Genomic DNA, 55192 nt, shown 5'->3' with positions numbered 1-55192 from the left:
CGGATTGGCTGCCGACCGGTCGACCGCCTGGGGGCCGACCTGGACGCGATGGTGCCACTGCCGTCGGTTCCACCGCAGACCGGCTGGCGGCTATCGACCCGGCTGCCCCGCGACTACTACGTCCGCCTCGACTCCAACGACTACTCGGTGCACCCGGCGGCGATCGGCCGCCGGGTCGAGGTGACCGCTGACCTGACCCAGGTCACCGCGACCTGCGGCGGCCGCACCGTCGCTCAACATGAACGCTGCTGGGCGTCCCACCAAACCATCACCGCACCCGAGCACGACACCGCCGCCCGTGACTTCCGCCGCCGGCATCTGGCCCCGGCAACACCAGCGACCGCGACCCAAGTGCAGCAACGCAGGCTCACCGACTACGACCGCATGTTCGGCCTCACCGACGACATCAGCGAGGCCACCGGCCCAGCGGCCGGAGGGGAGGTGGCGGTCTGATGCCCGCCAAGACCACTACGGCGGCCAATGGCCGCAACATCGCCTCCGAGCTGGCCTATCTCACCCGCGCGCTCAAGGCGCCGTCGTTGGCGGCCGCGGTCGAGCGGCTGGCTGAGCGGGCCCGGGCCGAGGACTGGACGCACGAGGAGTTCCTGGTCGCCTGCCTGCAACGCGAGGTCGCCGCCCGTGAAGCCCACGGCGGCGAGGGCCGCATCCGCCTCGCACGCTTCCCCTCGCGCAAGTCGATCGAGGAGTTCGACTTCGACCACCAGCGCTCCCTCAAGCGCGACACCATCACCCACCTAGGCACCCTGGACTTCGTGGTGGCCAAGGAGAACGTGGTGTTCCTCGGCCCGCCCGGCACCGGCAAGACCCACCTGTCGATCGGCCTGGGCATCCGAGCCTGCCAGGCCGGGCACCGGGTGCTGTTCGCCACCGCGGCCGAGTGGGTCGGTCGGCTGGCCGACGCTCACCATGCTGGGCGCCTGGAGGACGAACTCGTCCGGCTCGGCCGCATCCCACTTTTGATCATCGACGAGGTCGGCTACATCCCGTTCGAGTCGGAAGCGGCCAACCTGTTCTTCCAGCTGGTCTCGTCCCGCTACGAGCGGGCCAGCCTGATCGTGACCAGCAACAAACCATTCGGCCGCTGGGGCGAGGTGTTCGGCGACGACGTCGTCGCCGCAGCCATGATCGACCGCCTGGTCCACCACGCCGAAGTCATCTCACTGAAGGGAGACAGCTACCGGCTCAAAGACCGCGACCTAGGCCGCGTCCCCGCGGCCAACACTAACGACTGACCGAAGCGGGGTGGGTCCATTTTCAGGCGCCGCAGACGGGTCCAGATTCACACGCCGTTGACAAGCTCCATCCTGGGCCCGGCTGATGCGGTTGCCCGCCTCGTCGTAGGTGGGCGTAGGTGACGGTGTTGCCGTTCTCGAGCTTGACCCCTGAAGGTTGGCGTCGAGCCCGTAGGTGAACGTGCGGGTGCCGTTACCAGTGGTCTGTTCGCGGAGGTTCCCGGTGTCGTCGTATCTGTAGGTCGTCGTCGCCGGACCGCCAGCGGGTCGCGGATTCGGCGAGCGGGCGGTCATCGTCGTCGTAGGTCGTGTGGGTGACCTTCGTCTGAGCGGGCGCAGAGCCGGAGGCACTGGGGTAGGACGTGTGCTTGGTGCGATTGCCGTTCTGGTCGTACTCGTATGCGGTGAAGGGCTTGTCGTTGCCGCAGGCGCCGCCGGTCGCCTGGCCGGCGGCATCACTCACAGTGGCGAGCCCGTCTTCCTGACTCTGACGCACGGCGGAACAAACACCGCTACGTGGTACCGGCTGCTCGACCGTCTCGTCGAACGTGGTCTCGACATGCCCGTCAGCTCCCGCAGGAACACCGACACCACCTCTGTGCTCATCCTCGACCGACGTCCGGTCGCGGGCAGATCATCTCCCCATCCACGCTGAGCCCAGGAACCGGCGCCAGGCAAGCCCGCCCGCGCACCCTTCGGACACATTCCCGACCGACCCGCCAGGTGAAGGCCCTCCGCAGCCCCAAGGAAGCAGCTCCCCGTCTCGCCTGCCCTCGTCTGGGACACGAATCGCCGTCGGTCAGCAGGCGCAGGAGCGCCCCCTGCAGGCGAGGGCGGATCGGCTGCTGGTGGTGCAGAGGGTCAATGGTCACCAGTGTGGCGAGCGTGCCCTTGGGGCCGCCGTGATCGGACACGGCACGGGGGAGGGCGGCCACATCCACGGCAAGGCGTCAGCGTTCGGCTGGAGGGACAATTCACCCGGGCCGTACCGGTCATCTTGATTCGCGGGCCCCCAATCGGGCCTGCCCTGTCTCACTCACTCCCGCCGGCTGCGCTCAGTGGGGAACCGTGGCTGCCCGGACTGGCTCACCTGGCGACCGGACCCGTCGGACCGGATCCGCTGCCCCTCGGTCGTCGGCACCACCGCCGCACGCTTTTCCGCCACTGAGACGTCGAGATACCAGCCGCTGGCCTTGGTGTAGACGACAGGACCGTGCTCAATGGTGTCGGGCTGGCGCTCGCCAGGAACAGATCGAGCACGTCTTGGTTCGGTCCACGGTGGTTGTTGAAGCCGCCCAGATGGATGAACGGCTCGCCGTTCATGTACCGGAAGTCGATGAGACCACTCCCGCCGCTGATCTCCTCGACCAGCTCCCGAATCTGAACGACCATCTCGCCGATCCGCTCAACCTCGTCATCGCCCTCGACGCGCGCGGCCCCCTGACGGTGATCCGCCCGTGGTACTCGAACACGACTTGATCTGAGGCGGCCCGGGTTGGACGGCGATGGGCCGGCGCGACCCAGCACCGTTCAGCCGATACACCCGCGCAGTTGGATGCCGACATCCGGCAAGGCGCTCCCGACGCTGGCATCTGAGAGCGTCGCCGCGTCGCACGGTGCCGCCTGATCCCTGAAGATCTGGCTGCCATTCTGGATGACAAACGATCAAGGCCTGATCGGATGATCTTCCGATCAGGCCTTTGACCTGCGTTCCTGGGTGGAGCTGAGGGGATTTGAACCCCTGACCCCCTCGATGCGAACGAGGTGCGCTACCGGACTGCGCTACAGCCCCGAGGACTCCGCAAGGTTAGCAAACATTGGGGGCGCTTCGCGCATCGGCGGGACGGGGTCAGCCTCCTACGACGCGGCGGTCGTCGGCGTACTGATCGAAGACCTCTTCCTCGACGTTGGGCACGAGTTCGATCACTTCGGCGTCCTCGGCGGCGGCTTCGGCGGCGGCTCGGCGGGCCTCGGCGCGGGCACGGGCGCGATCTTCGGCCTCGGCGCGGCGCTGGGCGACGTCCATGCGCACGGCGACGCGGAGGAGGGAGAGGTGGCCGGCCAGGAGGAGGACGGGCGGCACGGAGACCCACCACGGGGCCAGACCCGTGGCGATCACGATGATCGAGGTCACGGTGAGGAGGAGCAGGCCCGTGGTGCGGCGGCGGCGCCTGGCGATCACGGCGGCGCGGCCAGGTCGGCGGCGGGGGGCCGGGGACGTGTCGGTGTCCTCGTCGAGGGTCTCCTCGATGGTGGGCTCTTCGAGCGTGAGTTCCTGGGTGTCGTCGGCCTTCTTGTGGAGGAGTCTGGAGAATCCGGCCTCGCCATCACGGCGGAGCCACATGGGGACGAGGACGACGGCCCATACCGCGACGATGGCCAGGTAGAGAACGGTGCTGCTCACCGGCCCACCACCCGGGCACGCTTAACAGGCGGGCCGACTTTCGGCGCGCGCACGTGCATTGGGAGCAGGGCCACGACCCGCACGGTACGAGTCACTGTTAGATGTTGACGAGCATAAGGGGCGGTGTGTCGCGAGATCGATCTCGCCGTTACTCTCTGTTTGCGAACTCTTCTCGATCGCAGGATTCTTACCACCCGCACAAACTCGAAAGTCAGCGCGGGCCCAAGTGTCACGGCGACGAGGACGAACGCGGAAATGCCTGTTTGGTGCTGGCCAGCCAGCGGGAGCGGAGACCCCCGGGCACGTCCTCGACCGTGAGGGCGTAGCAGATGTGGTCACGCCACGCGCCGTCGATGTGAAGGTGACGGCGGCGAATTCCCTCTTCCCGGAATCCCAGTTTTTCGACCACCCGGCGGCTGGCGGTGTTCTCCGGACGGATATTCGCCTCGACCCGGTGGAGCCCGACCGTGAAGAAACAGTGATCGACGGCGAGGGCGACGGCGGTCGGGATGACTCCCCGGCCCGCCACCTTCCGGTCCACCCAATAGCCGATCTGGGCTGAACGGGCGGAACCCCAGACGACCGCTCCGATGGTCAACTGGCCTGCGAACTTGCCCTCGTGGGTGACCACCCAGGGCAGCGCGAGGCCTTGCCGCGCCTCTCGGCGCATGGTGTGCACCATGCTGAGGTACGGCCCCAGGCCGCTTCGGAACAGCGGTGTCTCGGGATTGGTCGGCTCCCATGGCCGCAGCCACTCGGCGTTACGTACCCGGAGCTCACGCCAGACTGCTGCGTCCCGATGCCGCAGCGGGCGCAGCCCGACCGGGCCCTCGGTCAAGGTGACCGGCCATCCGCGCAGTCGTTCCACGGCTCCATGATTCCCTGGTGAAGTATCCGGACGCCATCAATTGTCGCCGACAACTCTGCCGTAGTGCAGGTCCGGGGCCTGTTGACAGCCCCCCGAAACCAATGATCTGCCATCAGACCCGGAGAAAAGGCGTCATGTGGCACGGAGTACGGGCAGCGGCGCAGCGAAGATCACGACCAGCGACCGCCCTTCATGACCTTTTCGACCTCCATGTCGTCGCTGAGCACGACGAGATCAGCCTCCTTGCCGATCTCCAGCGAGCCGATGCGGTCGTCCAGACCCAGCGCGCGGGCAGGGATCAACGCGGCCGAACGGGCGGCGTCCTCGATCGGCACCCCCACGACCGTGACGGCGCGCCGGAAGCCATCGGCCATCGTGATCGTGCTGCCCGCGATGGACGTACCGCCGGCGAGCATGGCGCGCCCGTCCTTGACCTCGACGTTCATGACGCCAAGGGTGTACGAGCCGTCGCCCATCCCGGCCGCCGCCATCGAATCGGTGATGAGGGCGACGCGGTCGGGGCCCGCAGCGGTGAACGTGAGGCGCGCGACCTCGGTGTCGATGTGCACGCCGTCGTTGATCAGCTCAACGGTGACTCGCGCGTCGTTCAGCGCGGCGACGATGGGGCCGCCCTCGCGGTGATGCAACGGGCGCATCGCGTTGAACAAGTGGGTGGCGACCCGCGCACCCGCGTCGAACGCCTCCCTGACCTGCGCCGCAGTGCCGTCCGTGTGCCCGACCGCGGCAACGACGCCCTCGTCCACGGCGGCGCGTACGAGGTCCAGACCGCCGGGCAGCTCGGGCGCCAACGTGATCATGCGGATGTGGCCGCCGCCCGCCTTGACCAGCCGCCGGAACTCGGCGAGGTCGGGTTCGCGCAGCAGCGAGGGCTCGTGGGCGCCGCACCGGCCCACCGCGATGTACGGCCCTTCCAGGTGGACACCCGCGATGAGGCCGTCGGAGGCCAGTTCGGCCAGCCCGGACACCGCGTCCAGCATCTCGTCCGTGCTGCCGGTGACCAGCCCGGCCGTCAGCGTCGTGGTGCCGTGGGCGCGGTGGAACTTCACCACCTGCCGCGCGTCCTCGGCCCGCCCGCTCTGGTACGAGTGGCCCGCGCCGCCGTGCAGGTGCATGTCGACGAATCCAGGCACCACGTACCGCCCGCCCATGTCCAGAACATCTGCCTCGTCCGGTGCGGCGGAGCCAGCTTCGGCGCGGTCGGAGTCACCCGCGCCAAGACCAGACGCGCTCGCGCCGAGGTTGGACGTACTCGCGCCGAAGTCGGACGCGTTCGCACCGAGTCCGGACGTATTTGTTCCGTGCCCGGACGTGCTCGTGCCGAGGTCGGAGGCGCTCGTGCCGAGGTCGGAGGCGCTCGTGCAGAGGTCGGAGGAGCCTGTGCCGAGACCCGGATCGACTCCGCCAAGGCCAGGAGCGCCCACGCCGATGTCGGCTATCCGGCCGCCGTCGATGCGCAGCCAACCGTGCTGGACGGCGTTCGGGAGAACGAGACGGGCGTTGGCAAGGACGGTCATGGCAGGTTCACACCTCGGCGTCGAGGATGACCGACCGGTCAGGTTGCGCGGGGTATCGGGATCCAGCCCGCGGTTGCGAGCGATCTCGACGGCGAGCCGCTGTATGTGGATCAGGTCGGCCAGCGGGTCCAGGTCACTCACGATCATAGTTCCGCCGACCCCGGTCACCTGGTCGGATAGGCCGCGTCTGGCAGGTGGCGAACGCGTCGGCCTCCCCCGGTCAGGCGCCCGGCAGGGGGGATGGTCGGAGAACTTCCCAGGGCGGGGGCCAGGCGCCCAGCGGCGGAGGTGATCAGAGAACCTCCCAGGGCGGGGGGAGGCGCCTGGCGGCGGGAGTGGTCGGACAACCTCCCAGGGCGGGGGGCAGACGCCCGGCAACGGGAGTGATCAGAGAACCTCCCAGGGCGGAGGTCAGACGCCCGGCAACGGGAGTGATCAGAGAACCTCCCAGGCGGGGGTCAGGCGCCTGGCGGTGGGGGTGGTCAGGGAGTGTCCGGGGTGGGGTCGGTGCCGTCGGGGGTGGGGTGGTCGCCGCCGCCTATCTGGTCGATGGCGTGGTAGAGGACCGGGGCCAGGACGGCCATGCCGTCGCGGACGCCGCCGGTGGAGCCGGGGAGGTTGACGATGAGCGTGCGGCCGGCGACGCCGGCCAGGCCACGCGACAGGATCGCGGTGGGGACGGCGTCGCGGTTCTGCATGCGGATGGCTTCGGCGATGCCCGGGATCTCGCGTTCGATCACGAGGCGGGTCATCTCGGGGGTCAGGTCCATCGGGGTGAGCCCGGTACCACCCGTGGTGACGACGAGGTCGTACTCCGACTCCACGGCCTCCCTCAGCACCTCCGCGACCGGATCGCCGTCGGGGATCACCACCGGGCCGTCCACCTGGCAACCGAGGTTCTGCAGCAGCTCTACGAGCACCGGCCCGGACTTGTCGGCGTACACGCCCGCCGACGCCCGGTTGGACACCGTGACGGCCATCGTCCGGATCATCGTCGCCTCCCTGGTCCGCCGGGACCGGCTCGGTGCGTACGTGGCATGCGGGCCTCAGGACTCGCCGCGGCGCCAGACGCCGGTCTTGCCGCCGGTCTTCTCCTCCACCCGCACGTCGGTGATCACCGCTGCCGGGTCGATGGCCTTCACCATGTCGATCAGCGCCAGGCCCGCGACGGTGACGGAGGTCAGCGCCTCCATCTCCACGCCGGTGCGGTCGGCGGTACGGACGGTCGCGCTGATCGCGACGCCGCCGTCCTGGACCACCAGGTCGACCGAGACGCCGTGCAGCGCGATCGGGTGGCAGAGCGGCACCAGGTCGGGGGTGCGCTTGGCGCCCATGATCCCGGCGATCCGCGCGACCGACAGCGCGTCGCCCTTGGGCACGTCGCCGGAACGCAGCGCGACGACGCAGTCGGGTGACAGCCGCACGAAACCCGTGGCGGTGGCGGTACGGGACGACACGTTCTTGGCCGACACATCGACCATGCGTGCCGCTCCCGACGAGTCAAGATGCGTGAAACCGGTGAACTCCGAACCCATGGCGCTCATGACGGCAACCTCAAGACCTCGACATGCGAACCGGCGGGCAGCTCCTCGGCGTCCTCGGGCAACGCGATGAGCGCGTTCGCCGACGACAGCGCGGCCAGCTGGTGGGATCCCTGTCCCTCCGCCGGAGTGACGGTGTAACTCTGCTGCATATGCGCACCCCGGTTGGACGTAAGGGTCGCACGCAGGAAATGCTTAAGCCCGGCCGGGGACTTCACGTCCTCAGCCAGTACCGCTGTAACGGTGGGCAGCGTCTCCGGGGGCAGGCCCTGCATGGCGCGTAGAGCGGGCCTGACGAATACCTGGAACGAGACGTACGCGCTGACCGGGTTGCCCGGCAGCGTGAAGATGGGCGTGCCCTCCATTAGGCCGAATCCCTGGGGCTTTCCGGGCCGCATCCGCACCTTGTGGAACTGCACGGTGCCGACCCCGGTCAGCACCTCCTTGACCACGTCGCGTGCCCCCATGGAGACACCGCCGGACGTGACGAGGGCGTCGGCGCGCATGAGCTGGTCTTCCAGAGACTCCAGCACCTTGCGCGGATCGTCCTCGACCATGGCCTGCCGGTACCCGACTCCGCCCGCCTCGATCACCGCGGCGGTGAGCATGAAGCTGTTGGAGTCCCAGATCTGCCCTGGCGCCAGCTCGGAGCCCGGCTCCCGCAGCTCGCTGCCCGTGGAGAGCACGACGACGCGCGGCTTGGGCCGTACGACGGCGCGTGCACGGCCGACCGCAGCGAGCATGCCCAGCTGGGTGGCGCCCAGCCGGGTCCCGGGGGCCGCGACGATCTCACCTTCCAGGACGTCCTCTCCAGACCGCCGGATGTAGTGGCCAGGCGGCGCGGAACGGTTGATCCGGACGGTTGCGGCGCCGCCGTCCGTCCACTCGACCGGGATGACGGCGTCGGCACCGGCAGGCATGGGCGCGCCCGTCATGATCCGGGCGGCCAGGCCAGGCCGGATCGCGGTCACCCCGGAGTCACCGGCGGCGATGTCACCGATCACTGGCAACACCGCCGGCTCGGCCTCCGAGGCCTTCGCGACGTCGGCCGACACCACCGCGTACCCGTCCATCGCGGAGTTGTCGAAGGGCGGCAGCGACACCGGCGCGGTCACCGGCTCGGCGAGCACAGTGCCCGTCGCCTCCAGCAGTGCCAGATCCAGCGGCGGCAACACCGGCACGCTGGCCAGGATGTCCGCCAGATGCTCGTCGACCGTCCTCATGGCACCCCTTCCCCCGAAACTAGCGCGATTCGGACCAGCTACTAGCCCGGATTCGCCCCGGACTCGTCTTGGACTCCCCCTGGCCTCGCCCTGGCCTCGCCCCGGACTCGCCCGGTTTCGCCCTGGACTCGCTCGGACTCGCTCGGACTCGCTCCGGACGCGCCTTGGACCGGGCTACTCGCCCCAGACCCGCTACTCGCCGTCGTGCTGTCGCACGAATTCCCGCAGCCACGGCATGAACTCGGGCGCCAAGTCGGGGCGCTCAGACGCGAACTGCACGACGGTACGCAGGTACTCCAGCTTGTTGCCGGTGTCGTAGCGACGGCCCCGGAACTTCACCCCGTACACGCCACCGCCCTGTTCGGCGGGCATGTCACCGAGGGTGCGCAGGGCGTCCGTCAGCTGGATCTCGCCGCCGCGGCCGGGCGGGGTCTTCTCCAGGACGTCGAAGACCGCCGGGTCGCACACGTACCGTCCGATGATGATCCAGTTGCTGGGCGCCTCCTCCACCGACGGCTTCTCGACCAGATCGGTGATCTTGACGACGTCCTGCTCGCCGGTCGCCTCGATGGCGGCGCAGCCGTACGCGGACACCTGGTCCGGTTCGACCTCCATCAGGGCCACGACGCTGCCGCCGTGCTTCTGCCGGACCTCGATCATCCGGGTGAGCAGCTGGTCCCGCGCGTCGATCATGTCGTCGCCGAGCAGCACGGCGAACGGCTCGTTCCCGACGTGCTGGCGGGCGCAGTGCACCGCGTGCCCGAGGCCGCGCGGCTCGCCCTGCCGGACGTAGTGCATGATCGCCAGGTCACTGGACTCGTGCACGGCGGCCAGGCGATCCTCGTCGCCCTTCGCGCGCAGCGCGTCCTCCAGCTCGTAGGCCCGGTCGAAGTGGTCCTCGATGGACCGCTTGCTCCGGCCGGTGATCATCAGAACGTCGTTGAGACCGGCGGCGACCGCCTCCTCGACGACGTACTGGATCGCCGGCTTGTCGACGATGGGCAACATTTCCTTGGGGGTCGCCTTGGTGGCGGGCAAGAATCTGGTACCGAGACCGGCCGCCGGGACGACCGCCTTTAGTACAGGTGCGAAGTCGGCCATGAAGAGACCCTAGCCACCGAGAGCGAGCAAAACGTGCAGCACCCTGAGCAGGAGGCTGAAATCTCCATAACAAACTCAGCAAAAAGCGAGACCGAGCCTGGCGCAGCCACCGAAGACTCCACAGCAGACGCCAGTGAGGGCGCTGCACAGCAGGCTACGCAGGACGCCGCGCGGGAGGCTGAGCAAGGCGCTGCGCAAGGCGCTGAGCAGGGCGCCACGCAAGGTGCTATGGAGGGCTCTGCCCAAGGGGTTACGCAGGGCGCTATGCAGAGCGACGCGCAAGGGGTTACACAGGGCGCTATGGAGGGCGCTGCGCAAGGAGTTACTCAGGGGGCTGCTGAAGGGGCTGCGCAGGGGGGTGCCCATGCTGCTAAGCGGGAGTTGCGGCGCTCAATGCTCGCCGCCAGGGGAGAGATGAGCCCCGACGAGCGCGCCGCTGCGGCTCGTTCCATGCGGGATGCTCTGCTTTCGGCGCCCGAGCTGGAGATGGGCGGCACGATCGCCGCGTACGTCTCGTTCGGCACCGAGCCCGACACGCGCGGGCTGATCTTCGGGCTGTGGAAGCGCGGCGCGTACGTCCTCCTCCCGCGCCTGCTCCCGGACGGCGACCTGGACTGGGCGTCGTACGAGGGCCCCGACTCGCTCGTCCCCGGTCCGATGGGCCTGCTGGAGCCGGCCGAGCCGCCTCGTGGCCCGGAAGCCGTGGGCAGCGCGGACGTGGTGCTCGTCCCGGCCGTGGCGATCGACCGCACGGGGCTTCGCCTTGGCCGCGGCGGTGGTTCGTACGACCGCGCCCTGGCCAGGGTCGGCCCGGCGATCCTCACCGTTGGCCTGGTGTACGACGCGGAGCTGGTGGACGAGGTCCCCGCCGAGCCGCACGACCGCCGCGTCCGCGCCGCGGTGACCCCTGAAGGCGGGCTACTCCGATTCCCCCCGTGGCCCCTACGCTGACCTGGACAAGATCACGGCCCAATCCGCCCTCACGGCGGCCGAGCCCGCCCTGCGCCCTGGAGGTACGACATGACGACGCCGTGGCGGATCCTTTCCCTGCCTCCGCTCGACCATGATCTGGTCCGCGGGTTGTTCGCCTCGCTCGGCGACGCCGTGGAGATCACGTTTCCGGAGACCCGGGACCGGGCCGCGCTCCATGCCGCGCTGCCGGAAACCGAGCTGATCATCGGGGACTTCACCGGTCAGCTGGCGCTCGACGCGGACGCCGTGGCAGCCGCACCCCGCCTGGCGTTCGTTCAGATGCCGTCGGTCGGGACGGACAGCCTCGACCTGGACGCACTCGCCGCCGCCGAGGTCCCCGCGGCCAACGCCGCCGGGTTCAACGCGCGGGCCGTGGCGGAATGGGCGGTCGGCGCCGCGTTCGCGCTCTGCCGGCACCTGGTCTGGGGCGACCGGCTGGTCCGTGCGGGCCAGTGGCCGCAGATGGAACTGCTCGCCCGCGGCCCGCGGGAGATCCACACGCAGCGGGTAGGGATCATCGGGTACGGGCCGATCGGCGAGGAGGCGGCCCGGCTGTTCGGGGTGCTCGGCAGCCCGGTGTCGTACTGGTCCCGGCGCCGCCGCCCCGAGGCGTCCGCCACGTACCGCGAGTTCGACGATCTGCTGGCGAACTCCGACATCCTCGTGATCGCGATACCGCTCACGCCCGAGACCACCGGGTTGCTGAACGCGGAGAAGCTCGCGCTGCTGCCGCCCAACGCCCTGCTGGTGAACGTGGGCCGCGGCGGGATCGCGCCGGACGCCGACGTGCTCGCCGCGCTCGAATCGGGACGCCTGGCCGGGGCCGCACTCGACGTCTTCGAGGAGGAACCACCGCCCGCCGACCATCCCCTCCGTACCCACGAGAACGTGCTGGTGTCGCCGCACACGGCAGGCGGAAGCTCGATGTCCCAGATCAAGCTGGTGACGATGGTCAAGGACAACATCGCCGCAGCGGTCTCCGGCCACCCTGTGACGAACGTCGTGAACGGCGTGAACCCACAGGTCAAGCGCCGCTGATTCGCTCCTATGGGCCCTTCGGGGGCGCGAACGGTCAGTCGCAAATAGGTGATCCGTATACGAATATGTAGGATCTCTTAACGATCAGGCTTCCGCGACCCCGAAGGGTGGGATGTGCACCTCGACCTCTGGCTACTCTTCGGGGCCACACTCGTACTCTGCGCCATCATCGCGGTCCGCCTTTCCCATCAGGCGGGCCTTCCGTCACTGCTCGCCTATATGGGGCTCGGCCTGTTCATCGGCGAGGCCGGCCCCCTGCACATCGAGTTCGACAACGCGATGGTCGCCGAGACACTCGGCCTGGCCGCGCTCGTTCTGATCCTGGCCGAGGGCGGCATCACCACCAACTGGCGCAACGTACGGCCGTCGGCCCCTGCCGCCCTGGCGGTCTCAACGCTCGGGACGCTGATCAGCATCGTCGTGGTGGCGGTCGCCGCCGCCTGGCTGATCGGCCTGGACTGGCGGCTGGCGTTCCTGCTGGCGGCCGTGCTCGCGCCGACGGACGCCGCGGCGGTGTTCTCGGTGCTGCGCAGGCTGCCGTTGCCGTCCCGGCTGAGCGGGCTGCTGGAGGCCGAATCGGGCTTCAACGACGCGCCCGTCGTCATCGTCGTCGTCACGCTCAGCACGACCCACGCGGGCATGCCCAACCTGCTGGAGCTCGCCGGGGTCATGGTGTACGAGCTGATCGCGGGCGGCTTGATCGGCATCGCGATCGGTTGGCTGGGCGCGTACGCGCTGCGCCGGGTGGCCCTGCCCGCCTCCGGCCTCTACCCGATCGCGGTGCTGTCGCTTGCGGTCGGCTCGTACGGCGCGGCGGCGTTGTTGCACGCCAGCGGATTCCTCGCCGTGTACGTGAGCGCGCTGGTGCTGGGCAACTCCCGCCTTCCCCACCGCCCGGCCACGCGTGGCTTTGCCGAGGGCATCGCGTGGCTGGCCCAGATCGGGCTGTTCGTGATGCTGGGTTTGCTGGCCTCCCCGAGCGAGCTGCCTGGGCAGATCGTGCCCGCGCTCTTGATCGGCTTCGTGCTGCTCCTGATAGCGCGGCCGGTTTCGGTCGTGCTGTCCACGATCGGCTTCAAGCTCAGCTGGGGTGAGAAGATCTTCGCCTCGTGGGCCGGCCTGCGCGGCGCGGTGCCGATCGTTCTCACCACGATCCCCATGGTGGAAGAGGTTTCGGGCTCGGGACGGCTCTTCGCCATCGTCTTCAACATCGTGGTGGTCTTCACGATCCTCCAAGGGCCGACACTGCCGCTGGTGGCGCGCTGGTGCGGTCTCAGGAGCGACGAAGAGGCCCGCGAGCTCGACGTGGAAGCGGCGCCGCTGGAGGAGCTGCACGCCGACCTGCTGGAGGTCCGGGTCCCGATGGACTCACGGCTGAACGGAGTCGAGATCTTCGAGCTTCGCCTCCCCGCAGGAGCCCTGGTCACCCTGGTCGTCCGGGACGGAAGCAGTTTCGTCCCAGAGCCGACCACCACCCTCCGCGCGGGCGACACACTCCTGGTCGTCAGCACCGCCGAGGTCCGCGACGCCGCCGAACGCCGCCTCCGCGCCGTAAGCCGCCGAGGCAAACTGGCCGGCTGGTTCGGCGAAACAGGCAACTGACCACCTCCACCAAGCCCTCGGCCAAGATCGAGCCCCACCGAGCCTCACTGAAGCCCCGGCCAGGAGCGTGCCCGAGAGGCCAGCGGGATGGCCCTGGCCGGCGGGACCGCCCCGGCCCACGAGACCGTCCACGGGACGGCCCTGGCCCACGGGACGTCCCTGGCCGACGGGATGGCCCTGGCTGGCCATGGAGTACGCCGTGGAAATATGCCCAGGGCGAATCGTGTTCCAGTCATGGGTACCATTAGCAGTCGTTCTAGAGGAGTGCCAGCCCCACCCTTGGGGCTGAGTCAGCGAGGAGGAACCGTGCCGACGTATCAGTACGTTTGCACCGAGTGCGGCGAGCCTCTCGAGGTCGTGCAGAAGTTCAGCGACGACGCGCTGACCGAGTGCCCGAGCTGCACCGGGAAGCTGCGCAAGGTCTTCTCCGCTGCCGGCATCATCTTCAAGGGCAGCGGTTTCTACCGGACCGACAGCAGGTCCGGCAAGTCGTCGTCCACCGTGGGCGCCGGCAGCGCTTCGCCCAACGGCTCGTCCGGTAAGTCGGAGTCGTCTTCGTCGGACTCCGCGAGCTCGTCGAGTTCGTCGGGCAGTGACTCCTCCTCGTCCAATGGCTCCAGCAGCTCCAGCGGGTCTTCGAGCGGGTCTTCGAGCAGCTCCGGGAGCGGCTCGGGCGCGAAGGTCGCCTGAACGAGGTCCATAGCGTTCAGAGGGTCATGGCCAAGTTTCCGCCAGTAGGCGGACAGCGGCCATGGCCCTTTCGGCGTCCTCAAACCGGTCGGCCAGGGTGAGAAACCGGCCAGGCAGGGTGGGCGCGGGCACGGCCCTAGAGTTCGGCAAGCCGGGCAGCCTGCGCCCAGGTAGCCGTTCCTCGTCGTGCTCGCGGTGATACCTAAGGTGGAGCCTGGAGTACGGCGCTTCTCCCAGGCAATGCGCCGCGAGGTGTACGGGTGCGACCCCCGTCCCACATGTTCGAGGAAGTCGATAAACGGGCGCGCCACGGAGCCGCCTAGGACTCCTCCGCCGCCACCCTCAGCATCCCCAATGCAGCCCTCAGCATCGGCCGCCAGCCGTATAACCAATGGTCAGCGGCAATCTGGGCTCCCGCCGCACGACGATCTCCATCCTCTCCCAGAGGGCTCATGGTCGCGACAGTGATCATTCCCGTCACGACGGGCAGCTCTGCGGGCGCTCTGCGACGCACTTTCGATCCAGCACGGTGCTTTTCGATCCAGCACGGCGCCTGCCGCGACGCGGCCCCTCCGCCTGCAGGACGGCCTCGCCCTCCTTGCGGCCGAGCGTTCGACCTGCCCGTACCTCACAGGGCGTAGGCCCGATCCTCTTGTTCACTCCCGAGGTGTAGCCCCAGTCACCTCTCGAGCCCGACGCGCGTACGACAACCGTCCGGCGACCATCAGGTCATGCCAGAGAACGTAGTGGTGAGCAGCGGATCGGCGGCGGACGAACAGCCCGACCGCTCCCGCCGCCACCCCCAGCGGCCCAACGACTTCTGGGGCCGCGATGACTTTGAGACCCCCGACGAGTCATCAGGGATGGGTCAGGGGCGGCTCGGGGGGCTTCCTGATACCGGTCTCACCCTTCGCCACGGACTCTGACATGGACGCTGCGGGGCGATGAGACAAAGTCGAGATACTACTTGACAAGTCTCTAACGTAGAGACAATCTAAGCAAACACGACATATCTCGAAGAGCGCCAAGGCAGGAGAGGAAACGATGAGTGCACCGAGCCAGGCTCCCCCCAAAGGTTGGGCTTACCGACTCGCAAGCCTGATATCGGGCAGACGTACCAAATGGGCGGTGCTCGCCCTGTGGGTCATCGCGCTGGTGGCCCTCGGACCGCTCGCCGGCAAGCTGGGCGACGTAGAGAAGAACGACGCGGCGAGCTGGTTGCCTAAGAGCGCCGAGTCCACGCAGGTCGTCAAGCTGCAGGAGCAGTTCCGCAAGGACGAGACGATGCTCGCCGTCATCGTCTACGAACGTTCCGGCGGTTCCATCACGGCGGCAGACACGGCGAAGGCCAAGGCTGACACGGCCACCTTCGGCAAGCTGCCGGGTGCGCAGGGCGTGCAGGGGCCGTTCCTGTCGAAGGACGGCAAGGCCCTGCAGACCCTTGTTCCGCTGACCGACGTCGACGTCACCAAGGCCGTCGATGACGCGCGAGACCTGTCCAAGCGCGGCCCGCCCGGGCTGGACGCGCACGTCACGGGGCCCGCGGGCGGCGGTGCCGACATGTTCAAGGTCTTCGAGACCATCGACGGCTTCCTGCTGATGGCCGCCGGCATCGTCGTGATCGTGCTGCTGCTGATCATCTACCGCAGCCCGGGGTTGTGGTTCGTCCCCGTCCTGAGCGCCGTCTTCGCGCTCGGCTTGGCGCAGTCGGTGGTCTACCTCCTGGCCAAGAACGGCGGCGTGACCGTCAACGGGCAAAGCGCAGGCATCCTCACCGTTCTCGTGTTCGGGGTCGCCACCGACTACGCGCTGCTGCTCGTGGCCCGCTACCGCGAGGAACTGCACCGCCACGAGGACCGCCACGAGGCCATGGCGTTCGCGCTGCACCGCGCCGGGCCCGCCATCATCGCCTCCGCAGCCACCGTTGCGGTCGGCCTACTGTGCCTGCTCGTCGCCGACATGAACTCCACCAAGGGCATGGGCCCTGTCGCCGCGGCCGGTGTCATCACCGCCCTGGCCGCCATGACCACCCTCCTGCCCGCGCTGCTGGTCATCTTCGGCCGCTGGCTCTTCTGGCCGCTCGTGCCGCGCTACGACACCAAGTACCTCGACCCCGAGTCGTACGACAAGGAGCACGGCATCTGGAGCAAGGTGTCACGGCTCGTCAGCGCCAAGCCCCGCATCCTCTGGGCCGTCACCTCGATCGGCCTGGTCGCCATGACCCTCGGCCTCGGCTCGCTCAAGGCCGACGGGCTCTCGGACGCCGGCCAGTTCGTCGACAAGCCCGACTCGATCGTCGGCGCCGAGGCGGTCTCCCGGCACTTCCCCGCCGGCTCCGGCGCACCGGCCGTGATCATCGCCAAGGCCTCCGCCTCCGACCAGGTGGCCCGCGCCGTCTCCGGTACGCCCGGTGTCGCCGAACTGAGCAAGCCGGTCACCGCGAAGGGGCTGGTGCAGTACGAGGCGACGCTCAAGGACTCGGCCGACAGCAAGGCCGCGCAGAACACCATCGACCGGCTGCGTGACACCGTCCATGGGGTGCCAGGGGCCGACGCCCAGGTAGGCGGTATGACCGCCACCAACCTGGACATCCAGCGAGCCTCGGCCCGTGACAACAAGGTCATCATCCCGATCGTGCTAGCCGTGGTCTTCCTGATCCTGGTGGCCCTCCTCCGGGCGCTGGTCGCACCGCTGCTGATGATGGCCACCGTGGTGCTGTCGTTCCTCGCCTCGCTCGGGGCCTGTGCGCTGATCTTCAAGCACGCGTTCGGGTTCGAGGGCACCGATGCCGGATTCCCGCTGCTGGCGTTCATCTTCCTGGTGGCCCTCGGCGTGGACTACAACATCTTCCTGATGCACCGCGTCCGGGAGGAGTCGCAGCATCTCGGCACCCGCCGCGGCGTCCTGCGCGGCCTCACCGTCACCGGTGGCGTCATCACCTCGGCCGGGCTGGTGCTGGCGGCGACGTTCGCCGCGCTGGCCACCCTGCCGCTGGTGTCGATGGCCGAGATGGGCTTCGTGGTCGCCTTCGGTGTCCTGCTCGACACGATCATCGTGCGGTCGCTGCTGCTGCCCGCGCTGTCGTTCGACATCGGCCGCCGCATCTGGACCCCGGGCCGCCTCGCCAAGCAAGAGCCGACCACCACGGTCTCCGCACCCGAGCCGCCCAAGGTCCTAGACCCAGTCGGCTGACCGGCCGGCCGGCCGTCGGCTGACCGGTCGGCTGACCGCCAAGGCTGAACCCCAGCAGACCGGTCAGCTGACGGCCACGACTGAATCCGCACCCTCCGCTGAACCCGCACCCTCCGTTGAACCCGCACCTCTCCGCTGAACCCGCGCCCTCCGCACGGGACACGGAGACCCCCTCCGAGAAGGGGCCCGGCACCGCCGCCGGGCCCCTTCGCCATGTCCGCAACCGAAGTTATCCACAGATTGGAGAGGGTCTCCCGGACACCTCCGAAGGGTGGTTAATGTCAGCGGCATGACAACGCCTTCCGCATCCATCCCCGCCGCCGAGATCGGTGTCATCGGCGGTTCCGGGTTCTACTCGTTCCTCGACGACATCGAGGAGGTGCAGGTCGACACGCCCTACGGCCCGCCCAGTGACCGGATCGCGATCGGCGACGTCGGCGGCCGGCGCGTCGCGTTCGTCCCCCGCCACGGCCGCGACCACCGCTACCCTCCGCACAAGATCCCCTATCGGGCCAACCTGTGGGCGCTGCGGTCCCTCGGCGTCCGCCAGATCCTCGCTCCCAGCGCAGTCGGCTCGCTGACCCCCGCCTACGGCCCTGGCACCTTGGCCGTGCCCGACCAGTTCGTCGACCGTACGTCCGGCCGCGCGCAGACCTACTACGACGAGAACGCCGCGATCCACGTCTCGTTCGCCGACCCCTACTGTCCCATCGGCCGCACCGTCGCCGTGGAGACCGCGCGCAAGGCCGACTGGGAGCCGGTCGACGGCGGCACCCTCGTGGTCATCGAAGGCCCGCGCTTCTCCACCCGCGCCGAGTCACAGTGGTACGCGGCGCAGGGCTGGACGCTGGTCGGCATGACCGGCCACCCGGAGGCCGTCCTGGCCCGCGAGCTGGCCCTCTGCTACACCCCCCTCTGCCTGGTCACCGACCTCGACGCCGGCATCGAGGAGGGCGAGGGCGTCACGATGGAGGAGGTCTACCGCGTCTTCGCCCAAAACATCGACCGCCTCCGCGCCGTGGTCTCCGACGCGGTCATGTCCCTCCCAACCGACCGCACCTGCCCCTGTGCTCGCACCCTGGACGGCATGACCCTCCCTCTGGATCTCCCATGACCGGGTGGTTAGCACGGTGGCGGCGGCCGGTGGCGGCGCTGTCTGCGGCGGTCGCCACAGCATTGGCGTTGCTCGCGCTCAAACCCGGCCCGCCGCCCTCGGTCACAGTGGTCGCCGCCGCCCGTGACCTGCCAGGCGGCTCCGCGCTCCGGCCCGGCGACCTTCACACCATCGCGCTGCCCGCCGACCTGGTGCCCGACGGAGCCCTCCACACTCCCGCCACAGGCCGTTTGCTGGCCGGCCCAGTCCGACGGGGCGAGCCATTGACCGACGCCCGCCTGATGAGCCCCGGCCTCTTACGAGGCCACCCGGGCACCGTGGCGACACCGATCCGGATCGCCGACGCAGCCGCCGTACGCCTCCTCCGGACCGGCGACCGCATCGACGTCCTCGCCACCCCGTCAGAGGACGCCAGCCCTCCATGGGCTCGCCTCATAGTCGCCGGAGTGACGGTGATCGCACTGCCGCCCCCTCCCGAGACATCAGACCAGGGCGCCCTGGTCGTCGTCGCGACATCGAGCAGACAAGCATCCGCTCTTGTCGCAGCCTCCACCCGATCAAGATTGTCGCTCACTATCGTGGGATAGTTGACAATCCGTAGTCGATCAATCACAGGATTCTCATGGACGGCTTCAAGAAGTTTCTGCTGCGCGGCAATCTGGTCGAGCTGGCCGTGGCGGTGGTCATCGGCACCGCCTTCGGCGCCCTGGTGACCGCGCTGGTGTCCTCGTTCATCACCCCGCTGATCGCCGCGATCGGCGGCAAGCCCGACTTCGCCTCGCTCTACTTCACGGTGAACGGCTCGAAATTCCCCTACGGCATCTTCCTGAACGCCCTGATCTCGTTCCTGATCATCGCAGCCGTCGTCTACTTCCTGGTCGTGCAGCCGGTCGCCGCTCTCTTGGCCCGAATGAACCGCAACAAGGAGGCAACCGAACGCGACTGCCCAGCCTGCCTGAGCGAGATCCCCCTCAAAGCCACCCGCTGCAAGTTCTGCACAACTGAGCTCGCCACCCCCTGACAACCCAACACACCCCTCGCAACCCCCACCCACGGGCGCCTGGCGACGAACCCACAAACGCCTAAGTGCACAGGCGCAGGCGCGTGTGGCACTCAAGATGTGATCAATAAAGAAGCTCGGTGGTGGGTACGGGCGGTCTGAACAACTCCCCTTCCGCAGGAGCGCTCCATGGGTGGCTTCAAGAAGTTCCTGATCCGCGGCAACCTCGTCGAACTCGCGGTCGCGTTCGTCGTGGGCGCCGCGTTCGCGAGCCTTGTGAAGGACTTCGCGACGGCGTTCATCGCGCCGCTGATCTCTCTGCTCGGTGGCAAGCCCGACTACACGCGGCTGGCGGTCACGGTCGACGGAACGAAGTTCCCGTACGGGGTGTTCCTCACCTCAGCGATCGCGTTCCTCATGACCGCGCTGATCGTGTATTTCATCGTGGTGCTGCCGACCACCAAGTTCATCGAGCGCCTGGACCGGCACAAGGAGGTCACCGAACGCGAGTGCCCCCAATGCCTCAGCGACATCCCGGTGAAGGCCCGCCGGTGCCGTTACTGCACCGTCGAGGTCGTGCCCGCCACCGAGGCGCCGGCCACCTAGTCCTCCTCGGTGCCGTACTCCCAGTGCCATGGTTCGAACGGGTTGGAGTACGCCCACGACGGATGCAGCCATCCGTACTTCTTGGAGTTGGACTCCATCCAGTTGAACTGGGTCGAGCCCGAGCTCTGCACGCCGCCGCACAGATCGAGCGCCTGGCCGCGCCCGTGGTTGCTCGTACCTGGCACTGCCGCAAACCCAGGTCGCTGCGAGTAAATGCGGTTCTGATCGGCCAGGCTCCGGTACGAGTCGGTCACGCACATGTCGCGTCCGAAGCGTCTCTTGTACGCGGCGTTCAGCTTGTAGAACGCCAGGGCCGCGTCGGCCCGAAGCTGCTCGCCCTTCTGCGGCAGCGGGCACAGATACTTGCTGGGGATCAGCCCGTTCGGGAAGTTCCGCGCGTTCTTGGCCAGGTCCTTGTCACAGCCCAGCTCAAGCCGCCGGTCACGGTCGATCCGCAGCTTCTTGAGCATCGACGTCAGTTGCTTGGTGAGCTGCGTCGATTTGTTCTTGAGCCCGTCGATCTCCTGCTGCAGCTGTGTCTGCTCGACCGCGTTCTTCGACTGCAACTCCTGCGCCTCCGACGTCAGCCGGGACCTGCGGCTCTGCAGCTCGTCGGCCTTCCGTACCAGCGCGTCCTGCCCGTTCGCCAAATGCGTGACGTCCGCCGTCGCCCGCAGAGCGTCGCCCACATTCCCGCCCCCGAAAATCGCCATCGACCCAGCGGCGCCCGGCTGCTGGTACGAGGCGTTCGCCAGCCTCGCCAGGGGCTCGCGGATGCGGTTGAGCTCCGCCTCCGCCTTGCCAAGGTCTTTCAGAGTGGTGCGAAGCTTGTCCTGGGAGCGTGCCAAATCTTTCTTACGGCTCTCCATCTGCTTTGTGGCCTTCTCCAACTGCGTACGAGCCGCAGAGGCCTGTCGCCGGAGGGCCTCAAGGGGATCCTTGACCGCAGCCTGCGCCACGGGCGCACCCAGCGTCGTCATCACCAGGAAAACCGCGGTCAGCCCCGCCGACCGAGGGGTTGGCAATTCGTTCCTCCTGATGCCCTGAGAGCAGTCCGCAGGCACGCTACTACAGGTTTCTGAGTGACCTGAGCGGATCTGCCCTTACCGGACCTCGTACCCGTGCCGCTGGCACCACCTGCGAAGGAAGGGGTTCTCGGCCCACTCCCGCGGGCACCGCCGTACCACCGGCGGCCGAGACGGCCGCAGGCTCGGAGTGACCTTCGGCCGCGGCGCCCTCCGAACCTGCGGTGCCCGGCTCTTCACAGGCCGTGGCGGCACGAACTCCTCGTACGTCGGATGACTCTCAGAAACCGACGGCGTCGGCTTGACCGCCGCCGCGCCCGGCGGCCGCTCCGGCTCCGGCTCGTCGCTCCGCACCACAATGCCGACGACAAGCCCGAGGGCCACGATCGCAGTGGCCACAAGAGCGAGCACCCGCCACGGGGCACGCTTCAGAGCCGATAGGTCCCCTCGATGGCGTCCCGTCACGGCAACGTAGCGTACCGATCCGACCCCGCTCCGGCTATAGCACCTCATAAGAGGAGCGATCGGGGCTCCCGTTCCCCTATTCTGTATGTGCCGTCCGCTAGGCTCTTCCGGCAAGCAACGGCATGCCTCCGTAGCTCAGGGGATAGAGCACCGCTCTCCTAAAGCGGGTGTCGCAGGTTCGAATCCTGCCGGGGGCGCCAGTCTGACCACACGAAAAAAGCCCCTGACCAGCGCGAACGCTGGCCAGGGGCTTCCTGGTGTATGCGGCTCTATGCAGCCGTGTGCGGGCGACTGCGGTTGATCGGTCCCAATACGGTCCCACGGGACCGGGCTGCGGGCGGGGCCCTACTGATCGTTGAGTGCGTCGGTTATGCGGCGTTTGGCGGCCTCGTCCTGGCCCACGATGCACTTGGCGTAGACCTTGAGCAGCACTTCGACACTGTGGCCGGCCCATTCGGCGACCTGGGGGGCCGGTACGCCCGCGTTCAGCCAGGTGGACACGCACGCGTGGCGCAGGTCGTAGGGGCGTTCGGCCAATGGCGAAGCGACCTGATCAGCCGAGAGGGCATCTTTCCGGGCCCTTCGCCACGCTCGGCGGTAGGTGATGTTGGGCAATTCTCCCCCACGCACGCCATAGAACACGCGGCCGTCCGGACCGCTGCTGAACTGGGCAAGATGTTTCCGGAGAATCCGCGTCAGCTCGGGTGTGCAGGGCACCGGCCGAGTCTCGTCTTCAGCACGGTGTTTGAGAGAGCGTTCCTCGCGTAGCGCGCCGTCGTCGGTCCAGTCTCGCCCCGCGAACGGCGCTGACTTGCGCACCACGATCTCACCCCAGCCATTGGCTGGTTCACAGAGTTGCTCGGTCCCCTCGTCCTTCACCAGCAGTGGAAGGGTGATGTCATTCCTCCGGATGTTGACGGCTTCCTCGGGGCGGAGGGCGGCGTAGTACATCACGGCGAAGAACGCTGCCAAGTGCGGGCCGCTGGGCTCTTGTTTCCTGACCGCATCGAGTAGGGCCCGTGCTTGGGCATGGTTGACGACGCGACGACGGTCTACCTCCCCGCTGGTTCGCGCCGGTCTCCATTTCAGTTCTCGAATCGGGTTGCCGTCCAAGAGCTTGAGTTCGGCGGCGTAATCCATGGCGTTGGCCAACAGCATTCGGTGTTTTCTGGCCGAGGTGGCGGCAACCTTCTTGCCGTCAACCCTTGAGGTTGCCGCATCCAGAAGCGCCCGTGCTGTGGCAGGTTCGGCGAGAGCCGAGACGGGCTTGGTGTTCTCCGACAGCCACCGCAGGATCGCGGCGACGTCGTCGGGGGCGTGATCGCGGTTCTTGGTGTTGAATCCCCACCGCTGCATAGCGGCGCGAAGCTTCGCGTCGTCCGGTCTGCCTCGCTCGGTGGCGAGCATGGCCGGGGTTGCGGCGGTCAGTGCCCGCGCGATATCGCCCCGATACCGGGCGGCGGCGGGCTTCCACTTCATGTCTACGTACCGGCAGGCGAAGTCGTACCAACTCATGTCCGCCCGGTCGTCACGTTCCCAGGAGACGGGCTTGCCGGTAGTGATGCTGAACGACTCACCATTACGTGTCGCGGTGACAAGAGCACTTCGGTAGGCGTCGGCCTGCGCGAAGTTCTTGAACGGTTCCTTCCAGACCTCACCCGCCACGCTCCATCGCACGCGGTAGGAGGTGACCTTGCCGTGCTTGTTCTTGCGTGCTTCGATCTCGTGGACGCGCACCTTGTAGGTCGTCTTCTGCATCAGGCGACGTCCCCGCACCCGTCATACCAGCGCTCGAAGTCGGCGCGACGAATACGGAGTTCGCCGTTTGGAACCCTCTTGCAGCGTGGCGCCCTTCCCTTCGCGCGCCATTCGTAGAAGGTTCTCCGGGAAATCTGGAGGATTCGGCAGATGTCCGTGACGGTGAGGTCTTCTTCGGTAGTGACCGCCATTCGTGTGGTCTCCCTAAAAGAACGAAAGCGGCCCCGGGGCGGCGGTGTTGTGCCGCCCCGGGCCGCCGGGGGTGAAGGACAGGCTTTGGTTGCGTTGCGTGACTAGCGGAGGGGTGAGGGCGGGGCTCGGGGACTGGTGACAGGGGGACAGAAACCGACAGAAATGTTTGTGTCGGTTTCTGTCCCCCTGTCACCGTGTCCCTGTCTGGGGATCCGCCCCCGTTCCGGTGACGGTGCGTGAGTGTGGGTGGGGGCGGTCATCGCGGCTCCTGGAACAGCTCGGGGTGGAGCTCGTAGGAAGGGGCCGCGGGCCGTCCTCGGCTTGTGATGGGGGCCGAGGGGACGCAGCGGGCCCAGCCGTGGGTTTCCAGGACGCGTAGGGCGGGGTCGAGGTCGGCGACCTTGCGGACGCGGCCCTTCAGGGGACCGCGCATGAGGTCGCGGGTGGTGAAGCGGGTCGTTGCGGTGCGGCGTGCCCAGTCGATGACGGTGCGGGCGTGGTTGACGGCGGGATCGGCTCCGATGGCGTCGTAGGCGGTTTGGGCGTGGGTGATGAAGTAGTCGCCGAGTTCGGCGGCGGCCTGGAAGATGGCCAGGTCGATGGGACGGGCGTAGCCGTCGCGTAGGTGCTTGCCGAGGTGGAGTAGGGCGGCGATACGGACCACGGCACCGACGTATTTGCCGGCCCAGTCGGTCATGTGGGCCAGGTCGCCGGTGCTGGGGCGTAGCCGTGGCTCGATGTCATCCAGCAGCGCCACCACAGCGTCCTGTGCTTCCGGGGTGAACGTCAGCGTGACCGGTTGGGCATCGGCCTCCCCGAGCGGCCGTAGGGAGAGCACCAGGGCGGTCAAAGTGCGTTCATAATCGGCGGTCACGTGGGCCGGGATTGGATCGGGTCGAGAGTGGCGGTAGCCCAGCAGGGATTCGGGCATCGAGATCAGTAGCCTGCCCAGTAGGCCCTGTGCGCGAAACTCGGGGGTGTCGCCGAGCCCGGCCAGCACGCCAGGTTGCAGGCAGACCCCCAGGGTGAGGGTGGCGGCGTCGATGCGTTCAGACGCCCGCCCCATGCGCTCAATGCGCATTTCCTCACCGGCGTGGCCTGACAGGAACACCCCGATATCCGGTGTTCCGGAGTAGCGGCCACCGGCGATGGAGAACAACTTGCCCCCCTCGGGGGCCAGCACGGCGAACCGTCCAGCTTGTTCGGCCAGCCGAGAGGTGACCTTCTCCACAGTGGCGTCATTGCCGGTGAACAGCTTGGGCTCGGCTGGGACGGCAGTGCTGTCGGCCTTGAGCCGAGCACCGGCGGCGTTGGCCGCGGTGTTGGGGTCGTCGGGGCGGTCCATGGCGCGCTGTTCGGCGCGTTCGGCTTCGGCCTCGGCCACCCGCCGCGCGATCACCGCTTCGGCGATCGCGGGCCGGGCCGCCTCGATCAGGGCGTCTTCGGCGGCCCGGATGGGGGCGGTCATGGCCTTGTAGACCTCGGATTTGCGGTTACCTGGAGGCAGCACCATCAGCAGAAACAGGTTGGTCGGCTCGCTCCAGGCGCCGGCGTTGACCCACACGTTTCCACCCGCCGCCACGGCCAGGACCGCCAACGCGAGGCAGCCGGCCAGGTCAGGCGGAGTTTGGGTCAGGTGCGCCACGCTTGCGGCGTACTCCCCCGCCCAGTCCGGCAGGCACCAGATCGGGAACGAGGGCAGGTCCGGGGCCGCGGACAGTGGGGTGGGGTCGGACCACCCGCGGGTGTCGGGGGCGGTGATCGCGGCCACCTCGGCTGCGACGGCGGCGCGCAGGTCGGCAGTGCCGTCGTCGATGCCACGCTGACCGACCTGTGCGAGCCGGGTGCCGGTGGCAACCACAGCGCGGGCATAGGCCAGATCCCGCACCAGGTGCGCCCAATGAGCGGCGTTGGCCGCGACAGGCACGTTCGCGATCAGGGTGTGCAGGTAGGGGCCACCCCCGACCTTGCTCAGGTTGCGGTTGCCGATTTGCGCACCGACCGACAGGGGGTCGGTCGGCTCGCCACGGTCGGCCAGCGCGGTGACCGCTTCCCAGATGCGGACGTGCGCGGGTCGGTAGAAGTCGGCGGGCTCCAACAGCGGCCGCACCTGGGCCAGCGCGGCCGCTGACAGCATCACCGCACCGAGAACGTGCTGTTCGGCCTCGATGCTGTGCGGGGCATTAGCGGCCAGCCCCACGTCATGGGACTGGCCATCGATTACCCGCAGCGGGGTGGGTTTGGTCATGGCGTGATCTCAACCTCACAGAGCGGTACATCGTGGGCGAGTTGGCGATGCAGCTCGATCAGGCGGCCCGCGGCCCCTGCTGCTCTCCTTCGTGCGGCGTGGGCAGGGCGAACAGGTCGAGTTGCGTGGCCGGGACGTGGTCGACACACACGCGCATCTGGGCGACGTCCGGGCGGGGCGTGCCGTAGGTGCCGGTGAGGTGGTGCCAGACGGCGTCCTGCCACGGCCGGGCGGTGGCGGCGCCGATGACGGCGGCGGCCATCACCGGCGGGACCGAATCGGCGATCCGCTGGAAGCGGGACGTCCGCGAGCCCTGCCAGGGGTAGTCGACAGGGAAGCTTTGCAGGAGCCCGGCTTGCCGGTCGGTCAGGCGCCCGGCGACGCTGCCCAGGTCGGTGCGGTACCAACTCCGGGCGCCGTTGCCGGTCAATGACACCGCTGGTTGATCGGCGCTGAACTCGTTGCCGCCGGGGGTGCTGCGGTTGCCACGGGTGTTGACACGTACGCCGGTCGGCCAGCCCAGCGCGGCAGCCATCGTGGTGACCGGGAACGGCGTGACCGGGTTCGGCGGCAGGTCGGCGGGGGCGGGCCCGAACCGATCGCAGTCCCACCGGGCCCGATACGGCAGCCCGGACAGGTCCGGGGCGTGGCCGCGGGTGGCGATCAGGAACACGCGGGTGCGGCGGGTCGCGGCGCCGAAGTCGTCGGCGCGCAACCTCAGCACGGTGCAGGTATCCCATCGGTGCATCGCGGCCAACTCGGCGGCCATCTCCCGCCAGATCCCGTCTACCGCGGGCACCTGTTCGGCGACCAACCACCGCAGGTCCGGCAGGGACAGGGCGACGTCGAGGGTTTCCAGGACCAGCGCGGTACGGGCGTCGGTGACAGCGGCGGCGATGTCGTCCAGCGTGCGCCGCGGGTCGGTTGAGTCGGCGAGGGGTTCGACGGCGTCCAGCACGGTGGCGTAGTCGGCGCGGCCGGTGCGCTTGCCGGAGTCGGCGAAGGTCGGGCACGGCGGCCCGGACACCCAGCCTTTGGCGGCCGGGAAGTCGCCGGGGTCCAGGGTGCGGACGTCGGCGTGCACGCGGGGGTGGCCAGCGGCGCGTGCGGTGGCGCACGCGGCGCCGTTCATCTCGTATCCCAGCGCGGGACCGAGGCCGAGCATCCGGATGCCCTCCGACAGTCCGCCGGCGCCGGCGAACCCTTCCAGCACGGTCACGCTCATGCGGCACCTTCTGTGAGGTCGTGTGCGGGTTGCTCGGTGCGGCGGGCCAGAACGGCTTCGGCGCACGTTTTGTGGCAGGGGCGGCCTTGGCCGTCGCGGCAGAACGCGCCGCGCCGGCAGTGCACGCACGGCAGCCGCTTGCCGCCGCCCCAGTGCGCACTGTCGCGCCAGTCCAGTCCGACAGACGGTCGGGTCATGCCGCCACCTCCCCTGGGCTGGTGGCGGGTGGAGTGAACAGTTCGGTTTGCTGGCCGCGGGCGATGAGGGTGGTCAGCAGGCGGGCGCGCCATCGGGTGGCGTAGGCCAGGCAGTTCGCGCAGTTCTTGTGGCCGGTACAGCCCATCAGGGCGGGTTCGCGGCGGGCGCTGTAGCTCCAGGCCATGGAATCGGCGGAGGCCAGATGGTGGCCGTAGCGCTGCAACCCACCGGTCTTGACGCCGAAGCCATGCAGCTCCAGCCCCAGGCCGGCGAGGGTGGCCACGATGTGGCCGATCTCGCCGGTGGACTGGCGGCGGCACACCGACCCCAACCCCACCCGCGGGAGCGCGGCCAGGTCCACACCGGCCGATGCATACAGCTCGACGCAATACACGTACTCATCCAGCGTCCAGCCCTGGACAACGGGCAGCCACGGCAGGCCGGGCGCGAGCTCACGCAGTTGCAGGTAGTTGGCGACGGTGCGGTGTTGGTGCTCACGGACACTCAGCCCGGTCCGCTCCACCATGAACCGCTCGCACATCCAGTCCTGCTGAGACAGGAAGTCGGGCATGCCCAGGGTGTCTACGTAACGGGCGCCCGCTTCGGTGGTTCTGAGCGCGGGACTTGGCCCCACTTACCGGTCAGCGGTGGCCCCAGCCCGTGATCGACGGATTACGTTCCGGTGAGTTCTGGCCCCACCTGAGGGGTTGTGGTGGGACGCTGGTGGGGCGCCGGGATGTGAGGTCGCGCCGATGGCGCGGATGACCAAGGTGGAGATGTTCGCCGCGATCCGGCGGGACGCGCGGATCGAGGGTTTGGGTGTCCGTGCGCTCGCCCGCAAGTACGGCATTCACCGTCGCACGGTGCGTGAGGCGTTGACGTCGGCGTGGCCGAGGCCCCGCAAGCGGCCTCCGCCGCGCAAGTCCCGGCTGGATCCGTTCAAACCGGCGATCGATCAGATGCTGTGGGCGGATCTGGACGCGCCGCGCAAGCAGCGTCACACCAACAAGCGGATTTTTGATCGGCTGGTGGCCGAGCAGGAGATGGAGGGGATCTCCTATTCGACGGTGTGTGAGTATCTGGCCTGGCGGCGGCCGCAGGTCCGGGTGGAGGCGGGGCGTGGGCCGCCGGAGGTGCCGATCCCGCAGTCCCACAAGCCCGGAGTGGAGGCCGAGGTCGACTTCGGGGACGTGTGGATCAACCTGGCCGGGGCGATGACCAAGTGCTTCATGTTCGTGTTCCGGATGTCGTACTCGGGCAAGGCGGTGCACCGCGTGTTCGCCTCCTGCGGCCAGGAGGCGTTTTTGGAGGGGCACATGCACGCGTTCAGCGTGCTGGGTGGCGTGCCGAGCGGCAAGGTCCGCTATGACAACCTGACCTCGGCGGTCGCCCAGGTCATCGGGTTCACCCGGGCCAGGGTGGAGAACGAACGCTGGGTAGCATTCCGGTCCCACCATGGCCTGGAGGCCTTCTATTGCCGGCCGGGCAAGGACGGCGCTCATGAGAAGGGCGGGGTGGAGGGCGAGGTCGGCCGGTTCCGCCGCAACCACCTGGTCCCCGTCCCACGCGTCGACTCCCTTGCAGAGCTGAACGCGCTCATCGAGCAGTGGGACACCCACGATGACCAACGACGCATCGGGGCCCGGGCGCACACCGTCGCCGAGTACTTCGCCATCGAGCGGCCGCTGCTGAGACCGCTACCCGACGAGCCGTTCCAGACCGGCCGGGTGTTCCATCCCCGCGTCGATCGCCGCGCCCAGATCTGCGTCCGCACCAACCACTACTCGGTGCCCGCTCATCTGATCGGCCGCAAGGTCCGGGTGATGCTGCACTCGTCGGAGCTGGTGGTGTTCGCCGACCGGACCGAGGTCGCCCGCCACGAACGGCTGATCGCCAAGAACTCGGTCCGCCTGGAACTCGACCACTACCTGGAAGTCCTGCTGCGCAAGCCCGGGGCGCTACCCGGCGCCACCGCGCTGGAACAGGCCCGCCAAGCGGGCAAGTTCACCCCTGTTCACGACGCCTGGTGGGCCGCGGTCCGCCGAGCGCACGGCGACGCCGACGGCACCCGCGCCCTCATCGAGGTGCTGCTGCTGCACCGCAGCATGGCCCACGACCACGTGGTCGCCGGAATCGCCACCGCGCTCAAGGTCGGCGCCTTGACCGCCGATGTGGTCGCGGTCGAGGCCCGCAAGGCCGCCCAGGCCGATCCCCAGACCGACCCGCAGCCCTCCCTCAATACGGGACTGCCAGTGGGGCACCCGGTCCAGATCCCCGAGGAGGTGGCCTCTCTCACCGAGCACCGGCTGGCCTCGATGCCGGCCGACACCCGGCCACCACCATCGGTGGCCGCCTATGACCAGCTGCTCCGCAACCGTCCCGCCCAGGGAGATGCGTCATGACCGGCAACACCGCCATCAATCAGCAGCTCCAGCACCAGCGCGGGCTGACCGAACCAGCCGCCGAAGCCGCCATCGACCAGGCCTGCCGGATGCTCAGGTTGCCCACCATCCGCGGCCAATTCGTCGCCACCTCCGACGCCGCCGAACGCGAACAGCTCACCTACCGCGGCTTCCTGGCCGAACTGCTGATGGCCGAGTGCGAAGACCGCCAGCGCCGCCGCTCCGAACGCCGCGTCAAGGCAGCCGGCTTCCCAAGGCAGAAATGGATCGGCGACTTCGACTTCGACGCCAACCCCAACGTCCCCGCAGCGGTGATCCACACCCTGGCCAAGAGCGAATGGGTGCGCAACGGACAGCCGCTCTGCCTGATCGGTGACTCGGGGACCGGCAAATCCCACCTGCTCATCGCGCTGGGCACCGAGGCCGCCATGGCCGGCTACCGGGTCAAATACGTGCTGGCCGCCCGGCTGGTCAACGAGCTGGTCGAGGCCGCCGACGAGCTGGTGCTGGGCAAGACCATCGCCCGCTACGGCCGCTACGATCTGCTCTGCATCGACGAACTCGGATATCTCGAACTCGACAAACGCGGCGCCGATCTCCTCTTCCAGGTTCTGACCGACCGGGAGGAGACCGCAAGCGTCGCCATCGCCTCCAACGACAGCTTCGGCGGCTGGACCAAGACCTTCACCGACCCACGGCTCTGCGCAGCCATCGTCGACCGGCTCACCTTCAACGCCACCATCATCGAAACCGGCACCGACTCCTACCGGCTCGCCCAAACCCGAGCACAGCAGAACCCGTCCCCGCCATGACGACAGCGATCGACATCAATACGGCACCACAACACCGGCGTCACGCAGGCTGGCCAGCGCCCGGGAAAGACACTCCGCGGCGCTAGCACCGTCGGCCCGCATTCCGTGACGCAACGGTCCGCCGTTAGCGGCGAAGGTCCACGCAGGTCGCCCCTCTGCCAGCCTCTCGGGATCCACCCTGATCATGGCGTTCACCCCCTGCTCGGCCAACCACTCCAAGATGAGCAGCACCGCATCCTCGATGCCACCATCCCGATCGATCTTCGGCCAACGGCCCTTGCGTTCCGTCACAGGCACGACCTTACCGACCAGTCACCCGCAGCTGGGTGGGGCCAAAACGCACCCGTGATCAAGGCCTCCACGATCGCCAAGTGGGGCCAAGACTCATCCGAAGATGGGGCCGCGATTCACCCTTGAAACCACTTCGGCGTACTGCGCGGGCGAGGTGACCCACCGGCCGTACAGCGACAGTTCGGTGAAGCCGCCCGAGTCCAGCGCCCACCGGCACACCGCGGGACGCAACCGCGTCTTGCGCGCCAGCTGGCGATGCGAGACAAACAGCGGGAAGGTCACCGTCCACAGCCAGTGCGGCATGTGCGCGCCCAGATAGAACAACGGAGTACTCATGCGGCCCTCCTGGCGGCGTTCGTGCGGGGGTGGATGCCGCACAGGGGGCAGGTGCGGGAGGCTCCGCCCTGCTTCTTGAGGGCGCGTTCGCGGTGCCGGTCGCCGGGCCACAGCCGGGCCAGTCGCCAGTCGATACCGGCGGCGGCGACCACTTGCAGGAGGCGGGCGCCGGTGCCGGTCTCATGCTGGGCGAGGCGGGCGGGCAGGTTGCGGGTCCAGCCGATGTAGTGGCGGGCGTGCTTGTAGGGCTGGGTGAAGTGCAGCAGGTACACCACGCCGGTGCGGCGGCAGGTCCGGCACAGCGGGAAGGTCTCCAGCACCTGATCGGCCAGCAGGATCAGGGCGGCGTCACAGCCGAGCGAGGCCAGCGTGGTGTCGCAGCACAGGCACGGAGTTGAACGCCGGCGTGCGGGCCGCTGGCCGGTGAGCGTGCGCGCGGTCATGTCTGATCCCCCTTCGGCGGGCGGTGCTTGCCGCGCCAGATCGGCGCCCAGTCGGCCAGGTCCTGGTTTTCGGGGGTGATGACGATGCCCTCGGGGGTGAGGGTGAGTTCGTGGCCGTTCTCGCAGGTCCACAGGTCGCCGTGCTGGTCGGGGTCAAGTGCGGCCCAGCACGTGATCGAGGTCAGGCAGTACGGGCAGGCGGGGCCGCTGGTGATCGGCCAGTGCGTGACCGGGATGGTCCAGTCGGCGGGGCAGGTGCGGCAGTGCCAGACGTTGACCTGGCCGCCGTCGATCCGGTCGGCGGGGCCGATAAACACCACGTCGGTGGTGGTCTGGCAGGTGGGGCAGTCGGGGGCGTTCAGCACCGGCCACTGATCGGCCGGCGGGAAAGCAGAGGGCATAACAGATCCCTTGTGAGGGCGGGCAGCACAAAGCCCCGGAACCGGGGCCGGTTCCGGGGCGGCGGACCGCGGGGTCAGTGGTCGCGGTGGCTGGTGGTGGGGGCGCCGGGGCGTAGTTCGCGGCGGGTGCCGCCGCAGCGGCGGCACAGCCGCATGGTGGCGGTGAAGACGTGGCCGCGGTGCAGACCGGTGCCGTCGCAGGCGCGGCAGGTGCGCATCGGGTGTAGCCGCACCGAGATGAGATGGGCAATCAGCCAGATGAACGCGGCCAGGGTCAGCAGTAGCCACAGGCTGGCACCGTCGCCATCGCCGGGCCGATCGGGGGCGGGCGTGGGGGTGGGTGTGATCGCGATAGCGGTTGCGAGTGTTGGTGAGGGCAACATGGGGGTGCCTCCCAGTTGACAGACGGTTCCGAGAACGGGGGCGCACGCGCGTGGCGTTACTCAGCGTGCGCCGGGTGAACTGTCCGGCGGGAAACTGTCCAACTGTCCAGTGGCGGGCGCGTGTTCGCATCCACGCACGCGCGTTGGGCCGGTCGGACAGTTCGTTCCGGACAGTTGGCCGGACAGTTCGGTGGACAGTTCAGCCCATAACCACGGTCACGCAGTGTGATCGTCGGGGGTGTGATCGGGCAGGTAGTAGCGGGCCGCCTTGCCGTTGCCAGCCGTGGTGATGATCCCGTCCCTGCGCAGCGCCCCAAGGTGCTCAGCCGCCCGGGACTTGCCCAACTTCAGGTGCGCCACAAGCTCGTCCCGACGCGCGCCCCTGGCGCCTCGTTCGGCCAGCAGATCGGTGACGGCCTGGATGACCGATGCGGGCACGGCGGTGTTGTCGATCCGCTTGCGGGCGGCGTTCAGGTCTTCCAGCGACGTGGGCCGTTGGGGCGGTTGGACGGTTTCGGCAATGAACTCATCCAGTCGCTCCACCAGGCCCTTGACCGCCTCGTCCACCGCGGCGTCGTCGGCAGGATCGAACCCCCACCCCTGACCATGGGCCCCCGCCCGGTCGGGGTGGGTGTCGTGGATTCCCCGGTCGGGGTCGTGACCGTTCGGGCGGCCCTCGGGGACCTCACCGCCCCCACGGCGGTGGTCTCCGCCACGGGGGTCGGAGTCGCCGGTCCGCCGGGTCGCCGCGGTCGTGGCGGTGGGGGTGGGGTGGCGGTCGATGTAGCCGGGCAGGTCTGCGGCGATGTGCGGTTCCAAGTGCGCGCCGGTTGGGCCGTAGGCGGCGGCCAGCGCCTGGACGGTCTTGGGGTCGTACAGCGCGCGGGTGCGTCCCGCCTGCCAGGCGCCGCCCTGGCGGACCAGCAGGATGACGCCTTGGGCGTCACCGCCGTATGTAGACATGTCGGGGCAGCCCGTGACCTCCCAGTCCGGCAGGGCCTTGGCCATCTCCTTGGTGTTGGCGACACGGCCAACGATGGTGGTAAAGGCGTTGGCCTTGCCTTCCTTGGAACCGGTGTGCTGGACCACGTCGCGCTGCTTGGCGGTGATCAGCACCACTCCCAGCGACCGGCCCCGCTTGTGGATCTTGTCCAGGACGGGCTTGATGTCGGCGGCGACGGCCGAGTGGAACCCGGTCGCGGTGTCCTGCTCGTCCACGATCACCTGCACCACCGGTGAGGTGGCCGAGGGGGCCAGGGTGCCGCCGGCCAGGTCGATGGCGCGCTCATCCAGCAGCGCATCGATCCATTCGAAGATCTGAAGGGCCTTGTCCTCCTCCCCGACCCCGGCGTAGTCGTGCAGGTGTTCACGCCACAGGGTGGGGATGACGCCCTTGCCCAGGTCGATCGCGACGGTCAGCACGTCGCGGCACTCGGCGCCCTGCTGGACGATGTTGGACAACGTGTTGGTCTTGCCGCCGCCGTTTGAACCGACGATGTCCACGTGCCGGGCGCCGCCCTCGTCGAACACCACAAGGGTGAGGTCGTCGCCGGTCTCGGGGTCGGTGCCGAGGGTGTAGGGGCCGTCCAGGATCGACCGCTGGCCCTTGCCAGCCGCGGCGGTCGCGGCGGGGACGGGGGCGCCGTCGTCGGCGACGACGGCGGGGTGCGGCACGATGTTGGACCACAGGTCCACCAGCTGGATGATGATCCAGGCGATCCGGGCGTTCTTGCGGTGGGGACGGATGCGGACCTGATCGGCGCCGATGCCGTAGCAGCGGGCAATCTGTTCGGCCAGGTCGCCGCGTTCCAGCCGGGACGCCGATGGGCCTTGCACTCCGAGGTCGATTTTGAATTTGACGCCGGTGCGGGTGCGTTCGGTGCGCAGCAGCCGCGAGCCCTCCAGTCCGGCCAGGCCGGCGATGGTCTCCCACTTGGCTTGGGCTTCGGCGAACCGGCGCCGCTCCTTCAGCACATCAGACCAGGTGTAGGCCGACCATGCGGTGGTGGCGGTGAGGGTGTAGCCCAGCAGGGTGGGCAGGTTGGTGATACCGGTGGCGGCAGCGGTAGCGAACCACGCCGGGATCCCGGCCGCGATGGCGGCGATGGCGCCGGAGTAGCGGGGCGACCCGTGGGTCTTGTAGGTGGCCACCCACGCGGCCAGCGCGGCAGGCGGCGCGAACGCCCCCAGCAACAGCCATTCACCGGTGGCGTATTCGTAGGCGAGGTGACCGGCGGGGTAGAGGGCGGCCAGGCCGGTGCCCAGGCCGCGGGTGTCGGGCGAGGCCAGCACCCAGCGGACATAGCCCCGTGCCGCGGCGCGGGCGAGCGGGCCCATCACCGGGCGCCGCGGCGCCGCGTGCTGGTCCACGACTGCCGGGTACAGCGGGTCGAACATCTCTGCGTCGGTATAGCGGGCACGGCGGCGGCCCCCGAAGCGACCGCGCCCCGTGGGACGGCGCTGCGGGCGCCCGAAGCCGGGACGGGCGGGACGACGAATCATGCGAGCGAACTCCTTGCAGGTGTGGACACGCAAACGGCCGTGCCGCCACACCCCGGGGCGGGGGCGGCGGCACGGCCGTTGCGCGGGGAACAGGCAGGCGGGTGGCGGTCAGGCGGCGCGGCGGCGGGGGGTGCCGATGATCCGGATGCCGCGGGCCGCGATGGTGCGGGCGTCTTCGAAGTAGTCGGCGAAGTTGGTCGCCGCGGTGCGGGCGGCGTGTTCGGCGTCGGTCAGGTCGTCGGCCAGGTGCTCGAACTGGAGCACGATCGCGGGGGGCATTCCCCGGCGGGCCAGTTCGCCGGAGTAGTCCTCGACAGCATCGGCCAGCCCGCCCATCAGGGCGGCGATGGCCAGGCTGGTGGCGATGAACTCGCCGTCTGAGTCGGGGGCCTCGAATTCGACGGTGTAGCGGCCGGGACGCCGGCCGCGGGGACGCGGAAGCATCCTCAGGTTCTCCTTGTGGGTACGGGGATTCGGGCCGGGGGTTATTCGGGGTCGTCGCCGGTGAACTCGATACCGGCGGCGGCGATCTCGCGGGCCTCGGCGAACCAGTTCTCAAACAGCACCGTGGCCAGCGCGGTGCACGCGGCCCCGTCCACCAGACCCTCATGCACGCGCTCCAGCGGGCCGGTGACGATCGAGGGCAGGCGGCGGATCATCAGTTCGTCGTTCCAGTCCTCCACCGCCACCCCGATCCCTCGCAGCATCTGCTGCAAGTCAGCACAGGCGTCCAGGAACTCCACATCGGTGCCGGGCGCGTCCAGATTCAGCGGCACCGCCATCCGCATCCGGGCCCGCGCCCGCCGCCTCCCACCCCGCCGGGCCGACGAACCACCCCGGCCCTGGACCTGCCTCCGGCCACCGGCCGCCCGCCGCGATGGGGTGCGCGCGGCCGAGCCGGCGGAGCGGGCCGAGCCGGGCGGCATCGGGATCGGCGTGTTCGGGGCGGAGGGATCAGACCCGGCCGGCAGCGGCAGTGGGGACCGGCCGCGTGGCAGCGGCTTGGGCTCCGAACCGCCCGGCAGCGGTGGTGCGTCGTTGGGACGCTTGCCGCTCGCGTCGGCGGGTCCGGTTTCATCCTTGCTGGCGGCGGGCGAGGAACGGTTGCGGCGGCGGAAGAAGGTCACCGTACGGTCCTCGTCTCTACGGCGTTGCCACCGCGATGCCGCGCCGTTGCGCACTGCCCGGCCGCGCCGCTTGACGCGCGGGGCCGTGCGTCGAACGGTCCGGCCGATCGCCCGGCCGCCCAGGTCGGCCAGCGCGTCCCCGAGCATCGATTCCTCGGTGTGCGGGGCGCCAGCGGAGTTCCATGCCTTGACCAGCAGCGAGTGTTGCCGGGTGCGGGGTCGTGGCTGGTGACGGGCCCGCGATTGACGCATCGCGTGCGCGCCGCCGGCGAACGCGGCCGAGCCCAGGAACAGCAGTTCGATCACCGGTCGGCCTCCTCATCGTTGCCGGTGCCGGTGCCCAGGTGGGACGGCACGCTGTGCCCGGTGGTGGGGTCATGGTCGGTTGCCGGGGCGGGGCGGCGGGCCTCTGTGATCGATACGGCCAGCATCAGCAGCAGCCACAGTGACCACTGCCCGGCCGCGGTCCACCACAGCGGCCAGCCCAGCAACACGTTGGCGATACCGGGGCCGGCCAGCAGGAACGCCAGCGTGCCGAGGGTGGGCCGGTTGGCCCACAGCCGGGCCAGCACGGCCCGTACGCGTCGCGGTCGGGGGTGAGTGTGGGCGGTCATGCGAACCACCCGTCGATCGAGTTGGACAGCGAGTTCAGCCCGGCCACCAGCTTGACCCCGATCGGGGTGGAGGCGGCCAGCAGGCCCCACGAGCACAGCGCGAGCAGCATCACGTAGGAGACCTGACGGGCCCAGATCATGAAGATCAGCCCGCCGGTCAGCAGGGCCAAAAGAATCATGAGAGTACTTCCCTTCGATAGGGGGCGTCGGCGGTCCGTACCGCCGACCCCGCCCACACCCGCGACACGCCCCCGTACGGCGCGGGGCCTTACGGGACAGATGCGGGTGTGGGCGAGATCCAAGACACGGACGGCGCCCCCCGGTCCCGTACGGGACCGGGGGGCGCGGATGTGTTGATGTGAAGGCCGTACGGTGCCTGTGTCACTCTCCGGCGGTACGGGCCAGCTCGATCACGTTGCCCGTCCCGGTGGCGTCGTCTCCGTCGTCGGGGACGGTGTCGGGGTCGCCGGTGCGGGTGCCCGAGGTGGGCATGTCGATGGGGTCGTCGTCGGCCTGATGGGTGCGCAGAGCGAGGCTGCGGGCCTCACGCACCGCCTTTTCACACCAGGACCGGCGGTAGCCGGTGCGCGCCATCAGCGCCGGGTAGTCCGGCGTCCAGCGGTCGCCGGACTCCATCGCGGCGTGGATCTCGGCCACCAGATCGGCCACGACCTGGTCCCGATCGACCGGCGTGCCCGTACGCGGTTGCGGTCCGGTTCCTGTACGGGTCTGGCTCGTACGTGGTGATGCCGGGGCCGTACGGGCGTGCGTACGGACCTCGCCCGTACGGGTTGGCTCGGTGGCCTCGGTTGAGGCTGCGGGCAGCGACGGCGCGGCGCCGGCCGCAGTCAGGGGCGGGGTCCAGGGGGTGGCCGGGGTGATCTCGGCCAGCGCTGGCGCGTGGTACAGCGCGGCGATCTGGTCCAGCAGGGCCGCGCGGCGGGTGGCATCGCTGGCGAGTCCGGCGTGTTCCACCGCGCCGTCCATCGCCTTGTCCAGCCGGGCCAGCGCCCGGTTGAGCGTGCGCGGCTTGGCGTCTCCGGCGGCGCGCAGGCGACGGACGCGGTTGGCGGCGCGGGCCAGCCGGGTCAGGCGGCGGTGCACCTGCACGTCGCTGGCGGTGCGGTCGGTGGCATCGGCCAGGCCGAGTCGCACCAGCACCCGTTCGGGGGTGATCCGGTAGCTGATCTGCCGGGCCTTGCCGGTGCGGCGACGGTCCACGGCCAAGCCGCGCTCCCACAGCCAGGCGGCCACGATCGGGGCTGCGAACCGCAGCAGGCCAGCGCGCAGCGAGCCGGCGTCGGTGGCTGACAGGACCGCCGACAGGCCGGTGATGGCCCATACCGCGGCGCCGTCCACCCCGGCCGAACGGCCCTCTCGGACGTTGCGGCGGGCCCGCACCGCAGAGGTGACCATGGCCAGCTCCAGGAACGCAAACAGCCAGATGCGCAGCGGCCCGGAGGCGTCCAGTACGTCCCCGAAGAAGTTCCACATGCCCCACATGGCCACTCCGGTGGCGGTCAGCGCGGCGATCGGGGTCAGCACCTCATCGGCGGCCCGGCCACGCACCACCCGCGACACGGCGAACCCGAGCCCGGCCAGCACGGCCACCGCCGTGCCGACGGCGGCCACCGCGGGTATGGGGTGTGCGGCCACGAGGTTGGCGAGTCTGATGGCATCCATCAGCACAGTCCTTTACAGACAGACCAGCCCGCCCCGACCGGTCCCAGGGGGCGCCGATCAAGGCGGGCCAGTGAACGACGAAGAGAAGGTCAGGGCTGCCGACGCTGGGCCAGCACGCTGAGCGTGGCGACGGCGGCCAGAGCCGAGACCAGCAGGGCGGCGGGCGGGTGCATGGCGGTCAGGTGCGTACACGCCAGCCAGACGGCGCCGGCGGCGATGCCGGTCAACATCAGCACGTCGATCAGGGCCAGATGGGCCCACCAGCGGGCCCACATCAGCGCGGTCCGCCGATCCGGTCGCCCGCCGACGACGCACGCGGGGTGGGGCTCAGGTCGGTCAGTGGCAGCCAGAGCGCGCTGCCGCCTGCCATGAGCGGGGTGCCGTCGTAGACCAGTGCCCACGGCATCCGGCATGCCGGGTCGGTGTACCAGCCGAGCACGGCCAGCGGGGCCGTGCCCGCGTTGGGTTCGGTGTGCCACACCGTGGCGCCGGGGGCGTACCAGCGGCGCGTGATCCGCCACTGCCACACCTGCCAGGGGTGCGGCCTGGACATCTCGTACCGGCCGCCCAGCCAGGTGACCGCGGTGCTGGCCAGTGCCCCGGCGCCGACCACGGCCAGCGCCACCAGGGTGGCAGCAGCCAGGGCGCGGGCGGGGATGGTGACCAGGACCGGGCCAGCCAGCGCGGCACCGATCAGGGCGAACGCCGCCGCGAACGCGGCGCGGGTGCGGCGGTCGGTCCGGTCGCGCCGTTGCAGCGCGGCCAGGTCCGCGGTTCCTACGGTGTCCCGGTCGGCAGGGGTGGATGAGTGGGAGGTCAGGGAAGGGGACATGGCGACTCCTTGCCACGAGCGAGAAGGGGAAAGAACGGCGACCTTCGGTCGCGGTGAAGGTCTGGCGTTCTGTCCCGCCCCGGACAACGGGTTCCGGGGCGAGGCAGAGCGTCAGGTCAGGCCGCGGGTGCCTCGGCGTCGGCCGGCGGGTAGGCCAGCGTCCACAGGTCGGGGACGGGCAGCAGGCCGAAGCGGCGCACCAGCGCGGCCAAGGTGCGGGCGGTGTCGTACGACACGCCCAACCGGCGCGCCAGCTCGGTCTGGTGGTGACCGGCGGCCAAGATCCGGGCCGCGGCCAGCAGTCGTTCGGTCGCGGTCAACGCCACCCGCCGGGCGCCGGCGGCGGCGATCTCGACCGCGATCGGGTCCACGATCCCGTCCTCGGGCAGCACCCACGGCGAGGGCATCATCTGGTGGCCCTGGCTGGCAGAGGCGGCAGGCGGGTTCGGAGCGGAAGCGGTCACAGCGGTGTCCTTTCACAGCAGGTCAGCACGGTCGAAAACGGAGCAGAAACCACCCGGGCAGAGGCGGGCTAGGCGGCGTTCAGCTCCCAGCGGTCGGCGCAGTCCTCGCAGCAGCCCAGGCGGCGCCGCAGCACATAGCCGCGATCGAGCCCGCAACGCGGACAGGTCCGGCGGACTTTCAGGGCTTTGTCGAGTGCGGCCCGCTGCGCCGGGGTGGGGGTGCGTTTGGGAAGGGCAAGGCGCCGGTCGTACAGGTAGGCCACCCCGAGCCCGCGCCGCCGGTGCCACAGCACTTGCGCGGCCACGTCCTGGCCGCCGGGGCGGAGCCCTTCGGCAGCCAGTTGGCGGCGGGTGGCCAGGTGCGGCGGCGCCATTCGCCACGGGTAGGTCGGGATGCCGTAGCGGTCGCCGCGCGGGTCCCAGAACCGGGCGGTGCTACGGCGTGCCATCGGCGGGGTGCCGGGTGGGGTTCCAGCGGTGCCCGCAGCCGCACCGGTGCCGTCCGTCCGGCAGCACCCGCACGCTGCGGACCGAACCACAGTTGGAGCATCCGGCCGAAACCGTGGCGGCCGTGGCAGTGGACGCACCGGGCCAGCCGGTGAGGTCAGAACGCGGACCGGCCGCACCGACCGGCAACATCATCAGGTTCGTCATCGCGCACAGCGCTCCCTTCTCCCGACATGCGGGGGACATCAGATGACGAAAGGTCCGGGCGTCTGGCACCGGGTGAGACGGCCCCACCTGCCCCCGTCGCAGCGCGCGGGGAGTGGGGCCGCCCGGACTCGATGTCAGGCCCCGCGTGGGGCAGCGGGCGGGGTATTAGGCGGCCAGCCCGTTGCCGTCCTCGGGGATGAGGGTGTTCAGGGTCCCTGCCGGCAGCGTCCGGCCCGGCCGGGCGCTCACATGGGCGACCGAGAACCGCCACCACTCCCCGCCTCGGTGCCGGGTGGCCACGAACGCACGCACCAGCGGCACCCACTCATGCGCACTACCGCGGTCGGGGAACGGGCCCAGGACCAGTGCTGATTCGGCCATCCGGGCACTGGTGCGAACCGAGACATAGAAACCAGTCGGCTCGGTTCGTGCGGACAGGGCGGTGACGATCGAGGGCGAGCCGATGGGGATGCTGCGCATGAGCAAGGGGTCCCTTCAGGACGAAGCCCCCGCAACGCGTCCAGCCCGCTCCCCTGCTGATCAGGGGTGCGGGCTGGACGGTCGAAAGGGGCGGCTGGTGCCGCGGGGCGGCTACTTCTTGGAGCCGGACGAGCCCTTACCGGACTGCTGGTCGTAGGCGTCCCGGATCTTCTGGGGCTCGCCGTTGGGCCAGGTCGAGGACTTGCCCTTGGTCGGGTTGTCGGCCATCGTGGGGACTTCCTTCCTGTGTGAAGGTCCCCGGAAGCGCCGTGCTTGGTAGGTGGGGCGCTTCCGGGGGTTTTCTCTTGTCTGGACCAGTCAGGGCCGGGCGTCGCCGTCCCCGTCATCGGGCGCGGGCTCGCGCAACTCGGCCTCCAGGTAGAGCGAGACCATCCGCGAGTCGCCGCGGCGCGGGTAGGGCCGGGAGGTCTCCAGCACCGCCATCACTGCCGCGATGCGGTCAGCGGCGTCCTGAACCTCGGCAGGCAGGCCGGTCAGCCGGATCTTCACTATCCGGTCAGGTCACCTGCACGTTGTGCTCGTAGGACGTACGGGCGTTCAGGGCTTCCACAGCCTCGTCTCGGAGCCGCGAGAAATAGTAGGTCACTCCGCCGATCACGAACTCCACGCGGTGGGACTGCTGGCCGACCCGGTAGTCGTGCTCGATCCCGGCCGTGGTCAACGCCGCGGCGGCCCGCTCGATCGCCTCGAACGCCTCGGCCTCGGTCCCACCGAGCGCGAAGCTGATCGAACCGTGTTCGTAGTGCGGGATGTCGGGCTCACGCTCCAACAAATCAGCCAGCATCCGCAGACCGGCGATGTACCCGGCCCGTGTACGGTCCCGCTCGGCAATCAGCATGAACGGGCTCCTTTCTTCAGAGGAATGAACAGAGCAAGCAGCGCCCCGGGCCAGGTCCGGCCGGGGCGCTGCAAGAAACGGGTGTGGGGAAGTCGCTGGAGATCAGCGGGCAACCGCCAGCTGGTGCACCGGCGGGGCCGATGGCGGCTTGGGCCGCGGAATCACCCGGGTGCGGCGTCGCTGGCCCGCCTCTCGGGACGCCTCGGCCAGCCGGGCCCGCCACTCCTCATAGGTCAGATCAACCTTGACCCGCTGGCCACTGCCCGGACACCACGGTGCTGGCGGCCGGAACTCCGCCGGCCAGGCGTCAGCGCCCGGCACGTTCGGGCCGCGGTGCGGGGTGATCATGCTGCGCTTGATCGAACGCCACACGCCGCACTCGGGGCACCCGACCAAGGTGCAACCACCACGGTCGGACAGGCTGAGCAGGTTCGGAGGGAGCTTGCTGGCGAGCATGACCGGGCGGCCGTTGGATCGCATGGGGGCGAGTCCTCCAGATCGAGACTGTGACCTTTGCGTTCTCCGCCCCGTACGGAGGACGGCCCAGACCTCAGAGTCCAGGGCCCGCCGTGCGGGACAGGCAGCGCAAGCGCTACAGACCTTCTTCGGCATCGCGCGGGCCGCGCCGGTCCAGGGACGAACGTCAACCCGTACACACGAGGGCGACAGCCACCGATGCCATGTCCAGTTGTGATGAACAGGGCCTCACCTGTGTGGATCGGCCGCTTGATCGCAGCGTATACGTAACTTCGTATACGCACAACCCCTTGGTATACGATGATGCGTATACGCAGGTGGAGGCATCGCCGAAGAAGCCCGAAGGGGTTGATCACGCAGTGGCAGAACCGGCCTACGTCCGTATCGCGGGCGAGTACGCGCGACGCATCCGCGGTGGGGAGCTCCCACCCGGCATGCAGCTACCGAGCTACACCGAGATCGCACAGCAGAACAGCGTGTCGGACATCGTGGTTCGCAAGGCCCTTGAACTCCTCCAGAGTCAGGGGCTTGTTCGATCCGTGCGGCGGCGAGGGGTCTTCGTCGCCGACCGCCCCAATCTCGTTCGTGTGTCTCCCGAACGCCAGCTGGAGACTGCCGAGCGCTCGTTTCAGAACGAGTCGGATCAACAGATCCAAGTAGAACGTGAGACCGAGCAGATCCCCGCCAGCAGCGAACTCGCAGAGGCTCTCGGCACCCCAGAAGGGGAGGAGATCAGCCATGTCATCACCCGAGCGACCGAGGATGGCCAGCCAATCTCGATCTCGGACACCTACCATCCGGTAGACGTCGCCGACATTTCGGGGGCCGCATTCCTGGAAGAGACGATCTCCGACCAACTACCGACAGCGACGCATGCCGACTGGCTCAGGACAATGCCCGGCGATCTCGTCAAGACGGTTCACCAGCGGTTTCTCTCCGCAGACAAGCGAATCATCATGATTTCCGAGGTGTCGTATCCGCGAGACCGCTACGACGCTTTCGTGTTCCGCATGGCCCTCAAGTAGAGGCACAACAAAAAAGGGGGCGCCGACTCGGTCGGCGCCCCCTTTGTCTTGCGGCCCTCAGCTACGGACCCAGCCCTGCGCAACGTCCGCCTCTGTCCACCACGAAACGAATTGCGTATCTACGGAGTCCAGTCTCCAGCGAGCGGACAGGGCGTCAAAGAATGCATCGTTTCCTGTCTTGCCGCCTTTCGGCTCCCCAATGTAGATGAGTCGCTCCCCGCCGGCGTCCTCGAACAAGGTAAGCGCCTCTGACGACATCGTGTCTCCCCAACCAGGCGGCCAGCAGAGGAACAGCGCGTAGTCCGCTGGCCGGGCACGATCCGCGAACTCAGTCAGATCCCCAACCGGATGCCAGACGTCTGTCTGGCCGGCCACTCCGGGGAATGAGGTGTTCTTGGTCTTGTCCGGCGGCTCCGAATCGTACGCCTCAACAGTCAGGCCCGAGTGAGCCAACTGAGCCGCCCAATAGCCTCGTCCCGCCCCGAGCTCCACGATCGGGAGATCCACACAGAAGCCCGCTATCCATTCGATGGTTTGTGGCGCGGGGATCGCGTACGCGTAGGCTGCCTGCAAGAGCATCTGCGCAAAGGCCAGTCGCGCACTTCCTTCTGCCCGGCCACCATTCACCACCCGGCGGCCGTCGTGCTCACCCACGAGCGGTTCAACGATCTCCCAGTACGGGTTCGAGCTGACAGCACTGCCGCCGGTCATGTAGTGCACGAACCGCAAGTCGAACTGCGCGTCGGCTTGATCGTCGCCGGTTCCCGCCAGCCGTGCCGCCGTGTCGAGGTACTCGGCCACCTTGGGGTACTCGGCCTGGAGTCTCTGCTCATCCTTCAGCAGCGCGGTGATCTCGTCCCATCGGCTTGATGTCATGGTCAGCTTGGCCATGCGGCAAGTTTCTCGCACCTGCACACGTCCATGCCACCACCATCAGAGCGTGCCGGCGCCCGCCAGGGTGGCGCTGCCCACTATCCGGTTTGCGCGGGGCAACACACTGGGCCTTGAGATGGGGCGCGGGCCAGCACGTTCAGGCAGGTGCAGGCCCGTCCGCCGATCAGGGTTCGAGGGATCCTCCCCCACACAGGTCCGGAGCCGTCCAGCTCTATGGGCCCAACAACGGCTCTCTGTGAAGGCTCCAAACGTCACCAGCACCCGCTTGTACCCAGCTCCTGGGAGGCCGGATGACGGGGCGGGCGCGAAGACCGGCTTGGCAAGGAGATAGCCGTTTGTGGACAAGGTACAACCTCCACACGCCTAAGCCAGTAGAAGATTCAGCATAAATCGTGATAAGCAACTAGAGAATCACCATCCATGTGACTTCGCTCGCGATAAATCCAGGAGTATCGGGATGTCGCCTTGGGTGCGAGAACATTTTCGCGACGGACGACGAGTAAGGAGGCACTGGAGGAGAAGTCCTGGCGGTCAATCCAGCCATCCCGGACCAAGTAATTTCAATGAAAATGGAGAGCGGATCGTTATCGCCATTGGCGTCACAGTAGTGATCATCGCATCAGGCTGGACGGGCATAAGTTTTCTGAGCTCCAAGACAGGCAAATCAGCTTCTCCTCGGACACCCAAAAACGCACTAACAACCGAGGCGCAAGCCGGATTCAAGCAAGCCGATGCTACATTGAAAGTAGGTCATTTCAGAACAAAGTTGTCAATGGGGTTCGACAACGACTGCGCAAGGCATTCAGAGGGACAGGTGCGTGACTACTTCCAGGCAAACCCATGTAAGTACATGGCGCGAGCATACATTCAGGTCAACGATGCCAATCGAGGTCTCGCACATGTTGCAATCACATGGGTCGAAATGCCTAGCGCCACATCGGCCATGGAATATAAACATCTGTTCGACATAGGGGCTGGCAAAGTTATTGAACTCTCACGCGAGTCAAAGTCGCTTAAAAATGCTACTTTTGAGAACCGCACCTATACATCTGGAACCAAGGGCAACTTCGTGTGGACCGTTGAAGTTGCACCTCTGTTTTCGACAACGCCCGACTCTGTCATCAACGAAGTGCTTGCGGGCTCGCGTCAGCAATAAGAGTGACACAGGATCATGACGGCGCGGTTACTCTAGGCGATTGACCACATTCAGACAGGGGCCAGCAATGCCAAGTGACCCGCCTACCGCAGGGCTGCCCTGGCATGCTGCACGGATGGGGTTGCAGCCACACGAACTCACGGCCCTTGTCGGGCTGGCCGGCATCACCTCGACCTTGTTGACTTGGACGATCGGTCTCCGCGAGGGACGCAAGCGCAGCCACAACGATCGGCTGTGGGCTCGTAGCGCGGACGCCTATGAGGACTTCCTTGCGTACTCGGTGCTCCAGCACAAGCGCCGTTATGAGCAGATGACCGAGCCCCACCCAGTGCCTTTCGATCCTGACCCGGCCGATGCCGACGAAGACATCCACACGCTCAACCGGCTCGATCTCTATGGTTCCGAACTCGTACGTGAGGTGGCTCGGAGGGCCGATGAGTCCGACCGCGAGTGGCGACGCACCTATGTCCTCTGGCAGGAAGCCGCACAGGTCGATGACGATCTCGCGGCAACAGAAGACGACGTTCTCGAGTGCTGGCGGAAAGCCGACGCGTGGAGTGACTTCGCCCATCGATTGATCAAGCAGGAACTCCGGCGCGGACGGCCCCTCCGGAGGAGATGGCTGAAGCGGCAACGCTACGACGGCAGTGGCCATCCCTCGCGCTGGGCGACAAGCGTCCGCGTCGATGGCAACCCGCGCCGTGGTCTGACGCATCTGTTCCGCAGATGACCACGCGCGACTACCCTAAGTAATCGTATTCACAAAATAGCCTATCACTCCACCAGCAATTGCACTAATGGACGACATTATTGCATTAACAATCCAGTCATCTATAGTTCGCTCCCAGAAAGTCGGCCTGTCGCGTCGATAAGCATTAATGATTCTGGACTGTGATCTAAATGTACTCAAAACGGCACCTATTATTGCGAATGCAGTCAGACACAAAAGAAGTCCGAAATAAAGATTCTCTCTACTGTTTGACCCTGGATTAATACTGGCAACTACCAAGGCCCCTACAAAGCAGGCAACCGAAATTAGAGTCAACGCTACACCGACTCGTGGCCTCGCATTTTTCCTAGACGCGCATATTTCTGAGATTCGCGCCCGTATGCCAAATAGCAATGTATCGGGCTCGGTAAGAGTTACCCTGGAGAGTGATGATGTGAATTCGACTTCAACTCTACGTCTTCCATCCACGCCAGAACCGCAGAATTTTATTTGGCTGATCTCGCCGAGATTCGATATATCCTCACAGGAGTCCGCCATGCATTCACTAGTCTCAATATGCAAATTGCCGATATCGGAAACGGCACGTGCCAACTCTTCAAGATCTTCGCGGTAGAGTCGAACTTGTGGCAACTGATACGTCTGAACATTGTCAGTAGTGCGGCGAACCGTCATGCCCACCAAGTGTGCCTCATCTTCAAAGAGATCAATCCCATAACTGGACGATTGCCTGGCCGACTCCGGGCACCCTTGCTGTCAACGATCTCTTGACGGCGAACCAGCCACCAGCTGCTCAGAGCTGGATGGGAGCCAGGTGGGAAGCCGTTGAAGTTGAACCAGCGGGGATGATCTCGAACGGATAGAACCGTGGTGAGCTGGACGAGGGACAGGGCGAGACTGATCAACCTCTGGGAGTGCTGGTCCGAGTCCAAATCGCTACGTAAGGTGCAGGAACCCCCCACTACGGCCGGCATGTTGCGAGCCAAGTTCCCAAAGCGAGACCTCGCGGCCATCAGCCACGCTGCGTGTTCGCCACGAACGATTGGTCAGCGATCAGGGCGCGGCCCCAGAAACGACAGAAGGCCGGTCATCCGTGGAGACGGATGACCGGCCTTCTGTGGAGGGTAGCCCAAGGGGCTTGATCCGTTTGAGTAAAGCTAGGAAGTAACAGCAACCGCGGCAACTCTGAGCGGATGTCGGCGACCCTCGCGGACGTGTCGCGCTGGACTCAGAGTGATCGAGGAATGCTCGCCGGTAGCTGGGGGTCAAGGGGTCATGGGTGAACACCGTGCCAGTCTCCATGATCCACAAACAGCGAGCCCCCGAAGGTTGGCCTGTCCCGGTTTATGGATCACCTGACTTGGGCCTTCCGTTGTGGCGTTTGGCTCGATAGCGGACGAGCAATTCAATTATCTCGTTTTTAGGTTGCCGACGAACTCATCGTCAGACAGGTCCATGAATTCCTCCTCCGATATCCAACGCAGCTCGGAGTGGTTCGCTGATGCCGGTTCACGGTTGCTGACTCTCTTGCACAAGAACCGAATACCAGGAATCAAGGGCTCGCCTGGTTCTCGAATTGCATAGAAGAGGTGCAGATCTTCTAGCACTTGCACATCAAGACCGAGTTCTTGCCGGAAATGCCTGCGTATTCCGTCGGCAAAGGTCTCCGACCGTCTTAGTTGCCCGCCACACCCCTCCAGCAAACCCGGGAACAGCCTACGCTGCATCCCCCGGCGCGCCACCAACAACCTGATACGTCCTTGGGAGTCCTCGATGAAGCAGGTTCCCGCCACATGAACCTCTGGGGTCTCCCTCAGGCGCTCCCGTGGTACAAATTGAGAGGCAATCTCCTGTGTCACCCAAACCCGCACCTCCCCCATGGAACGCACCAGACGAACCTGTGGAACTACGGCCGGGGCCTTGGGCTGATCGGGAAAATCGTCTCGGTCTATCACAATTCCGTACGGACGAGCCTCGCTGCACAGTCGGGCACACTTGTTGACATTATGGCCAGCCAGGTCACTACCAACGTAGATCACCCGCCCCCGGACCACTCCCCAGCCCAGTTTCAAGTCCGCCCCATGCCCCACACGGCGCCCGAACTCCCCACAGTGCCGCTGGAAATCCTGCTCAATTTGGCGAATGGAGGTGAGCGTTCGGGCCAACAGCCTGGACACCTCGATACGGGTAAGATCGTTATCGATGGGTGAATAGATCAAGGCGCCGTCACCACGCGACAGTATCTCGTATCCTGGCGCCTTGAATCTTCCGCGGAGGATCGCCATAAACCCATCGATAAATGCCCTCAAATTTACGAAGACCTCGTTCGCCTCGGACCACTTGCTGAACCCGCGCACGTCGGTGAAAATCACCAACGCGGAACCACTCTCCGGCAAACGACCTCCCTGCTCGCTCACTCCAACTGCGTTGCGCAACTAGTAACAATGTCACCGGCCGACTGTCCAGGCCAGTACCGGCAGACCTTAAGGCCACGCAGCGAGCGCCCGGAACCGGATGGACACAGACCTCTCAGTGCGCCTCGAAGGCAGCCATCCGTGGCAAGGGGGTGGCTGGCCTCCTTCGGGGCGTTCTGGGCGCTTGATCAGCTCAGATGAGACGCTGAAACGGTCGCTCTGCGACGATCGATGGGTGGCGCGAAGGCTGGGATGGCGGCTAGTCGATCTCGTCAAAGAGGCGTCTGACCTTGATCGTGTCCCATAGTGGTCCCAATCTGCTAGTCAGCCGTGATCGTTTGCTGCATCTACGCAGGTAAGCGGGCAACTCAGCGTTGCATGCGCTCCTGACTCCTAAAGCGGGTGTCGCAGGTTCGAATCCTGCCGGGGGCGCACAGAACATGGGAAACTCGCGGCGGCGCCGGTCTGGCGCCGTTCGCGATGCTTGTTGGGGCCGATGGCCCCTGAGGTTGCGTCGTTGAGGGTGTGCACGGTGTCCTCTCGGATCGTGACGCGGATCACGGCCTCGTGCCGTGGCTTGTTGTAGCGGACCTGAAGTTGGAAGGCGTCGTAGAGCTGGCGTTGCAGTTCCTCGGACAGCTCCCCCAGCCTGATCGCTAGCTGCGGGGATGGCTCGCCACCGGTCGAGGCAGCTGTGGCAGACCGTCCCGCCGGGCCGGAATCGGCTGGTCGGGGCACGAGCCCGCAGTGGATACGAGCCCAGGGGTGCCGCGACTGTCTCCGCAGGATTGAACGCCAAGGACTCTCCACGTCAGCGAGGGCTGCGCACGCCCATGGCTCGGTGCGTCACAAATCGAGGACTGCTTTTCCGGCGACGCGGCGAGCGAGCAGGGCATCGGCCGCCTCCATCGCCTTGTCCCACGGCCCGCGCCAGCCGACCTGGGCGTCCAGCTCGCCGGCCGCCAGCAGCCCGACGAGGTGAGCAAGGTCGCCGCCGAACGGTGTGGTCACGTTGAAGTTCTCGATCCGCCCCCGCTCCGATCGCGTGCCCGCCAGCTCGAAGTCAATGACCGTGGCCTCGCGGGCCGCCCGTCCGATGGCCATCACCACGCCGTCGTCCTCCAGCCGATAGAACGCCTCCGCGAGCTGCGGCCCGCCCACGTTGTCCAGCACGCCGTACACCCGGCCCTCCAGGTTCTCCGGACCGATGACGATCTCTGCGGCGCCCAGCTCACGCAGGCCCTCCGCGCGGGCGGGGCTGCCGGCGGAGGCGACGACATGCGCTCCCGCACGTGCGGCGAGCTGTACGGCGTAGCGGCCGACGCCGCCGGACGCCCCGGTGACCAGGACACGGCGGCCGGTCAGCGGGCCGAGTCGTTGAACCGCCTGCAGCGCCGTGACTCCGGCGACCGGCAGCGCGCTGGCCAGCCCCAGGTCGACGGCCTCGGGAACGACGGCCAGCTCGGCGGTGTCCACGGCGCGCAGCTCCGCCCAGGCCCCCGACCAGCCGAAAGTGACCACGCGGGTGCCGGTGGCAGGACCTGAACCGTCGGCGGCGGCCTGGACGACCACCCCGGCGGCGTCCCATCCCGGGACGTACCCGGGCCGGACGTTCGCGCTTCTGTAGGCGATCTCACCGAAGTTGAGCGAGAAGGCCGCCACCTTGACCAGCGCCTGGGAGCGCGTGGGCACCGGGTCGGGCACGACGTCGCTGGTGAGGTCCGGGTTGTAGATCAGGGCTCGCATCGTTACTCCTCTGTGAATAGCCACCGTTAATGGCGACGGGTACGACCCTGACGGAACGCGCGCACGATCGGCTGGGGGTCAGCGCATGGACGCCTCCTCGCCCAGCGCCGCGCGAACAGCGGCGGTGATCCGGTCGACGTCGCCGCGTTCTGCGGGCGGCAGGGGCGCGCCCACCGACTCCCTGAGCGCGGCGGCCTCACCCAGCAGGGCCGCCGCCTCCTCGTAGTCGCCCTCGGCCGCCGCGACCCCGGCCAGCCCCTCCCGGGCCAGGGCGATGGCGCGCGGATCGCCGGTCTCGCGGGCCGCGGCAAGCCCCTCCAGGTGCAGCGACCTGGCCGTGGCTGAGTCGCCGCGCTGCTCGGCGATGAAGCCGAGCTCGGCCAGCAGCAGCGTCACCCCATAGAAGGGCACGCCGTAGTCGGCTTCCAGCCGACGATTCCATGCCAGCGACTGCTGGAAGAGCTGAGCCGCCGTGTCAAGGTCGCCAGCGCGGCGGGCCACGAGACCGAGGCCGACCCGTGCGAACTCCTCGGCGAAGCTGTTGGACTGCTCGGCCGCCAGGCGCATACCCCGCTCGTGGAGCTCCCGGGAACCGTCCAGATCCCCGGTCAGCAGGGCGAGCCGGCCGAGGCTGGACAGCCGGTAGGACGCATCAGTCCACAGTCTCAGGTCCTCGGCGATGCGCAGTCCCTCGCGGTGCAGGCGAGCGGCCCGCTCGTAGTCACCGGTGATCTCGGCGAGGTAGCCGAGCATGTCGGATGCCTGCAGCCGTCCCCAGCCGTCGCCCAGGTCACCGAAAATCGTCAGGCTCTCGGTGCCGGACCGCTCGGCGAGGACGTGGTCACCCTGGAACATCGCCAGCTTGGCGCGGCCCGCCAACGCCGCCGCCTCGCCCCAGCGGTCGCCGACGGCGCGGAACCCCGCCAGCGCCTCCGTCAGCAGGCCCTCCGCCGTGGCGGCGTCCCCGAAGCTCAGATGCGCGAGTGCCAGGAACCAGCGTGACCGTGCCTCGCGGGCGTCCAGCGCCCGCGCCACGGTGCGACTGCGCTCCAGCAGGTCGCTGCCGTCGCCGGTCAGCACCGCGAACCCGGCCTCCCACACCGCCGTCCTCGAGCACTTCACGCCGGGCAGCGCCATGGCCGCGGCGAAGGAAGCGCGGCCCTCCCGGTGTCTGCCGCGCAAGTACCAGTACCACGCGAGGGCGTCGACCAGGCGCAGTGCCAGCGCGTGGTCGGTGGTGTGCTCAAGCGTGGCCCGCAGGTTGGCCGCCTCGGTGTCCAGGCGGTCCAGCCACTGGCGCTGAGCAGGACCGTACAGGTGGGGGCTGGCCTGTTCGGCCAGCTCGGTGTAGTAGAGGTCGCGGCGCTGGAAGACGGGGTCGCCGTCGGCGAGCCGTTCGAGACAGTAGGCGGCGATCGACTCCAGCAGCCGGTAGCGGATCCCGCCGGAGGACTCGACCATCGACCTGGTCACCAGCTGGTCCAGCAGGTCGGCGACGTCCACTCCAGGGCCCAGTCCAGGGCCCGCGCACACCGCCTCGGCCGCTTCCAGCGTGCAGCCTCCCGGATGGACGGCCAGCCGGAGCAGGATCAGCCGCTGTTGCTCGGTGAGCTGCTCCCAGCTCCAGTCGATCACCGCGCGCAGGGTCTGCTGGCGAGGAGGCCGTCCCCGGCCCGAGACGGCGAGAAGGTGGAAGCGGTCGTCCAGCCGATCGGCCACGCCGCGGACGCCCAGGGCACGTACCCGAGCGGCGGCCAACTCCAACGCCAGCGGCAGGCCGTCCAGCCTCCTGCAGATCGCCGCCACCGAAGGCGCGCTCGCTTCGTCCAGTACGAACCCGGGCGCGGCAGCCGCGGCACGGGCCACGAACAGCTGCACGGAGCCGGCCTGCCCGAGGTCTGTGCCGGGGACCGGAAGCTCGAGCGGCGGTACCACGTACAGAGTCTCCCCGGGGATTGCCAGCGACTCCTGGCTGGTCGTCAGCACCCGCAGGTCCGGGGCGGCCCGCAGCAGCAGGTCCACCATCTCGGCGACCGGTTTGACCACGTGCTCGCAGTTGTCCAGCACGAGCAGCAGCCGCCGGCCACGCAGGGCGTCGGCGAGCCGGTGCGTCAGGTCGGCCGGTCGCACGCCGGGACGCGAACCCGTCGCCATCTCGTCGCGGACGTCCAGCTCGGCAGCCACCACCTCGGCCACGGTCGCCGTCTCACCCGAGGTCCCCGCCAGCTCGACCAGCCACACCCCGTCGGGAAAGGCGTCGGAGGCGAGGTCGGCGACCGCCAGAGCCAGCCTGGTCTTGCCGACACCGCCGGGACCGGTCAGCGTGACCAGACGCGCCGAGCCGAGAAGGGAGCCGACCTCGGCCACGGCCTGCTCGCGGCCGATCAGCTCGGTGAGAGGGGCGGGAAGGTTCGTTCGGGCGGCGGGGAGGTTCGTGCGCGAGCGCGCGGGCGCGAGCGAGGGATCCTGGCGCAGCATCGCCTGGTGGAGGGCGGCCAGATCGGGGCCGGGGTCGAGGCCAAGTTCGTCGGCCAGCCGGTGCCGCAGCTCCTCGTACCCGGCCAACGCCTCTCCCTGCCGTCCCGACCGGTAAAGCGCGCGCAGGTGGGCGGCGCGCAGGCGTTCGCGCAGCGGGTGCGCGGCCACTAGCTCGCCCAGCTCGTCGGCCACCAGGCTGTGCTCGCCCAGCTCCAGCCGTACCTCCGCCCGTTCCTCCAGCGCGGTCAGGCGCTGCTCCTCCAGACGGGTGGCGGCGGTGCGGACGAACTCCTCGTCGCGGAAGTCGGCATAGGCGGGACCGCGCCACAGGGCAAGCGCGTCCGACAGCAGGCCGGCCTTCGCCTGAAGATCATTGGCGGTGCGGGCCCGGCCGAGCAGCGCGACGAAACGGGCGGCGTCCACGTCGGTGGCGCGCAGGACGTAGCCCAGCGCCTGGAAGGCCACAAGCTCGCGGCCTCCCGGCTCCGCCTGCTCCAGGGCGCGGCGCAGCTGGGACACCTTGGTCTGCAGCGTGTTGACCGGGTTGCCCGGTGGGTTGTCTCCCCACAGGTCATCGGCCAGGCGATCGGCGGACACCGGACGCCTCTCGTGGGCCAGCAGGTCGGCGAGCAGTGCCCGGACCTTCACCTCGGGGACCCGTACGGGTCGCCCGTCGTCGGCCCACACGGAAAGAGTGCCGAGCACACCGAATCGCATCAATTCACGGTACCCGCAGCGAACCCCCAGCCGATCGTGCGCGGCCCTGTCCAGAGTGGAGCCCGAAGCAGAGAGCACCACCCGAGTGAGGAGCACCACCCATGACCGTGAACCATGAGATCCACCTGGCCTCCCGCCCCTTCGGTGAGCCGCGCCCGGAGGACTTCGAACTGGTCAGCACCACACTGCCCGAGCTGGCCGAGGGCCAGGTTCTGGTCCACAACACCTGGATGTCGGTGGATCCCTACATGCGCGAGCGGATGCATGATGCCGAGTCCTACCTACCGCCGTTCCAGCTCGGTGCCCCCATGGACGGCTCGGCGATCGGCGAGGTCGTGGCCTCGCGCTCGGCGGACATTCCGGTGGGCGCGACCGTCGTGCACTTCCTGGGCTGGCGCGAGTATGCCGCGGTGGACGCCGCGGCCGCGACCGTCGCCGACCTCACCCTGGCCCCCGCCGAAGCGTGGCTCGGCGCGCTGGGCACCACCGGGCTGACCGCCTACGCAGCCCTGACCCAGGTGGCCCCCGTGCGGGAGGGCGACGTGGTCCTGGTCTCTGCAGCGGCCGGGGCGGTGGGCAGCATCGCTGGCCAGCTCGCCCGCAAGCTCGGCGCCTCCCGCGTGATCGGCTCTGCGGGCGGGACGCTAAAAGCCAAGAAGCTCGTGCAGGACCTCGGCTACGACGCCGCGATCGACTACCGTGCCGGTTCGGTCGCCGAGCAACTGGCCAAGACCGCCCCCGACGGCATCGACGTTTACGTCGACCACGTCGGCGGTGACCACCTGGTAGCCGCCATCGACGCACTGCGTCACGGCGGCAGGATCGCGATGGTGGGTGCGATCAGCACCTACAACGCCACCGAGCCGATCCCCGGCCCGAGCAACCTGTTCGCCCTGGCCGCCAAGGACGCCACCCTGCGCGGCATGCTGATCAACTCCTACTTCCACCTATTCCCCGAATGGATCGGAAAGGCAGCCGGCTGGCTGGCCGACGGCTCCCTGCACACCGAGCTAACCGTGGCCGAGGGCATCGAGCAGGCGCCCTCCGCCTTCCTGGACATGATGCGCGGCGGCAACGTCGGCAAGATGCTGGTGAGGCTCTGACACACCTCGGGCCTGGCCTGCGCTTTCACAACCCACCACCGATGAGGCCAACGAACGGATTGCCAGATGGCTTTGTAGGTGAGAAGTCTCGATGGCTTAGCCACACCTACCCGCGACACCCACCACCAACTACCGCGCCCCAGTCAAATGACGGCAATCTGGCCGCCCCCTATGGACAGGACCCCAGTGACCCTCGCCGCCTATCGCCAGGTCCTCCCGGTCCCGATGGGCGACGGCTCCGGCAAGTACGTGTTGGTGCTGCGCGGTGCCAGGCACGGCAGCGCGGCCGCTGGCCCGCCAGGCCGAGGCCGAACTGGAGCGGCGGCTGGCCGAGCTGCCCGGGACCGAGCTGCAGATCGCGCGACTGGGCCGCACCAACCCGCGCGCTGTGCAGGAGGTGGACGTCCTGTCCCAGCGCAGCGTCACCCTCGCCGATCGTCTTGAAATGACCAAGGACACCTCCCTTACCGTGCGGAGTAAGGAAGGTGTCCCGTTTTCACGTCCCAGCCATGGCAGCAAGGAACGCGGCGAAACCGTTGAACCAGGCTGGTGGCTCACCCAGGCGGACGGCGATCCCAGCTCCTCGAATAAAAGGCGCGGTCGGGGTGCTTTTGAACGCAGGCCGTGCACAGCCCCAGACCGCCGTGCTTGCGCAGCTGGCCGCATTCACGGCAGATCCGCGGCGGCTGCTTGCCTGGGCGCGGCCGGAAGCAGGGCCCGCACCAGCCAGTCGCCTCACGAAGCAGCCCTGGCCGGCCGCATCGCGGGCAGTCCCGCTAGGCGGCCTCTTGGCGAGCTTTGCGACGGCAGTCCCGACACGCCGTCACACCCCGCCCGGCGGACCGGATGACCGCATTGGAGACAGAACCGCGAACACAAGACGCACTTGCCGGTCTCGGCTTGCAGGATCCGCGACTTGCCG

The 55192-nt window shown here is 68.4% G+C and carries 58 protein-coding genes and 2 tRNA genes (1 of these 60 only partly in view); 19 read left to right on the top strand and 41 right to left on the bottom strand.

The window, feature by feature from the left end:
* Both istA (ACH34W_RS37920) and istB (ACH34W_RS37915) read left to right on the top strand, forming a co-directional pair.
* Positions 1 to 453, top strand: partial view of an IS21 family transposase gene (gene istA, locus ACH34W_RS37920; protein WP_395966002.1) — the 3' portion only. 813 nt of this gene lie to the left of the window's left edge; only the last 453 of its 1266 coding nucleotides appear in the window; the start codon falls outside the window, past its left edge; its stop codon occupies positions 451 to 453.
* Complete coding sequence (gene istB / locus ACH34W_RS37915; protein ID WP_395966001.1) at positions 453 to 1253, top strand: IS21-like element helper ATPase IstB; 801 nt, start codon at positions 453 to 455, stop codon at positions 1251 to 1253. Before istA (ACH34W_RS37920) ends, istB (ACH34W_RS37915) begins: the two co-directional genes overlap by 1 nt.
* 193 nt (positions 1254 to 1446) lie before the next feature.
* On the opposite strand, the gene ACH34W_RS37910 is transcribed toward istB (ACH34W_RS37915), so the two are convergent.
* The gene (locus ACH34W_RS37910) at positions 1447 to 1716 is read right to left on the bottom strand and encodes a hypothetical protein (RefSeq protein WP_395966000.1); all 270 of its coding nucleotides are present in this window, start codon (positions 1714 to 1716) and stop codon (positions 1447 to 1449) included.
* Between the two features lie 623 nt (positions 1717 to 2339).
* Entirely contained in the window at positions 2340 to 2624 is a 285-nt protein-coding gene (locus ACH34W_RS37905) for a hypothetical protein (protein WP_395966107.1), read from the bottom strand.
* Here ACH34W_RS37905 and ACH34W_RS37900 point away from each other — a divergent pair.
* Entirely contained in the window at positions 2553 to 2732 is a 180-nt protein-coding gene (locus tag ACH34W_RS37900; RefSeq protein WP_395966113.1) for a hypothetical protein, read from the top strand. The genes ACH34W_RS37905 and ACH34W_RS37900 overlap by 72 nt on opposite strands.
* 239 nt (positions 2733 to 2971) lie before the next feature.
* Here the strand turns inward: ACH34W_RS37900 and ACH34W_RS37895 are convergent.
* From ACH34W_RS37895 to galU, 8 genes are all read right to left on the bottom strand, one after another.
* Positions 2972 to 3045, bottom strand: a tRNA-Ala gene (locus ACH34W_RS37895).
* 57 nt (positions 3046 to 3102) lie between these two features.
* A complete protein-coding gene (locus tag ACH34W_RS37890; RefSeq protein WP_395965999.1) occupies positions 3103 to 3657 on the bottom strand; it encodes a hypothetical protein in 555 nt (184 codons plus the stop codon).
* A 229-nt stretch (positions 3658 to 3886) separates the two neighbouring features.
* Positions 3887 to 4525, bottom strand: coding sequence for a GNAT family N-acetyltransferase (locus ACH34W_RS37885; RefSeq protein ID WP_395965998.1), 639 nt, complete (start codon positions 4523 to 4525; stop codon positions 3887 to 3889).
* 170 nt (positions 4526 to 4695) lie between these two features.
* Positions 4696 to 6201, bottom strand: a complete 1506-nt coding sequence (gene nagA / locus ACH34W_RS37880) for an N-acetylglucosamine-6-phosphate deacetylase (protein ID WP_395965997.1) — start codon at positions 6199 to 6201, stop codon at positions 4696 to 4698.
* Positions 6202 to 6542: 341 nt separating this feature from the next.
* On the bottom strand, positions 6543 to 7052 hold the full coding sequence (locus ACH34W_RS37875) for a molybdenum cofactor biosynthesis protein B (RefSeq protein WP_395965996.1): 510 nt from the start codon (positions 7050 to 7052) through the stop codon (positions 6543 to 6545).
* A 54-nt stretch (positions 7053 to 7106) separates the two neighbouring features.
* Positions 7107 to 7595 carry a cyclic pyranopterin monophosphate synthase MoaC gene (gene moaC, locus ACH34W_RS37870; protein ID WP_395966106.1) on the bottom strand — a complete coding sequence of 163 codons (489 nt, stop codon included), beginning with the start codon at positions 7593 to 7595 and terminating at the stop codon, positions 7107 to 7109.
* Between the two features lie 5 nt (positions 7596 to 7600).
* Positions 7601 to 8824 carry a gephyrin-like molybdotransferase Glp gene (glp, locus tag ACH34W_RS37865; protein WP_395965995.1) on the bottom strand — a complete coding sequence of 408 codons (1224 nt, stop codon included), beginning with the start codon at positions 8822 to 8824 and terminating at the stop codon, positions 7601 to 7603.
* Positions 8825 to 9016: 192 nt separating this feature from the next.
* A complete protein-coding gene (gene galU, locus ACH34W_RS37860; protein ID WP_395965994.1) occupies positions 9017 to 9925 on the bottom strand; it encodes a UTP--glucose-1-phosphate uridylyltransferase GalU in 909 nt (302 codons plus the stop codon).
* Between the two features lie 300 nt (positions 9926 to 10225).
* On the opposite strand from galU, the gene ACH34W_RS37855 reads away from it, so the two are divergent.
* The 9 genes from ACH34W_RS37855 to ACH34W_RS37815 all read left to right on the top strand — a co-directional run bounded on the left by ACH34W_RS37855 (position 10226) and on the right by ACH34W_RS37815 (position 20139).
* A complete protein-coding gene (locus ACH34W_RS37855; RefSeq protein ID WP_395965993.1) occupies positions 10226 to 10876 on the top strand; it encodes a 5-formyltetrahydrofolate cyclo-ligase in 651 nt (216 codons plus the stop codon).
* Between the two features lie 69 nt (positions 10877 to 10945).
* Complete coding sequence (locus ACH34W_RS37850) at positions 10946 to 11935, top strand: NAD(P)-dependent oxidoreductase (protein WP_395965992.1); 990 nt, start codon at positions 10946 to 10948, stop codon at positions 11933 to 11935.
* Positions 11936 to 12049: 114 nt separating this feature from the next.
* Positions 12050 to 13537 carry a potassium/proton antiporter gene (locus ACH34W_RS37845; RefSeq protein WP_395965991.1) on the top strand — a complete coding sequence of 496 codons (1488 nt, stop codon included), beginning with the start codon at positions 12050 to 12052 and terminating at the stop codon, positions 13535 to 13537.
* Positions 13538 to 13843: 306 nt separating this feature from the next.
* Positions 13844 to 14227 (top strand): FmdB family zinc ribbon protein, encoded by a 384-nt coding sequence (locus ACH34W_RS37840; RefSeq protein ID WP_395965990.1) that lies wholly within the window; start codon positions 13844 to 13846, stop codon positions 14225 to 14227.
* A gap of 1128 nt (positions 14228 to 15355) precedes the next feature.
* Positions 15356 to 17419: an MMPL family transporter gene (locus ACH34W_RS37835; protein WP_395965989.1), complete on the top strand. Its 2064-nt coding sequence runs from the start codon at positions 15356 to 15358 to the stop codon at positions 17417 to 17419.
* Positions 17420 to 17708: 289 nt separating this feature from the next.
* Complete coding sequence (locus ACH34W_RS37830; protein ID WP_395965988.1) at positions 17709 to 18533, top strand: S-methyl-5'-thioadenosine phosphorylase; 825 nt, start codon at positions 17709 to 17711, stop codon at positions 18531 to 18533.
* Positions 18530 to 19120 carry a Flp pilus assembly protein CpaB gene (locus tag ACH34W_RS37825; RefSeq protein ID WP_395965987.1) on the top strand — a complete coding sequence of 197 codons (591 nt, stop codon included), beginning with the start codon at positions 18530 to 18532 and terminating at the stop codon, positions 19118 to 19120. Before ACH34W_RS37830 ends, ACH34W_RS37825 begins: the two co-directional genes overlap by 4 nt.
* Before the next feature lie 35 nt (positions 19121 to 19155).
* Positions 19156 to 19554, top strand: coding sequence for a large conductance mechanosensitive channel protein MscL (mscL, locus tag ACH34W_RS37820; protein ID WP_395965986.1), 399 nt, complete (start codon positions 19156 to 19158; stop codon positions 19552 to 19554).
* 168 nt (positions 19555 to 19722) lie between these two features.
* Positions 19723 to 20139 (top strand): MscL family protein, encoded by a 417-nt coding sequence (locus ACH34W_RS37815; protein ID WP_395965985.1) that lies wholly within the window; start codon positions 19723 to 19725, stop codon positions 20137 to 20139.
* Here ACH34W_RS37815 and ACH34W_RS37810 read toward each other — a convergent pair.
* The gene (locus ACH34W_RS37810) at positions 20136 to 21164 is read right to left on the bottom strand and encodes a D-alanyl-D-alanine carboxypeptidase family protein (RefSeq protein ID WP_395965984.1); all 1029 of its coding nucleotides are present in this window, start codon (positions 21162 to 21164) and stop codon (positions 20136 to 20138) included. The genes ACH34W_RS37815 and ACH34W_RS37810 overlap by 4 nt on opposite strands.
* Positions 21165 to 21753: 589 nt before the next feature.
* Between ACH34W_RS37810 and ACH34W_RS37805 the strand changes: the two genes are divergently transcribed.
* A tRNA-Arg gene (locus tag ACH34W_RS37805) sits at positions 21754 to 21829 on the top strand.
* Between the two features lie 145 nt (positions 21830 to 21974).
* Here the strand turns inward: ACH34W_RS37805 and ACH34W_RS37800 are convergent.
* The 6 genes from ACH34W_RS37800 to ACH34W_RS37775 all read right to left on the bottom strand — a co-directional run bounded on the left by ACH34W_RS37800 (position 21975) and on the right by ACH34W_RS37775 (position 27821).
* A complete protein-coding gene (locus ACH34W_RS37800; RefSeq protein WP_395965983.1) occupies positions 21975 to 23387 on the bottom strand; it encodes a tyrosine-type recombinase/integrase in 1413 nt (470 codons plus the stop codon).
* Entirely contained in the window at positions 23387 to 23578 is a 192-nt protein-coding gene (locus ACH34W_RS37795; RefSeq protein WP_395965982.1) for a helix-turn-helix transcriptional regulator, read from the bottom strand. Before ACH34W_RS37795 ends, ACH34W_RS37800 begins: the two co-directional genes overlap by 1 nt.
* 257 nt (positions 23579 to 23835) lie before the next feature.
* Positions 23836 to 25827, bottom strand: a complete 1992-nt coding sequence (locus tag ACH34W_RS37790; RefSeq protein ID WP_395965981.1) for a DUF3987 domain-containing protein — start codon at positions 25825 to 25827, stop codon at positions 23836 to 23838.
* A gap of 58 nt (positions 25828 to 25885) precedes the next feature.
* Positions 25886 to 27052: a DNA cytosine methyltransferase gene (locus tag ACH34W_RS37785; RefSeq protein WP_395965980.1), complete on the bottom strand. Its 1167-nt coding sequence runs from the start codon at positions 27050 to 27052 to the stop codon at positions 25886 to 25888.
* Positions 27049 to 27249: a hypothetical protein gene (locus tag ACH34W_RS37780; protein WP_395965979.1), complete on the bottom strand. Its 201-nt coding sequence runs from the start codon at positions 27247 to 27249 to the stop codon at positions 27049 to 27051. The genes ACH34W_RS37785 and ACH34W_RS37780 overlap by 4 nt, the downstream gene beginning before the upstream one ends.
* A complete protein-coding gene (locus tag ACH34W_RS37775; RefSeq protein ID WP_395965978.1) occupies positions 27246 to 27821 on the bottom strand; it encodes a hypothetical protein in 576 nt (191 codons plus the stop codon). Before ACH34W_RS37775 ends, ACH34W_RS37780 begins: the two co-directional genes overlap by 4 nt.
* Before the next feature lie 190 nt (positions 27822 to 28011).
* Here ACH34W_RS37775 and istA (ACH34W_RS37770) point away from each other — a divergent pair, with 190 nt between their 5' ends.
* Together istA (ACH34W_RS37770) and istB (ACH34W_RS37765) are read left to right on the top strand one after the other, a co-directional pair.
* The gene (gene istA / locus ACH34W_RS37770) at positions 28012 to 29652 is read left to right on the top strand and encodes an IS21 family transposase (protein ID WP_395966105.1); all 1641 of its coding nucleotides are present in this window, start codon (positions 28012 to 28014) and stop codon (positions 29650 to 29652) included.
* Positions 29649 to 30464: an IS21-like element helper ATPase IstB gene (istB, locus tag ACH34W_RS37765; RefSeq protein WP_395965977.1), complete on the top strand. Its 816-nt coding sequence runs from the start codon at positions 29649 to 29651 to the stop codon at positions 30462 to 30464. The genes istA (ACH34W_RS37770) and istB (ACH34W_RS37765) overlap by 4 nt, the downstream gene beginning before the upstream one ends.
* Before the next feature lie 15 nt (positions 30465 to 30479).
* Here the strand turns inward: istB (ACH34W_RS37765) and ACH34W_RS37760 are convergent, their stop codons facing one another.
* The 20 genes from ACH34W_RS37760 to ACH34W_RS37665 all read right to left on the bottom strand — a co-directional run bounded on the left by ACH34W_RS37760 (position 30480) and on the right by ACH34W_RS37665 (position 42013).
* A complete protein-coding gene (locus tag ACH34W_RS37760) occupies positions 30480 to 30755 on the bottom strand; it encodes a hypothetical protein (RefSeq protein ID WP_395965976.1) in 276 nt (91 codons plus the stop codon).
* Between the two features lie 93 nt (positions 30756 to 30848).
* Positions 30849 to 31091 (bottom strand): hypothetical protein, encoded by a 243-nt coding sequence (locus tag ACH34W_RS37755; RefSeq protein WP_395965975.1) that lies wholly within the window; start codon positions 31089 to 31091, stop codon positions 30849 to 30851.
* Positions 31088 to 31534 carry a hypothetical protein gene (locus tag ACH34W_RS37750; RefSeq protein WP_395965974.1) on the bottom strand — a complete coding sequence of 149 codons (447 nt, stop codon included), beginning with the start codon at positions 31532 to 31534 and terminating at the stop codon, positions 31088 to 31090. Before ACH34W_RS37750 ends, ACH34W_RS37755 begins: the two co-directional genes overlap by 4 nt.
* Complete coding sequence (locus tag ACH34W_RS37745; protein ID WP_395965973.1) at positions 31531 to 31935, bottom strand: hypothetical protein; 405 nt, start codon at positions 31933 to 31935, stop codon at positions 31531 to 31533. The genes ACH34W_RS37750 and ACH34W_RS37745 overlap by 4 nt, the downstream gene beginning before the upstream one ends.
* A gap of 74 nt (positions 31936 to 32009) precedes the next feature.
* Entirely contained in the window at positions 32010 to 32318 is a 309-nt protein-coding gene (locus ACH34W_RS37740) for a hypothetical protein (RefSeq protein ID WP_395965972.1), read from the bottom strand.
* Between the two features lie 216 nt (positions 32319 to 32534).
* Positions 32535 to 34820: a hypothetical protein gene (locus ACH34W_RS37735; RefSeq protein WP_395965971.1), complete on the bottom strand. Its 2286-nt coding sequence runs from the start codon at positions 34818 to 34820 to the stop codon at positions 32535 to 32537.
* A 108-nt stretch (positions 34821 to 34928) separates the two neighbouring features.
* A complete protein-coding gene (locus tag ACH34W_RS37730; RefSeq protein ID WP_395965970.1) occupies positions 34929 to 35264 on the bottom strand; it encodes a hypothetical protein in 336 nt (111 codons plus the stop codon).
* Between the two features lie 41 nt (positions 35265 to 35305).
* A complete protein-coding gene (locus ACH34W_RS37725; RefSeq protein ID WP_395965969.1) occupies positions 35306 to 36253 on the bottom strand; it encodes a hypothetical protein in 948 nt (315 codons plus the stop codon).
* A complete protein-coding gene (locus ACH34W_RS37720) occupies positions 36250 to 36561 on the bottom strand; it encodes a hypothetical protein (RefSeq protein ID WP_395965968.1) in 312 nt (103 codons plus the stop codon). The genes ACH34W_RS37725 and ACH34W_RS37720 overlap by 4 nt, the downstream gene beginning before the upstream one ends.
* Entirely contained in the window at positions 36558 to 36740 is a 183-nt protein-coding gene (locus ACH34W_RS37715) for a hypothetical protein (protein ID WP_395965967.1), read from the bottom strand. Before ACH34W_RS37715 ends, ACH34W_RS37720 begins: the two co-directional genes overlap by 4 nt.
* A gap of 202 nt (positions 36741 to 36942) precedes the next feature.
* On the bottom strand, positions 36943 to 38244 hold the full coding sequence (locus ACH34W_RS37710; RefSeq protein WP_395965966.1) for a hypothetical protein: 1302 nt from the start codon (positions 38242 to 38244) through the stop codon (positions 36943 to 36945).
* A gap of 89 nt (positions 38245 to 38333) precedes the next feature.
* Positions 38334 to 38519: a hypothetical protein gene (locus tag ACH34W_RS37705; protein ID WP_395965965.1), complete on the bottom strand. Its 186-nt coding sequence runs from the start codon at positions 38517 to 38519 to the stop codon at positions 38334 to 38336.
* Entirely contained in the window at positions 38519 to 39076 is a 558-nt protein-coding gene (locus tag ACH34W_RS37700) for a hypothetical protein (protein ID WP_395965964.1), read from the bottom strand. The genes ACH34W_RS37705 and ACH34W_RS37700 overlap by 1 nt, the downstream gene beginning before the upstream one ends.
* Before the next feature lie 116 nt (positions 39077 to 39192).
* Complete coding sequence (locus tag ACH34W_RS37695; protein WP_395965963.1) at positions 39193 to 39540, bottom strand: hypothetical protein; 348 nt, start codon at positions 39538 to 39540, stop codon at positions 39193 to 39195.
* Positions 39541 to 39608: 68 nt separating this feature from the next.
* On the bottom strand, positions 39609 to 39989 hold the full coding sequence (locus tag ACH34W_RS37690; protein ID WP_395965962.1) for an RRQRL motif-containing zinc-binding protein: 381 nt from the start codon (positions 39987 to 39989) through the stop codon (positions 39609 to 39611).
* Positions 39976 to 40194 (bottom strand): hypothetical protein, encoded by a 219-nt coding sequence (locus ACH34W_RS37685; RefSeq protein WP_395965961.1) that lies wholly within the window; start codon positions 40192 to 40194, stop codon positions 39976 to 39978. Before ACH34W_RS37685 ends, ACH34W_RS37690 begins: the two co-directional genes overlap by 14 nt.
* 165 nt (positions 40195 to 40359) lie before the next feature.
* The gene (locus ACH34W_RS37680; protein ID WP_395965960.1) at positions 40360 to 40674 is read right to left on the bottom strand and encodes a hypothetical protein; all 315 of its coding nucleotides are present in this window, start codon (positions 40672 to 40674) and stop codon (positions 40360 to 40362) included.
* A 318-nt stretch (positions 40675 to 40992) separates the two neighbouring features.
* The gene (locus tag ACH34W_RS37675; protein WP_395965959.1) at positions 40993 to 41184 is read right to left on the bottom strand and encodes a hypothetical protein; all 192 of its coding nucleotides are present in this window, start codon (positions 41182 to 41184) and stop codon (positions 40993 to 40995) included.
* 7 nt (positions 41185 to 41191) lie between these two features.
* A complete protein-coding gene (locus ACH34W_RS37670; RefSeq protein WP_395965958.1) occupies positions 41192 to 41533 on the bottom strand; it encodes a hypothetical protein in 342 nt (113 codons plus the stop codon).
* Positions 41534 to 41635: 102 nt separating this feature from the next.
* A complete protein-coding gene (locus ACH34W_RS37665; RefSeq protein WP_395965957.1) occupies positions 41636 to 42013 on the bottom strand; it encodes a hypothetical protein in 378 nt (125 codons plus the stop codon).
* A gap of 287 nt (positions 42014 to 42300) precedes the next feature.
* Between ACH34W_RS37665 and ACH34W_RS37660 the strand changes: the two genes are divergently transcribed.
* Positions 42301 to 43035: a GntR family transcriptional regulator gene (locus tag ACH34W_RS37660; protein WP_395965956.1), complete on the top strand. Its 735-nt coding sequence runs from the start codon at positions 42301 to 42303 to the stop codon at positions 43033 to 43035.
* Positions 43036 to 43092: 57 nt separating this feature from the next.
* On the opposite strand, the gene ACH34W_RS37655 is transcribed toward ACH34W_RS37660, so the two are convergent.
* Complete coding sequence (locus ACH34W_RS37655; RefSeq protein WP_395965955.1) at positions 43093 to 43926, bottom strand: hypothetical protein; 834 nt, start codon at positions 43924 to 43926, stop codon at positions 43093 to 43095.
* Positions 43927 to 44386: 460 nt separating this feature from the next.
* Here ACH34W_RS37655 and ACH34W_RS37650 point away from each other — a divergent pair, with 460 nt between their 5' ends.
* Positions 44387 to 45085 carry a hypothetical protein gene (locus tag ACH34W_RS37650; protein WP_395965954.1) on the top strand — a complete coding sequence of 233 codons (699 nt, stop codon included), beginning with the start codon at positions 44387 to 44389 and terminating at the stop codon, positions 45083 to 45085.
* A 115-nt stretch (positions 45086 to 45200) separates the two neighbouring features.
* Positions 45201 to 45815 (top strand): hypothetical protein, encoded by a 615-nt coding sequence (locus ACH34W_RS37645; RefSeq protein WP_395965953.1) that lies wholly within the window; start codon positions 45201 to 45203, stop codon positions 45813 to 45815.
* A gap of 1406 nt (positions 45816 to 47221) precedes the next feature.
* Here ACH34W_RS37645 and ACH34W_RS37640 read toward each other — a convergent pair.
* The 3 genes from ACH34W_RS37640 to ACH34W_RS37630 all read right to left on the bottom strand — a co-directional run bounded on the left by ACH34W_RS37640 (position 47222) and on the right by ACH34W_RS37630 (position 53167).
* Positions 47222 to 48229 carry an NUDIX domain-containing protein gene (locus ACH34W_RS37640; protein WP_395965952.1) on the bottom strand — a complete coding sequence of 336 codons (1008 nt, stop codon included), beginning with the start codon at positions 48227 to 48229 and terminating at the stop codon, positions 47222 to 47224.
* A gap of 843 nt (positions 48230 to 49072) precedes the next feature.
* Entirely contained in the window at positions 49073 to 49972 is a 900-nt protein-coding gene (locus ACH34W_RS37635; RefSeq protein ID WP_395965951.1) for a zinc-binding dehydrogenase, read from the bottom strand.
* A gap of 78 nt (positions 49973 to 50050) precedes the next feature.
* Entirely contained in the window at positions 50051 to 53167 is a 3117-nt protein-coding gene (locus ACH34W_RS37630; RefSeq protein ID WP_395965950.1) for a BTAD domain-containing putative transcriptional regulator, read from the bottom strand.
* Between the two features lie 101 nt (positions 53168 to 53268).
* Between ACH34W_RS37630 and ACH34W_RS37625 the strand changes: the two genes are divergently transcribed.
* Positions 53269 to 54270, top strand: coding sequence for an NADP-dependent oxidoreductase (locus tag ACH34W_RS37625; RefSeq protein ID WP_395965949.1), 1002 nt, complete (start codon positions 53269 to 53271; stop codon positions 54268 to 54270).
* Positions 54271 to 55192: the final 922 nt, after the last annotated feature.

This window comes from Actinomadura sp. 6N118 (assembly GCF_044326415.1).
Taxonomy (GTDB): Bacteria; Actinomycetota; Actinomycetes; order Streptosporangiales; family Streptosporangiaceae; genus Spirillospora.
Note: the sequence above shows the minus strand (reverse complement) of the source record. Positions and strands in the feature narration are given on the sequence as shown.

What these genes read in the sequence shown, in the direction of transcription:
- istB (WP_395966001.1), top strand. Translation starts at nt 453, where the DNA reads ATGCCCGCCAAGACCACTACGGCGGCCAATGGCCGCAACATCGCCTCC.
- ACH34W_RS37900 (WP_395966113.1), top strand. Translation starts at nt 2,553, where the DNA reads ATGGATGAACGGCTCGCCGTTCATGTACCGGAAGTCGATGAGACCACT.
- ACH34W_RS37875 (WP_395965996.1), bottom strand. Translation starts at nt 7,052, where the DNA reads ATGATCCGGACGATGGCCGTCACGGTGTCCAACCGGGCGTCGGCGGGC.
- moaC (WP_395966106.1), bottom strand. Translation starts at nt 7,595, where the DNA reads ATGGGTTCGGAGTTCACCGGTTTCACGCATCTTGACTCGTCGGGAGCG.
- glp (WP_395965995.1), bottom strand. Translation starts at nt 8,824, where the DNA reads ATGAGGACGGTCGACGAGCATCTGGCGGACATCCTGGCCAGCGTGCCG.
- galU (WP_395965994.1), bottom strand. Translation starts at nt 9,925, where the DNA reads ATGGCCGACTTCGCACCTGTACTAAAGGCGGTCGTCCCGGCGGCCGGT.
- ACH34W_RS37855 (WP_395965993.1), top strand. Translation starts at nt 10,226, where the DNA reads ATGGAGGGCGCTGCGCAAGGAGTTACTCAGGGGGCTGCTGAAGGGGCT.
- ACH34W_RS37850 (WP_395965992.1), top strand. Translation starts at nt 10,946, where the DNA reads ATGACGACGCCGTGGCGGATCCTTTCCCTGCCTCCGCTCGACCATGAT.
- ACH34W_RS37830 (WP_395965988.1), top strand. Translation starts at nt 17,709, where the DNA reads ATGACAACGCCTTCCGCATCCATCCCCGCCGCCGAGATCGGTGTCATC.
- ACH34W_RS37825 (WP_395965987.1), top strand. Translation starts at nt 18,530, where the DNA reads ATGACCGGGTGGTTAGCACGGTGGCGGCGGCCGGTGGCGGCGCTGTCT.
- mscL (WP_395965986.1), top strand. Translation starts at nt 19,156, where the DNA reads ATGGACGGCTTCAAGAAGTTTCTGCTGCGCGGCAATCTGGTCGAGCTG.
- ACH34W_RS37815 (WP_395965985.1), top strand. Translation starts at nt 19,723, where the DNA reads ATGGGTGGCTTCAAGAAGTTCCTGATCCGCGGCAACCTCGTCGAACTC.
- ACH34W_RS37800 (WP_395965983.1), bottom strand. Translation starts at nt 23,387, where the DNA reads ATGCAGAAGACGACCTACAAGGTGCGCGTCCACGAGATCGAAGCACGC.
- ACH34W_RS37795 (WP_395965982.1), bottom strand. Translation starts at nt 23,578, where the DNA reads ATGGCGGTCACTACCGAAGAAGACCTCACCGTCACGGACATCTGCCGA.
- ACH34W_RS37790 (WP_395965981.1), bottom strand. Translation starts at nt 25,827, where the DNA reads ATGACCAAACCCACCCCGCTGCGGGTAATCGATGGCCAGTCCCATGAC.
- ACH34W_RS37785 (WP_395965980.1), bottom strand. Translation starts at nt 27,052, where the DNA reads ATGAGCGTGACCGTGCTGGAAGGGTTCGCCGGCGCCGGCGGACTGTCG.
- ACH34W_RS37780 (WP_395965979.1), bottom strand. Translation starts at nt 27,249, where the DNA reads ATGACCCGACCGTCTGTCGGACTGGACTGGCGCGACAGTGCGCACTGG.
- ACH34W_RS37775 (WP_395965978.1), bottom strand. Translation starts at nt 27,821, where the DNA reads ATGCCCGACTTCCTGTCTCAGCAGGACTGGATGTGCGAGCGGTTCATG.
- istA (WP_395966105.1), top strand. Translation starts at nt 28,012, where the DNA reads ATGACCAAGGTGGAGATGTTCGCCGCGATCCGGCGGGACGCGCGGATC.
- istB (WP_395965977.1), top strand. Translation starts at nt 29,649, where the DNA reads ATGACCGGCAACACCGCCATCAATCAGCAGCTCCAGCACCAGCGCGGG.
- ACH34W_RS37755 (WP_395965975.1), bottom strand. Translation starts at nt 31,091, where the DNA reads ATGAGTACTCCGTTGTTCTATCTGGGCGCGCACATGCCGCACTGGCTG.
- ACH34W_RS37750 (WP_395965974.1), bottom strand. Translation starts at nt 31,534, where the DNA reads ATGACCGCGCGCACGCTCACCGGCCAGCGGCCCGCACGCCGGCGTTCA.
- ACH34W_RS37745 (WP_395965973.1), bottom strand. Translation starts at nt 31,935, where the DNA reads ATGCCCTCTGCTTTCCCGCCGGCCGATCAGTGGCCGGTGCTGAACGCC.
- ACH34W_RS37740 (WP_395965972.1), bottom strand. Translation starts at nt 32,318, where the DNA reads ATGTTGCCCTCACCAACACTCGCAACCGCTATCGCGATCACACCCACC.
- ACH34W_RS37735 (WP_395965971.1), bottom strand. Translation starts at nt 34,820, where the DNA reads ATGATTCGTCGTCCCGCCCGTCCCGGCTTCGGGCGCCCGCAGCGCCGT.
- ACH34W_RS37730 (WP_395965970.1), bottom strand. Translation starts at nt 35,264, where the DNA reads ATGCTTCCGCGTCCCCGCGGCCGGCGTCCCGGCCGCTACACCGTCGAA.
- ACH34W_RS37720 (WP_395965968.1), bottom strand. Translation starts at nt 36,561, where the DNA reads ATGACCGCCCACACTCACCCCCGACCGCGACGCGTACGGGCCGTGCTG.
- ACH34W_RS37715 (WP_395965967.1), bottom strand. Translation starts at nt 36,740, where the DNA reads ATGATTCTTTTGGCCCTGCTGACCGGCGGGCTGATCTTCATGATCTGG.
- ACH34W_RS37710 (WP_395965966.1), bottom strand. Translation starts at nt 38,244, where the DNA reads ATGGATGCCATCAGACTCGCCAACCTCGTGGCCGCACACCCCATACCC.
- ACH34W_RS37705 (WP_395965965.1), bottom strand. Translation starts at nt 38,519, where the DNA reads ATGTGGGCCCGCTGGTGGGCCCATCTGGCCCTGATCGACGTGCTGATG.
- ACH34W_RS37700 (WP_395965964.1), bottom strand. Translation starts at nt 39,076, where the DNA reads ATGTCCCCTTCCCTGACCTCCCACTCATCCACCCCTGCCGACCGGGAC.
- ACH34W_RS37690 (WP_395965962.1), bottom strand. Translation starts at nt 39,989, where the DNA reads ATGGCACGCCGTAGCACCGCCCGGTTCTGGGACCCGCGCGGCGACCGC.
- ACH34W_RS37685 (WP_395965961.1), bottom strand. Translation starts at nt 40,194, where the DNA reads ATGACGAACCTGATGATGTTGCCGGTCGGTGCGGCCGGTCCGCGTTCT.
- ACH34W_RS37680 (WP_395965960.1), bottom strand. Translation starts at nt 40,674, where the DNA reads ATGCGCAGCATCCCCATCGGCTCGCCCTCGATCGTCACCGCCCTGTCC.
- ACH34W_RS37670 (WP_395965958.1), bottom strand. Translation starts at nt 41,533, where the DNA reads ATGCTGATTGCCGAGCGGGACCGTACACGGGCCGGGTACATCGCCGGT.
- ACH34W_RS37665 (WP_395965957.1), bottom strand. Translation starts at nt 42,013, where the DNA reads ATGCGATCCAACGGCCGCCCGGTCATGCTCGCCAGCAAGCTCCCTCCG.
- ACH34W_RS37655 (WP_395965955.1), bottom strand. Translation starts at nt 43,926, where the DNA reads ATGGCCAAGCTGACCATGACATCAAGCCGATGGGACGAGATCACCGCG.
- ACH34W_RS37650 (WP_395965954.1), top strand. Translation starts at nt 44,387, where the DNA reads ATGTCGCCTTGGGTGCGAGAACATTTTCGCGACGGACGACGAGTAAGG.
- ACH34W_RS37645 (WP_395965953.1), top strand. Translation starts at nt 45,201, where the DNA reads ATGGGGTTGCAGCCACACGAACTCACGGCCCTTGTCGGGCTGGCCGGC.
- ACH34W_RS37635 (WP_395965951.1), bottom strand. Translation starts at nt 49,972, where the DNA reads ATGCGAGCCCTGATCTACAACCCGGACCTCACCAGCGACGTCGTGCCC.
- ACH34W_RS37630 (WP_395965950.1), bottom strand. Translation starts at nt 53,167, where the DNA reads ATGCGATTCGGTGTGCTCGGCACTCTTTCCGTGTGGGCCGACGACGGG.
- ACH34W_RS37625 (WP_395965949.1), top strand. Translation starts at nt 53,269, where the DNA reads ATGACCGTGAACCATGAGATCCACCTGGCCTCCCGCCCCTTCGGTGAG.